A 56,006-nucleotide genomic window follows, 5' to 3' on the forward strand; every position below is an offset into this window, starting at 1 on the left:
GGCGGCGCACCGACCGACAACAACGCCAAGATCCTGCGCGAAGGCCAGATGGAAGTGCTGCAGCCGCTGATCGACAAGGGCGACATCAAGGTAGTCGGCAAGCAGTGGGTCAAGGACTGGAGCCCGGCCGAAGCGATGGCGATTACCGAGAACGCGCTGACGGCCAACCGCAACCGCATCGACGCCGTGGTCGCCTCCAACGACGGTACCGCCGGCGGCGCGATCCAGGCGCTGGCGGCGCAGAAGCTGGCCGGCAAGGTCGCGGTCTCGGGCCAGGATGCGGATCTGGCGGCGGTGCGCCGCGTGATCGCCGGCACCCAGGCCATGACCGTGTACAAGCCGCTGCGCGAGATCGCATCCACTGCGGCGAAGATGGCGATCCAGCTGGTGCGCGGCGAGAAGCCGGCCTACAACGCCCAGCTCGACAACGGCGCGAAGAAGGTCGACACGGTGCTGCTCAAGCCGGTGCTGCTGAACAAGGCCAACGTGGACGTGCTGGTCAAGGACGGCTTTTACACCCCGGCCCAGCTGGCCGGCAAGTAAGCGGCGGGCTGCACCGGATGTCTGCTTATCTGCTTGAAATGAAGGGGATCGCCAAGCGTTTCGACGGCGTCCCCGCCCTCGACGGCATCGATCTGGCGATCCGTCCCGGCGAATGCATCGGCTTGTGCGGCGAGAACGGCGCCGGCAAGTCGACCCTGATGAAGGTGCTGTCCGCCGTCTACCCGTATGGCGACTGGGACGGCGAAATCCTGCTCGACGGCCAGCCGCTGCGCGCGCGCTCGGTGCGCGAGACCGAGGCCGCCGGCGTCGTCATCATCCACCAGGAACTGATGCTGGTGCCGGAGTTGTCGGTGGCCGAGAATATCTTCCTCGGCAACGAGATCACCTTGCCCGGCGGGCGCCTCGATTATCCGGCCATGAACCGCCGCGCCGAAGAGATCCTGCGCGAACTGAAGCTGCCGGACGTGAACGTGGTGCTGCCGGTGAAGAACTACGGCGGCGGCCACCAGCAGCTGATCGAGATCGGCAAGGCGCTCAACAAGAAGGCGCGTCTGCTGATCCTGGATGAGCCCTCGGCTTCGCTGACGGCGGCCGAGATCGAGGTCCTGCTCCAGACCGTCCGCGACCTGAAAGCAAAGGGCGTGGCCTGCGTCTACATCTCGCACAAGCTGGAGGAAGTGGCGGCGATCTGTGACACCATCGTCGTGATCCGCGACGGCAAGCATATCGCCACCACGGCCATGCAGGACATGAACGTGGACCGCATCATCGCCCAGATGTGCGGGCGCGAGCTGAACCAGCTGTATCCGAGCCTGCCGCACGAGATCGGCGAGGTCGTGATGGAAGCCCGCCACATCACCTGCTACGACCCGGACCAGCCGGCCCGCAAGAAGGTCGACGACGTCTCCTTCGAGCTGCGGCGCGGCGAGATCCTCGGCATCGCCGGCCTGGTCGGCGCCGGCCGCACCGAGCTGGTCACGGCCATCTTCGGCTCCTATCCGGGCGCTTACGATGGCGAGGTCTTGCTGGAAGGGCGCAAGGTCGATACCTCGACCCCGCTGAAGGCCATCGCCGCCGGCTTCGCGCTGGTGCCGGAAGACCGCAAGCAGCACGGCATCGTGCGCGACCTGTCGGTGGGCGAGAACATCACGCTGTCGGTGCTGCAGCGCTTTTCGCGCCTGAGCCGCATCGACGACGGCCTCGAGGCGCGCGAAATCGGCGCCCAGATCTCCCGGCTGGCGCTGAAGACCGCCAGCCCGGCGCTGCCGATCACGGCGCTCTCCGGCGGCAACCAGCAGAAAGCGGTGCTGGCCAAGATGCTGCTGACCGGCCCCAGGGTGCTGATCCTGGACGAGCCGACCCGCGGCGTCGACGTCGGCGCCAAGTTCGAGATCTACAAACTGATGCTCGAACTGGCCGCGCAGGGTATCTCCATCATCATGGTGTCGTCCGAACTGGCCGAGGTGCTGGGCGTGTCGGACCGCGTGCTGGTGATGGGCGAGGGCAGGGTGCGCGGGGAATTCATCAATGAAGGCCTGAGCCAGGAAACCATCCTGGCGGCCGCAATCGGACAAGGAAAGCCATGACGGATCAAGCACAGGCGCAGGCACGGGCTGCGGCGGCGCCGCAACGCGCCGCGCGAAGCACGAACACCTTCAGCTTCAAACAGATCTTCACGCAGTACAAAATCCTGGCGCTGCTGGTCGCGGTCGCCCTCATCTGGGCCTTCTTCAGCTGGAAGACCGACGGCGGATTCACTTCAGCGCGCAACCTGTCGAACCTGATGCGCCAGATGTCGATCACCGGCATCCTGGCCTGCGGCATGGTGTTCGTCATCATCGCCGGCGAGATCGACCTGTCGATCGGCTCCCTGCTCGGGCTGCTGGGTGGGGTGGCGGCGGTGCTCGACGTCACCCGCCACATGCCGCTCGGCGCCACCGTCGCCATCGTGCTGGCGGCCGGGCTGGTGCTGGGCTGCCTGAACGGCTACCTGACGGCGTATGCGGGCATACCGTCCTTCATCGTCGGCCTGGGCGGCATGCTGGCCTACCGCGGCATCCTGCTCGGGGTGACCGGCGGCGAGACCATCGCCCCGATTTCCGACCCCTTCCAGCAGCTCGGCCAGGCCTACCTGCCTCCTGGCGTTGGCATGCTGCTCGGCGCCGCGCTGTTCGTGCTGGCCGGGGTGCTGGCCTGGCGCCAGCGCGTGAGTCTGGCGCGCCACCAGCTGCCGGTGCCGGCCATGTGGCGGTCGGTGCTGCGGGTGGCGCTGGTCGGCGTGGTGCTGGCCGCCTTCGTGTCGACCCTGAACGGCTACGAAGGCATTCCGCTGCCGGTGCTGGTGCTGCTGGTGCTGCTGGGCGTGTTCAGCTACATCGCACGCAAGACCGTGTTCGGCCGCCGCATCTACGCCGTCGGTTCGAACATGGAAGCGACCCGCCTGTCGGGCATCAACGTGCGCGCCGTGAAGCTCTGGATCTTCGGGATCATGGGCCTGATGTGCGCACTGGCGGGCCTGATCAACACGGCGCGCCTGGCGGCCGGCTCTCCTTCCGCCGGCACTTCCGGTGAACTGGACGTGATCGCGGCCTGCTTCATCGGCGGCACCTCGATGCGCGGCGGCGCCGGCACCGTGCACGGCGCGCTGGTCGGCGCCCTCGTGATGGCCAGCCTGGACAACGGCATGTCGATGCTGGACGTCGATACCTACTGGCAGATGATCGTCAAGGGCATGATCCTGACCCTGGCCGTGTGGCTGGACGTGGCGACGCGCACCGGACGCCGCTGACTCGGCTTAGGAGCGCCTGACAAAACCCTCAGGGCAAGGCGCATCGTCGAAGACAGTACGCTAGTACGGCGAGACGAATGCAACGCTGCCATGAGGGTTTTTCAGGTGCTCCGGTTCAGGGTTTGTACTTCGGGCCGTTATTGAGGAAGGCGCCGCCCTGGTAGATCCTGGTGATGTCGTCCGGATCCGGGTAGCCGGCAAATTCCGGCAGCTTGTGCGCGAACTGCGCCGAGCTGTCCTTCGGCTGGTAGCACAGGTAGCTGGCGTGGCGGTCGTCCCACCAGAGGCCCTCGTTGGCCGAGACGCCGAAGGTGATCGTATGGCCGACGCGCGGCGTGAGCAGCGAGCGGCGCAGCAGCTCGACCAGGTCGTCCAGGCTCAGCCAGCAGCACATCGAGCGATGGTCGATCGGTTCCGGCCAGCAGAAACCGATGCGGATGCACACGGTCTCGATGTCGAAACGGTCCCAGTAGTAGCGGGCCATGGATTCCCCGAACACCTTGGACAGGCCATAGTAGCCGTCCGGCCGTGGCGGCATGGAGGCATCGACGACCTGGGTGTTCTCGTACATGCCCATGGTGTGGTTGGTACTGGCGAACACCACGCGGCGGATGCCCAGCTTGTGCACGGCCTCGTACAGGTTGGCCATGCCGAGGATGTTCGCCTGCATGATGGGCTCGAAAGCCTCTTCGGTCGAGATGCCGCCGAAGTGCAGTACGGCGTCGACGCCTTCGCACATGCGCAGCACGGCGTCGCGGTCGGCGAGGTCGCACTGGACCACTTCTTCGCCGGCTGCGGCGGGGCCGACGTCGGCCAGGTCGGCCAGGCGCACGATGTCGGCGAACTGGTGCAGGTGCGGGCGCAGCCGGCGCCCGAGGTTGCCGGCGGCGCCGGTCAGGAGGATGCGGTGGAAGGGTTTGCTCATGATCTCAAAGGAGTCTGGGGCCAGCGTGTCGCCGCTATGGTAACCGTGCGCGGCGGAGGTGACCAGGCAGGCCTTGAGAGCCGGCCCGCGAGGCAGGCCGGCGGCCGCGACATTCAGCACGGCGCCGCCGGCGCCGCGCTCCACGATCAGCCCTGGTTCGGGGCTTGCAGCTGGCCGTCGACGGTGCGCGCCAGGCCGAGCGGATTACCGTCGCGCAGGGCTTCCGGCAGCAGCTCGGCCGGCACGTCCTGGTAGCACACCGGGCGCAGGAAGCGCTCGATCGCGGTGGCGCCGACGCTGGTCGAACGCGCATCCGAGGTGGCCGGGAAGGGGCCGCCGTGGACCATGGAATGGCAGACCTCGACGCCGGTCGGGAAGCCGTTGAACAGGATGCGGCCGGCCTTGCGCTCGAGCGCAGGCAGCAGCTTCGCGGCCAGCGCACGGTCGGCGGCGTTGGCATGCACGGTGGCGGTCAACTGGCCTTCGACGTGGGCGGCGACGGCCAGCAGCTCGGCTTCGTCGCGGCAGGCGATCAGCAGCGAGGCCGGTCCGAAGATCTCTTCTTCCAGTTCCGGATTGGCCAGGAAGGTGGCGGCATCGCACTGGTAGAGCGCGGCCTGGGCGGCGCAGCCCTGGCCTTCGTTGGAGCCGCGCGCAACCAGGCGCACGCCTTCGATGCCGTCACGCTTGCCGACCGCGCCCACGTAGGCCTGGTGGATGCCGGCGGTGAGCATGGTGCCCGCGCCCTTGGCCTGCAGGGCGTCGCCGGCGGCGGCGCTGAAGGCGTCCAGTTCCGGACCCTGCAGGCCGATCGCCAGGCCAGGGTTGGTGCAGAACTGGCCGACGCCCAGGGTCAGGGAATCGACGAAGCCCTGCGCCAGCTTGGCGCCGCCGGCGGCCAGTGCGCCCGGCAGCAGGAAGAAGGGGTTGATGCTGCTCATTTCGGCATAGACCGGAATCGGTTCCTTGCGCGCGTTGGCGGTGGCCACCAGGGCCAGGCCGCCCTGGCGCGAGCCGGTAAAGCCGACTGCCTTGATGGCCGGGTGGGCGACCAGGGCCTGGCCGATCGAGCGGCCTTCGCCGATCAGCATCGAGAACACGCCTTCCGGCATGCCGCAGTCGATGGCGGCCTGCTGGACCGCCTTGCCGACCAGCTCCGCGGTGCCGAGGTGGGCGTTGTGGGCCTTGACCACTACCGGACAGCCAGCCGCCAGTGCAGAGGCGGTATCGCCGCCGGCCACCGAGAAGGCCAGCGGGAAGTTGGAGGCGCCGAACACGGCCACCGGGCCCAGCGCGATGCGGCGCATGCGCAGGTCCGGGCGCGGCGGCGTGCGCTCGGGCAGGGCCGAGTCGAGGGTCGCGCTCAGGAAGTTACCGTCGCGGACCACCTTGGCGAACAGGCGCAGCTGGTTCACGGTGCGCATGCGCTCGCCCTCGAGGCGGGCGGCGGGCAGGCCGGATTCCTGGCCGGCGCGCTCGATCAGCAGCGGGCCGATATCGAGGATGCGCTGGGCGATGGTCTCGAGGAAGCGCGCACGCTCCTCCAGGCCGGTGGCGCGGTAGCTGTCGAAGGCTTCTTCGGCCAGCCTGCAGGCGGCCTGCAGGTCGTCGGCCGTGGCCAGGCCGAAGGCCGGTTCGAGGGTGGCGTGGGTGGCAGGGGCATAAGCGTGGACGCTGCCGCCAGTGCCGCGGATGGCCTGGCGGCCAATGGTCATTTCGCCTTGGATGTGCATGGGGTCTCCTTGAATGTTACCGCAACCATAAAGGATTTCCAGCAAGCTTGCAAGATGTGGAGCAAACTCGTATGGTTGTGTATGATTGCGTGAACATACGAATGATCGCCATCGCGGAGGAGATTGCATGCGACCCCATTTCTGGCTTTGCGCGCTGCTGGCGGGCAGCGCCGGCGCCGCTCCCGGCCCCGGCTTCGAGATCGCCGTCACGGTCGACGACCTGAGCGCGCACGGCACGCTGCCGGCGGGGATGAGCTGGCCGGGCATCGCCGCGTCCTACCTGGACACCCTGAAGGCGCACCGCGTGCCCGAGGCCTGGGGCTTCGTCAACGCCGCACGCCTGCGCGATGCGCCGGGCAGCGAGGCGGTGCTCGACCTGTGGCGCCGCGCCGGCTATCCGCTGGGGAACCACACCGCCAGTCATCTCGGCCTGTCGCAGGCGCCTTCGCTGGCGGCCTGGCAGGAGGACGTCAAACGCGGGGAAGCGCCGCTGGCCAGCCGCATGCGGGGCGCCGACTGGCATGTGCTGCGCTACCCCTACCTCGATGCCGGCAGCAAGCCGGAGCGCCACGACCGCGCCCTGGCCTGGCTGCGGCGCGAGGGCTACCGCATCGCCGACGTCAGCCTGAGCTTCGACGACTGGGCCTATACCGAAACCTACGCGCGCTGCCTGGCGAAAGGCGACCAGGGCGCGATCGAGGCCATGCGGCGCAGCTACCTGCTGCGGGTCGACGCCGGCATCGCCCGCATGCAGGCCTTGTCGCAGCGTGTTTACGGGCGCATGGTGCCGCAGGTGCTGCTGACCCACATGGGCGCATGGAGCGCCGCGACCCTGCCCGAGGTGATGGCGCGGCTGGACGCGGCCGGCGCCCGCTACGTGCCGCTGGCGCAGGCCCAGCGCGATCCGGCCTACCTTGAGGGGGGGCCGCAATCCGGCAACGGCATCCTGCCGGAGCGTGCGGCGCGCGAACGCGGGCTCAAGCTCGACGACTTGCCGCAGGTGCCGGCGGCCGGGGATCTGGACGCGGTCTGCCGCTAGCCGCACCATCAAAATCTGCATTTGGTTTCTCGAAAAGCTTCGTTGTCCTGTGTATCGTGCGGGCATAAGCTGGGCGCATCTCGACTCATCCGGAAGCGCCCATGTCCGCCGTCCTTCAAGAAATCGCGCCGTCCCGCCAGCGCTTCGCCGTCAAGGCCTTCGATGCCCCGCTCGGCGCCGAGGTGCTGGGCCTCGACCTGTCCCAGCCTCTATCGGAAGACGACTTTGCGCGCCTGCACCGCGCCCACCTGGACTACCACGTGCTGGTCTTCCGCGACCAGAACATCACGCCCGCCCAGCAGGTGGCCTTCAGCCGGCGCTTCGGACGGCTGCAGATCCATGTGCTGCGCCAGTTCCAACTGGCGTCCGACCCGGAGGTGCTGGTCATCTCGAACATCCGCGAGAACGGCCAGCCGATCGGCCTCGGCGACGCCGGCCACTTCTGGCATTCCGACCTCTCGTACAAGGAGACCCCCAGCCTCGGCTCGATGCTGCACGCGCAGGAACTGCCGGCGGAAGGCGGCGACACCCTGTTCGCCAACCAGCACACGGCCTGGGAACGCCTGCCCGCCTACCTGCAGCGCGCCGTCGCCGGCCTCAAGGCGGAGCACAGCTACCTGGCCCGCTATGAAGAGCTGCGCAAGCGCAACCCCTGGCGGCCGGCGCTGACGCAGGCCCAGGTCGGCGAGGTCAAACCGGCCGTGCACCCGGTCGTGCGCACCCACCCGGAGACGGGGCGCAAGGCGCTGTTCGTCAGCGAGCACTTCACCACCCACATCGTCGGCCTGCCGGAGGATGAGAGCCGTGCGCTGCTGGACGAACTGTTCGAGCACAGCACCCGGCCCGAGCACATCTACCGTCACCGGTGGCAGCCGCAGGACATGGTGTTCTGGGATAACCGCTCGCTGATGCACCTGGCGGCCGGCTGCCCGGACGACCAGCGCCGCAAGCTGTACCGCACCACGATCGAAGGCGACGTGCCGTTCTGAACCCACCGAGAAGATGACCATCATGCGCATCACTTTCCCGAAATTCGCCGCCGGCCTGTCCGCGCTGGCGCTCGCCGCCGCCGTCGCCGCGCCCGCTCGTGCCGAAGGGCAGCTGCGCATCGCCCAGCAGTTCGGCCTGGTCTACCTGCTGCTCAACGTGGCCGAGGACCAGAAGCTGATCGAGAAGCACGCCAGGGCCCAGGGCGTGCCGGTCAAGGTCGACTACGTCCAGCTGTCGGGCGGGAACGCCGTCAACGATGCGCTGCTGTCGGGCTCCATCGACGTCGCCGGCGCCGGCGTCGGCCCCTTGCTGACCATCTGGGACCGCACCCGTGGGCGCCAGAACGTCAGGGGTATCGCTTCGCTCGGCAACTTCCCCTATTACCTGGTCAGCACCAACCCGCAGGTCAAGACCATCGCCGACTTCAGCGACAAGGACCGCATCGCGCTGCCGGCGGTGACGGTGTCTGTGCAGGCCCGCATCCTGCAGATGGCGGCCGCCAAGCAGTGGGGCACGGCGCAGTACACGCGCCTGGACCGCCTGACGCAGTCGGTGCCGCATCCGGACGCCACCGCCGCCGTGATCGCCGGCCAGACGGAACTCAACAGCCATTTCGGCAACCCGCCTTTCCAGGACCAGGAACTGGCGGGCAATCCGAAGGCCCACATCGTCATCAACTCCTACGACGTGCTGGGCGGGCCGAGTTCCTCGACCGTGCTGTACGCCACCGAGAAGTGGGTCAAGGAGAATCCCAGGACTTACCGCGCCTTCGTCGATGCGCTCAACGAGGCGGCGCAGCTGATCACGGCCAATCCGGAGCTGGCGGCCGACGCCTACCTGCGCGTGACCAAGGCCAAAACCGACCGCGCTTTCCTGCTGAAGGTGATCCGGAATCCGCAGATCCAGTTCAAGGTGGCGCCGCAGAATACGCTGGGGCTGGCCCAGTTCCTGCAGGAGGCCGGCGCCATCAAGACCCGCGCCGCTTCCTGGCGCGACTACTTCTTCGAGCATCCGGCCCTGGCGGCCGGCAGCTGAGGGGAGGGCGCCGCATGAAGCTCTATCCCTTCCAGCCCCTGCCGGCGCCGCTGCTGCGCGCGCAGGATCTCAGCATCGATTACGCGTCCGGCGCCGGCATCGTGCGCGCCACCCACGAGGTGAACTTCGACGTCTACCAGGGCGACCGCTTCGTCCTGCTCGGGCCCTCGGGCTGCGGCAAGTCGACCCTGCTGAAGGCCATCGCCGGTTTCGTCCAGCCGACCTCCGGCGGGCTGCTGCTGCGCGGGCGGCGCATCGTGAAGCCGGGTCCGGACCGCATCGTCGTATTCCAGGAGTTCGACCAGCTGCCGCCGTGGAAAACGGTGAAGCAGAACGTGATGTTCCCGCTGCTGGCCGGCGGCGCCAAGCGCAGGGAAGCGGAGGCGCGCGCCCTGCACTGGCTGGACAAGGTCGGGCTGGCGCGCTTTGCGGACGCGTATCCGCACACCCTGTCCGGCGGCATGAAGGCGCGGGTGGCGATTGCCCGCGCGCTGGCCATGCAGCCCGACATCCTGCTGATGGACGAACCCTTTGCAGCGCTCGACGCGCTGACGCGCCGGCGCATGCAGGAAGAGCTGCAGGCGCTGTGGGAAGAGGTGGGCTTCACCATGCTGTTCGTGACCCACTCGATCGAGGAGGCGCTGGTGGTCGGCAACCGCATCCTGCTGCTGTCGCCGCATCCGGGCCGCGTGCGGGCCGAGATCAACAGCCACCAGTTTGGCCTTTCCAGCAGCGGCAGCGCGGAATTCCAGGCGGCGGCGCATCGCATCCATGAGCTGCTGTTCGGCGCGGAGCTGAAGCACGCCGGGGCCGAAGCGGGCGGCAGCACAGCGCGGGCGGTATTCTCATGAGCGCCCATATCGATCCCGTGATCCGCGCCGAGTACGAGCTGCCGCTGGCGCAGCACGCAACGAAGCCGGCGCCGCCGCCCAGCTCGGGCGCGCAAGTGCTGGGCCATGTGCTGCAGGCCGGCTGGCTGCGCAAGGGTTTGCTGCTGCTGGCGCTGGCGGCCCTGTGGGAATGGGCGGCGCGGCTGGCGGGCAACGACCTGCTGCTGCCGGGCTTCCTGCAGACCGCCAGGGCCTTCGTCGAGGGCGTCGTTTCCGGCGAGCTGCCGCGTTACGTCGGCGTGTCGCTGGCGGTGCTGCTGCAGGGCTACCTGGCCGGCGTCGCCGGCGCCTTGCTGCTGACGACCCTGGCGATGTCCAGCCGCCTCGGGCGCGACCTGCTGGAGCTGCTGACCGCCATGTTCAATCCGCTGCCGGCGATCGCGCTGCTGCCGGTGGCCCTGCTGTGGTTCGGGCTGGGCAAGGGTAGCCTGGTATTCGTGCTGGTGCATTCGGTGATGTGGCCGCTGGCGCTGAACGCTTACGCCGGCTTCCGCGCGGTGCCGGACACGCTGCGCATGGCCGGCCGTAATTACGGTCTGGGCGGCCTGCGCATGGTCGCCCAGATCCTGATACCGGCTGCCCTGCCAGCCATCCTGTCCGGCCTGAAGATCGGCTGGGCCTTTGCCTGGCGCACGCTGATCGCGGCCGAGCTGGTGTTCGGCACCACCTCGGGCAAGGGAGGTCTGGGCTGGTACATCTTCCAGAGCCGTAACGAGCTGTTCACCGACAAGGTCTTCGCCGGGCTGGCGACGGTGATCGTGATCGGCTTGCTGTTCGAGCACCTCGTGTTCGATGCGGTCGAGCGGCTGACGGTGAGGCGCTGGGGCATGCAGCGCTGAACCCCGCGTTCGGGAGGACGGCTTTATTGTCTCGGCGGCGCTTAGAAGGTAACATGGCGGGAATTGCCGTTTTGCATTTCGCCATAGCGGCCCAGCCCGAGCTACCCGACGCCACATGAGCCTTTCCCAGACCGGTCAAGCATCCACCCTCGCCACCGAATCCGCCCTCGAACAGGCCAAGATCAGCCGTCCCTACCGCGAACTGCTGCGCCTGTTCGAGCAGGCGCCAGGCTTCGTCTGCTTCTTCCGCGGTCCGCAGCACGTGTACGAGCTGCAGAACCATGCGCACCACCGGCTCGCGGGCTTCAAGGACATCATCGGCAAGCCGGTGCGCGAGGCGCTGCCGGAGCTGGAAGGCCAGCAGTTCTTCGAGCTGCTCGACCAGGTGTTCGCGAGCGGCCAGACCTTCGTCGGCACGGCGCTGCCGCTGGGCGTGATCCCGGCCAGCGGCGGCCAGGCGGTGATGCGCTACATCGACTTCGTCTACCAGCCCATCGTCGACGAAAGCGGGAGCGTGGTCGGCATCTTCTCGCAGGGGAACGACGTCACCGAGCGGGTGCTGGCCGAGGACGGCCTGCGCCGCAAACAGGAAGAACTCGAGCGCATGGTCGAGCAGCGCACCGCGGCCCTGGCCGAAGCGCATTCGGCCCTCAAGCTGGCCAACGAACTGCAGGGCGACAAGATGCACCTGCAGCGCCTTTTCGAGCAGGCGCCCGGCTTCATTTGCGTGATGCGTGGGCCGGACCACGTGTTCGAGCTGGCCAACGCTGCCTACCGCGTCCTGACCGGCGGCCGCGAGCTGATCGGCAAGTCGATCCGCGAAGCCTTGCCCGAAGTGGTCGAGCAGGGTTTCCCGCAGCTGCTCGACGATGTCTACCGCACCGGCAAGGCCTTCATCGGGCGCGCCGTGCCGGTCGAACTGCGCAGCGGTCCGGACGGCGCCAGCACCACCCGCCACCTCGACTTCATCTACCAGCCGGTGCTGGATCCGATGGGCGCGCCGATCGGCATCTTCGTGCAGGGCAGCGACGTGACCGAGCAGAAGCAGGCGCAGGACGAGCTGGCGCGCCACCAGATGGAGCTGGAATCGCTGGTCAGCGCCCGCACCGAAGAGCTGTCGGCGGCCCAGCACGCGCTGCAGCGCTCGCAGAAGCTGGAAGCGATCGGCAAGCTGACCGGCGGCGTCGCGCACGACTTCAACAACATTCTGCAGGTCGTCGGCGGCAACCTCGAGCTGCTGCGGCGGCGCCTGCCCGGCGACAGCCAGCAGCTGCTGGAGACGGCCCTGCAAGCGGTCGAGCGCGGCGGCAAGCTGTCCTCGCAGCTGCTGGCCTTCGCGCGGCGCCAGCCGCTGCAGCCGGTGGTCGTGAACCCGGGCCGCATCGTCGGCGCCATGGACGACCTGCTGCGGCGCGCGTTGGGCGAGACGATCCAGATCGAGACCGTGCGCGGCGGCGGCCTGTGGAACACCGTGGTCGATCCGAACCAGCTCGAGAACGTGATCCTGAACCTGGCGATCAATGCGCGCGACGCGATGGCGGGCGGCGGGCGGCTGACGATCGAGATCGGCAATGCGCTGCTCGACGATTCCTACGTGGCTGCCGAGCCGGACATCAAGCCCGGCCAGTACGTGATGATCGCGGTGTCCGATACCGGCAGCGGCATGAGCAAGGAGGTGCTGGAACGCGCCTGCGAACCCTTCTTCACGACCAAGCCGGAAGGCGTGGGCACGGGCCTGGGCCTGTCGATGGCCTACGGCTTCGTCAAGCAGACCGGCGGCCACTTCCGCATCTACAGCGAGATCGGACACGGCACCACGATCAAGATGTACTTCCCACGCAGCTTCGAGCTCGAGACCAGCGTGACCCGCCTGACCGGCGGCCCGGTGGAAGGCGGCAGCGAGACCGTGCTGGTGGTCGAGGACGACCCGGCGGTGCAGCGCACCGTGGTCGAGATGCTGGGTAGCCTGGGCTACCGCGTGCTGAAGGCGGACAACGCCACCGCGGCGCTGGTGATCGTCCAGAGCGGCATCCCGATCGACCTGCTGTTCACCGACGTCGTGATGCCCGGACCGCTGCGCAGCCCGGAACTGGCGCGCCAGGCCAAGGCCCATCTGCCGGGGCTGGCGGTGCTGTTCACCTCCGGCTATACGCAGAACGCGATCGTGCATGGCGGCCGGCTGGATCCGGGCGTCGAGCTGCTGTCCAAGCCCTACGGCCGCGACCAGCTGGCGCGCAAGGTGCGCCACCTGCTGGCCAACCGGACGCTGCCCGCCGCGCCGGCGGCGGGCGACGCGGCGCCGGCAGCCGTGCGCCGCCGCATCCTGGTGGCGGAAGACAATCCGGACCTGATGCAGATGGCCTGCAGCCTGTTCGAGGCGCTGGGCCACGATGCCCGCGGGGCGACCACCCTGGACGCTGCTGCCGGCCTGCTGCGCGAGAGCCGCTTCGACCTGCTGTTCACCGACATCGACCTGGCCGGCAAGTCGGGCGTCGACCTGGCCCGCCTGGCGCTGGTAGAGCAGCCGGCGCTGCAGGTGGCCTTCGCCTCCGGCTACGGCGCGCCGGGCCGGGACGCGGTCGGCTTCCCGTTCTGGATCGTCGCCAAGCCCTACAGGCTGGAAGACCTCCAGGATGTCCTGGGCCGCCTGGATGGTATGATGGCGGCATGACGTTTCTGAATGTTCCGTACGCGGAAAAAGACCAGGCCCGCGAGCTCGGCGCTCGCTGGAATCCCACCCGCAAGCGCTGGTATGTGCCCAACGGCGTCGCGCTCGAGCCCTTCGAACGCTGGCTGCCGAAAGACGGCGAGCCGGCGCCGGCCGGCCGTACCGACGAACGCGCTGCCAAGCTGGTGACGGGCACGCGCTATGTCGCGAGCGACCACGCCTGCAATCCCTTCGAGCCTTGCGCGCAATGCGCGCCCGTGCTGGCGCAGAGCGGCTGGGCGGCGGCGCGCGAGGATGTGCTGAAGGCCTTGCAGGCGCTGGCCGGCCGGCCGCGCTGAACCGCGCTAAGGGGCCTTGCTCAGTTCCCGCCCGCAGGCGCTTCCGCCAGCGCGGCCAGCAGCGCCTCCAGGTCGACCGGCTTGACGAAGTGGCGGTCGAAGCCGGCCGCCTTCGACAGCACCTTGTCGTGCGCCTGGCCGTAGCCGGTCAGGGCCAGGTACAGGGCCGGGCCGCGCCCGGGCTGGCCGTCCGCCATCGCCCGTAGCCGCCGCGCCAGCGCATAGCCGTCGATGTCCGGCAGGCCGATGTCGAGGATGAAGACCTCGGGCCAGTCCTGTTCCGCCACTGCCAGCGCATGCTGCGGATCGTGGGCCACCGCCACCTGGTTGCCGAACGCGCGCAGGATGTCGGCCAGCGACTGGGCGGCGTCTGCGTTGTCGTCAACGATCAGGATATGGCGCGCCGCCGGGGCATCCACCGCAGGTATGGCGCCGGCTGAGGCCTGCACCGGCCGGGCGGCCTGCACCAGCGGCAGCACGATGCGGAAGGTGCTGCCCATGCCTGGCCCGCCGCTGAGCGCTTCGACGCTGCCGCCATGCAGGCCAACCAGGCTTTTCACCAGCGCCAGGCCCAGTCCCAGGCCGCCCTGGGCACGGTCGGGCGTGCGCTCGGCCTGGGTGAACAGTTCGAAGACCTGGGGCAGCAGCCCCGGATCGATGCCGATGCCGTTGTCGCGTACCGAGATCGAGGCATGTGTTTCGCTGGCGTCGAGCGCGAGCGTGATCGCGCCGCCCTGCGGCGTGTACTTGGCGGCGTTGTTGAGCAGGTTGGCGATCACCTGCACCAGGCGGATGCGGTCGCCGTCGACCCAGGCCGGGGCGGCATCCAGCGCCAGGTCGAGACGATGGCGGCGCGCCTCGATCAGCGGGCGCGCCTGTTCGACTGCGCTGGCCATCACGGCCTTCAGGTCGACCCGCTCGTGCTGCAGCTCGACCAGCCCGCGGGTCACGCGCGAGACGTCCAGCAGATCGTCCACCAGGCCGGTCAGGTGGCGCACCTGGCGGCCGATGATCTCGCTGGCCTGGCGCACCTTGCCGGCGTCGCCGGCGACGTGGCCCAGCAATTGCGCCGCGCTGCTGATCGGCGCCAGCGGATTGCGGAGTTCGTGGGCCAGCATCGCCAGGAACTCGTCCTTGCGGCGCGCTGCCGCCTTCAGCTCTTCCTCGCTGCGTTTCTTGTCGTGGATGTCGGTGACGGCGCCCATCCAGCGCACGATGCCGCCGTCCTCGCCGGTGACCGGCAGGGCGCGGTTGAGCACCCAGCGGTATTCGCCGCTGTGGTGCATCTGCCGGTGCTCCACCTCGTAAGGCGCGCCGCTTGAAAGGCTGCGCGCCCACGCCGCCTGCAGCCCGGCCAGGTCGTCCGGATGGACGATGTTGACCCAGCCGTGGCCGCCCAGCTCCTCTACCGGCAGGCCGGTGAACTCGCTCCAGCGGGTATTCAGGTAGTCGTTGACGCCGTTCGCGCCGGCCGACCAGATCAGCTGCGGTATCAGATTCGTGATGGAACGGAATTTGGCTTCACTGTCGCGCATCGCGCGTTCCGCCGCCACCTGGGCGCTGATGTCCATGTTGGCGCCGACCGCGCCGACGATCTCGCCCTGTTCGTTGCGGATCGCGGCGGCGCGGATCAGGATGGTCCTGCGTGTGCCGGGGGCGCCGAAGGGTTCGATCTCGGCGATCATGCCGTGGAAGTCTTCGCCCCCCAGCACGCGCGTGACCGGCCATTCATCGTTGGCGAGCTGGCGTCCGGCGTCCGGGGTGCCCGCCGGCCACCATGCTTTCCATTGGCCGTAGTCGTCGAGGGTCGCAGTCTCGGGGTGCTCGCCCCAGATGCGGCGGTTGGCCGCGTTGGCCAGCAGCAGGCAGCCGCCGCCGTCCACGTAGAAGATGCCCACCGGTGCGGCGTCGAGCAGGGAATCCAGGCGCCGGCGGTTTTCCAGTTCGCGCAGGGACGCCTCATGCGCCTTGCGCTCGCTGTCCAGGCGCGCCAGCTCGTCGTTCTTGCGCTGTGTGATGTCGACCGCGACGCCGGCGAAGCGGCGCCTGCCGGTGGCGACGTCGCTGAACACCTTGCCGCGCGCATTCACCCAGACGTCGTCGCGCGAGAGCTGGGGGATCCGGTATTCGATGTCGTACAGGGTGTCGGTAGCGATTGCGTGCTCGATCGCGGCGACCACGCGCGGCCGGTCGTCCGGGTGGATCATGCCGGTAAAGCGCGCCAGCTCGGTGCCGGCACGCGCCAGTGCGGCATCGACCTGGAACATGCGCGCGAAGCGTTCGTCGACGAAGGTGGCGCCGGTGTCGAGTTCATAGGCCCAGGTGCCGATGTTCCCCGACGCTTCCAGGCTCAGGGCGTAGCGTTCCTCGGCTTCCTTGTGGCGCGCCAGGGCCAGCACCTTGTCGGTGACTTCGACCACGGTGCACAGCAGGCCGGTCACGCTGCCGGCTTCGTCGCGCAGGGGGCTGTAGGAAAAGGTGAACCAGGCCTGTTCGGGGTAGCCCTTGCGCTCGACCGTGAGCTGGAAGTTCTCGAAGAACAGGGCCTCGCCGTCCAGCACCCGGCGCGCCAGCGGCGCCATGGTGTCCCAGACTTCCGGCCATAGCTGGGGCAAGGGCAGGCCGATCGCGGCCGCCGCCTTGTTGCCCAGCATGGGCGTGTAGGCGTCGTTGTGGAAGATGAACAGTTCTTCGCCCCAGGCAATGAAGCTGGGGAAGGAAGAGCCGAGCACCATGCCGAGCGACATGCGCAGCGAGGCCGGCCAGTCCTGCGTGGGGCCGAGCGGGTGGGCGCGCCAGTCCTTCTCGAGCGTGCGTGCGCCGGCGTCGCCGCCATTGGCGAGAAAAGCGTCGCGGTGGGTCATCGTGCGTGGTGTCGAATCGTGGCCAAACCGGCAATTCTACCGGACAAGACCGAGACTGGCCCGCACCGCTGAGGTGCGGGACGGCCGCCTCTGAAGAGTGTGCGGTAAATTCGTCAAATCGTCTTAAGATGGCGGCGCGACCCAAGACGAAAGGAAGCAAGGCCATGGACGACCATCCAGATATCAATACGGCGCGGCGCGATCTGCTGATCGCGGGCGCCTTGTCGGCAACGGCGGCGGCATTGCCCGGCGCGTCCGCCGCCCAAACCCCAGGCGCCGCCGCGCAGAAAGACGCCGCGTCGCCACCGCCGGTGCTGTCGAAAGTGGCGCTGCGCGTCAACGGCCAGCGCTACGAAAAGGAGGTCGACACCCGCACGACCCTGCTCGACCTCTTGCGCGAACACCTGCACCTGACCGGCACCAAGAAGGGCTGCGACCAGGGCCAGTGCGGCGCCTGCACCGTGATCGCCGATGGCCGCCGCATCAATTCTTGCCTCAGCCTGGCGCTGATGCACGAGGGTGCCGAGATCACGACCATCGAAGGCCTGGGCACGCCCGAGCGCATGCACCCGCTGCAGACCGCCTTTGTCAAGCACGACGGCTACCAGTGCGGCTACTGCACGCCGGGCCAGATCTGCTCGGCGGTGGCGATGCTGGACGAGGTCCAGCGCGGCATCCCCAGCCACGTCAGCGCCGATCTCAACGCGCGGCCGCTGCTGTCGCCGATGGAAATGCGCGAGCGCATGAGCGGCAACATCTGCCGCTGCGGCGCCTATTCGAACATCATGGAAGCGATCGGCGAAGTCGCCGGCGCAGGGGGCAAAGCATGAGAGCCTTCACCTACCAGCGCGTAAAGACGCCGGCCGAAGCGGCATCCGCGGCTGCTGCCACGCCGCACGCGCGCTTCATCGCCGGCGGCACCAACCTGCTCGACCTGATGAAGCTGGAGATCGAGACGCCGACGCACCTGATCGACGTGAACGGGATCGGCATGGACAGGATCGAGGCGACCCAGGATGGCGGCCTGCGCGTGGGCGCCCTGGTGCGCAACACCGACCTGGCGGCCGACCCGCGCGTGCGTCAGGACTACGCCGTGCTGTCGCGGGCCCTGCTGGCCGGCGCTTCGCCGCAGCTGCGCAACAAGGCGACCACCGCTGGCAACCTGCTGCAGCGCACCCGCTGCCCTTACTTCTACGACACCAACCAGCCCTGCAACAAGCGTGCGCCGGGCAGCGGCTGTTCGGCGATCGGCGGCTTCAACCGCCACCACGCCATCGTCGGCACCAGTGAGGCCTGCATCGCCACCCACCCGAGCGACATGGCGGTCGCGATGCGGCTGCTGGATGCGACCGTCGAAACCGTGAAGGCCGACGGCAGCCGGCGCGTGATCCCGATCGCCGACTTCCACCGCCTGCCGGGCGACACGCCGCACATCGAGCACGTGCTGGCGCCGGGTGAGCTGATCACCGCCGTCACCTTGCCGAAGCCGCTGGGCGGACGCCACTTCTACCAGAAGGTGCGCGACCGTTCCTCGTATGCCTTCGCGCTGGTGTCGGTGGCCGCGGTCCTGCAGCGCGACGGCAGCGGCCGCGTGGCGCTGGGCGGCGTCGCCCACAAGCCCTGGCGCCTGCCGGCCGCCGAGCAGCAGCTGCCGCGTGGCGGCAAGGCCGTGACCGAACAGCTGCTGGCCAACGCCCGCGTCAACGAAGACAACGCATTCAAGGTCACGCTCGTGCAGCGCACGCTGGACGGACTGCTGCTCGACGCAAAAAGGGGCAAAGACATGGGGGATAAGACATGAAATTCACGACACCCGCCGGCACCAACCCGATCGACAGGTTGAAGATCGTCGGCCGACCTACCGACCGCATCGACGGCCCCTTGAAAACCACCGGCACCGCACCCTATGCCTACGAGCAGAACCAGGCCATCCCGGATGCGGCCTACGGCTGGGTGGTCGGCGCCGGTATCGCCAAGGGCCGCATCGTCTCCATGGATCTGAGCGCGGCCAAGCGTGCGCCGGGCGTGATCACCATCGTCACCGCGGAAACGGCCGGCAAGCTGGGCAAGGGCAAGATGAACACTGCCATCCTGCTGGGCGGGCCCGAGATCGAGCACTACCACCAGGCCGTGGCGCTGGTGGTGGCCGAGACCTTCGAGCAGGCGCGCGCCGCCGCCGGCCTGGTGAAGATCGAGTACGCGAAAACGAAGGGCGAGTACGACCTGGCCAAGGTCAAGGCTGGCGCGCCGATCGCGAAGAAGGAAGAGAAGCCGGAGTCGAAAGTCGGCAGCTTCGAACCTGCCTGGGCAAGCGCACCGGTCAAGCTGGACGCCGTCTACACCACGCCCGACCAGTCGCACGCGATGATGGAGCCGCACGCCTCCATCGCCAAATGGGAAGGCGACAAGCTGACCGTCTATACCGCCAACCAGATGATCAACTGGGGCAAGAAGGACATGGCCAGAACCCTTGGCATCCCCGAGGAGAACGTGCACCTGCTGTCTCCCTACATCGGCGGCGGCTTCGGCGGCAAGCTGTTCCTGCGTTCCGAGGCCCTGCTGGCGGCGCTGGGCGCGCGCCAGGCCAAACGCCCGGTGAAGGTGGCGCTGCAGCGCGCCATCATGTTCAACAATACCACGCACCGCCCGGCCACCATCCAGCGCATCCGCATCGGCTGCACGCGGGAAGGGCGGATCACGGCGATCGCGCACGAAAGCTGGTCCGGCGACCTCCCGGACGGCAAGCCGGAGACGGCGGTGCAGCAGACCCGTTTGCTGTATGCGGGACCGAACCGCTACACGGCGCTGCGCCTGGCCAAGCTCGACCTGCCGGAAGGGAACGCGATGCGCGCGCCGGGCGAGGCGCCGGGCCTGATGGCGCTGGAGATCGCGATCGACGAGATGGCGGAAAAGCTCAAGATGGACCCGGTGATGTTCCGCATCGTGAACGACACCAGCGTCGACCCTGAAAAGCCCGGGCGCAAGTTCTCGCAGCGGCGCCTGGTCGACTGCCTGCGCCAGGGCGCCGAACGCTTCGGCTGGAACAAGCGCAACCCGGTGCCGGGCCAGATGCGCGAAGGGCGCTGGCTGATCGGCTACGGCATGGCGGCAGCCTTCCGCAACAACCTGGTGATGAAGTCGGCGGCGCGCGTGCGCCTCGAACGCGACGGCCAGGTGACGGTCGAAACCGACATGACCGATATCGGCACCGGCACCTACACCATCATCGCCCAGACCGCGGCCGAGATGATGGGACTGCCGCTCGATAAAGTGGTGGTGCGCCTGGGCGACTCGAACCATCCGGTGTCCGCCGGTTCGGGCGGCCAGTGGGGCGGCAACAGTTCGACCGCCGGCGTGTACGCGGCCTGCGTCAAGCTGCGCGAGATGGTGGCGCAGAAACTGGGCCTGGATCCGGCCACGGCGGACTTCAGCGACGGCATGGTGAGTGCCGGCGGCAAGCGCCTGCCGCTGCGCCAGGCGGCCGAAGGCGGCGAGCTGAATGCCGAGGACAAGATGGAGTACGGTGACCTCGACAAGAAGTACCAGCAGTCGACCTTCGGCGCCCACTTCGTCGAGGTCGGGGTCGACGCCATCACCGGCGAGACCCGCGTCCGGCGCATGCTGGCCGTGTGCGCGGCCGGCCGCATCCTGAACCCGAAGTCGGCGCGCAGCCAGGTGATCGGCGCGATGACGATGGGCGTGGGCGCTGCCCTGATGGAAGAGCTGGTGGTCGACAAGCGCATCGGTTGCTTCATCAACCACGACCTTGCCATGTACGAGGTGCCGGTGCATGCCGACATCCCGCACCAGGAAGTGGTCTTCCTCGACGAGACCGATCCGATTTCCTCGCCGATGAAGGCCAAGGGCGTGGGCGAGCTGGGGATTTGCGGGGTCGGCGCGGCGGTCGCCAACGCGATCTACAACGCCACCGGCGTGCGCGTGCGTGACTATCCGATCACACTCGACAAGCTGTTGCCAAAATTGCCTTCCGTGGCGTAGGTACAACCGGCGGCAAGAGAATCGCCGTCTTGTGATTTTTTGTGAGCATCTGGGCTTGCACTCCGGGTAGTATGACGAGCGTCAATCTACCGGAGTGCACTGCCATGCTGAACGTCGAAACCCTGGAACGCTGTGAGGCGGCAAGCGAAGAATGGCTGCGCCTCGGCGTGCGCATCGTCGTCACCGGACGTGGCAAGGACAACACGCAAGCGGTGTTGCAGCAGGTGCTGGCGCTGTTCTGGCCGATGGCCGAGTTGTATGATTTTTATACGACGCCGTATCCGCGCCTGCCGGATGCGACCGTGCTGCGCCTGGCCTTCGACCTGCCGGCGTCCTTCGAGGGCGGCGTCAGCGGCATCGTGCAGACCATCGGCGGCGCCGGCTGGGTCGTCGACATTTACGAAGACGGCGAACAGGCAGCCTGCTGGAAGCCGGACCACGGCGCCCTGCGCCCGCTGTGCGAGCACTTCCATTCGGCCGAAGTCAACCTGATTCCTTCCTCGCACCTGGCGGACTTCCGCAAGGTTTCCGGGCCGCGTCTGCAGCAGTAAGCGGCCATGTGACATTTGAAGGATTTTGCGCTGCCCCGCGTCGGGTAGCATCGGTGTTTTGTTCCTCGAAAGAACCGATGATGCGCAAGATTCTGCTGGCCGCCGCCCTGGCGCTGGCCTTACCCCTGGCCCACGGACAAACCGATCCCGCCTGCGCCGGCGCTTGCGCCAGCCTGGTGGGCGAGGGCGGGGCGCTCGCCGCGCAGGGCAAGCTGGCGGATGCCCTGGCCAAGTTCAAAGCCGCCGCCGAGGCCGCGCCCAAGGCCTCGGCGCCGCTTTCCGCGGTGGCGCACGTGTATCTCATGGCAGCGGATACGGCCACGCCCGAGCAGGTCGACATGCTGCGCAAGCAGGCGGACGCTTTCGCGCGCGCCGCGTTGAGCCTGTCGCCCGCCGATCCGCTGGCGCTGGAGGTCTTGCGCACGGTCTCGGATGCCACGCCGGCCCCCTTGCACCGGCCGAATGCGGCCGCCGCCAAGACCTCGAGCGAGGCTGAGGCCTTGTTCTACCGCCGCCAGTTCGGGGCCGCGCTGGAGAAGTACGAGGAAACGATGCGGCTCGACCCGCAGTTCTCGAGCGCCTGGGTCGGCGCGGGAGATTGCTGGTATGCGCAGCGCGATTGGGCCAGGGCCGAGCCGCTGTTCCGGCGCGCTACCGAGATCGAGCCGCGCAATGGCCAGGCCTGGCGCTTCCTGTCCGACGCACTCGGGCAGCAGGGCAAGCTGGTGGATGCCGACCGCGCCCTGCTGTCGGGCATCGCAGCCGATCCATCCCAGCTGCCGAGCTGGAACAAGCTCACCAGCCTGCGCAAACTCGCCGGCCATCCTTTGAAGGCGCTGGGCCTGCGGCGCGGCGCCAGCGTCGCCATCGGCGCGGACGGCAAGGCGACCATCAGCATCGACGAAGGCCTGCAAAAAGCCTCGACACCCTTCGACAGCGCAATGCGGCTTGCGCTGGCGGCGAGCGAGGCGAATGCGCGCACGGCCAGCGCCGTCGCCAAACCGTCGGCCTTCGAGATCGAACTGGGCGCCTGGACGATGGCCATGCAGGTCGCCGCCGAAATGGGGGCGAAGGACGGCGACAAGCCGGCCGACCCGGCCCTGCTGGCCATGCAGGGCCTGGCGCGCGACGGCCAGCTGGAGCCGGCCATCTTCGTCCTGCTCTACAAGGAATCCTACCGTCCCGAGTACGAGCGCTGGCTCGCCGCCCACCCGGACGGCGTCAAGGCCTTCATCGACCGCTACGGACTGCGTCCCTGAGCGCCGGCGCGGCCGGCGGCAGGCAGCCCAGTCCGGCCATGGTCGCCTCGACCGCCTCGTCCAGCGGCGTGTGCGGCTCGCTGCCCAGCACGGCCAGCAGCTTGCGGTTGTCCATCCGGACCGGCCGCTCCCACAGGTAACGCATTTCCAGCAGCTCGCGCATGGTGGCGTCGAAGGGCGCCGCCAGGCGCGCTAGCAGCCATGGGAAGCGGATCGTCGACGGCGCGCGGCCGCCATGTTGCTGCAGCGTGCGTCCGATCGCCTGCGCCATGCCGTCGCCGTCGGCGTCCCAGTGGCCGGCCATGTGGAAGTCGGCGAAGGCCTCCAGCCGCGCGCGCCGCTCGATCAGCGCCACCATCGTGGCCGCGACGTCCGGCAGATAGGCCCACTGGTGGCCGGCGCCGCGGCGGGCCGGGTTCAGCACGAAGCGGGGCGGGCGCCCAGGCTTGAGCATGCCCTGGGCGAACCAGTTGTTGCCGGCGCGCGGCCCGAAGTAGTCGCCGGCGCGCACCACCAACGCACGGCCGCCGCGCGCGGCGTAGGCACGCAGCGCGTCTTCCATGCGGACCCGGATCGCGCCCTTGCGCGTGGCCGGATGCTGGGGCGAGTCTTCGCGCAGCACGGGAAAGGCGTCCGGCCCGTAGTTGTAGACCGTCCCCGGCAGCACCACCAGCGCGCCTTGCGCCTCGGCGGCGGCGATGCTGTTCGCCAGCATCGGCAGCACCAGCTTGTCCCAGTCGCGGTAGCCGGGCGGGTTGACGGCGTGGACGATCACGCTGCAGCCCTCCGCGGCGCGCAGCACGTCCGCCGCCAGCATCGCATCGCCGCGCAGCCAGTGCAGGCCGTCGGCGCCCGGTCCTTCCTGGTCGAGGCCGCGGCGCAAGGCCTTGACCTGCCAGCCGGCCGCGCGCAGCTGCCGTGCGACCTCGCCGCCGATGCCGCCTGCCGCACCCAGTACCAATGCCGTGTTCGTCGTGTTCATTTCGCCTCCCGTGTTGTCGATGGCTACAGATTACGGGCCGGCGCGATTAAATGGAATTGCATGGCATGTGCCATCCGGTATACATTCATGCATGATCTCGACCATCGAATGGGAGCTCTACCGCTCCTTCCTCGGCGTGCTGCGCAGCGGTTCGCTGTCCGGCGCCGCCCGCCAACTGGGCGTGGCCCAGCCGACCGTCGGCCGCCACATCGCCGCGCTGGAGGCGGCGCTGGGGCTGCTGCTGTTCACCCGCTCGCAGAACGGCTTGCTGGCCACCGATGCCGCGCTGGCCCTGCGGCCGCATGCGGAAGCGATGGAGAGTTCGGCGGCGGCGCTGGAGCGGGCCGCGGCCAGTGTCGGCGACGGCGTGCGCGGCGTGGTGCGGGTGACGGCCAGCGAAGTGATCGGCGTCGAGGTGTTGCCGCCCATCCTGCGCGGCCTGCACGAGCGCTATCCGGAATTGAAGATCGAGCTGGTGCTGTCGAACCAGATGCAGGACCTGCTGCAGCGCGAGGCGGATATCGCAGTGCGGATGGCGCCGCCGACCCAGGACCAGCTGGTCGCGCGGCGCATCGGCAGCATCGAACTGGGCCTGCATGCGAGCGCGGATTACGTCACGCGTCACGGACTGCCGGCGACGCTCGAGGAACTGGGCCGCCACGCCGTGATCGGCTACGACAGCCTCACGCCCTATGTGCGCCAGGCGCTGGAGCGGATTCCCGTGTTCGGGCGCGAGCGCTTTGCTTTCCGCACCGACGGCGACCTGGCCCAGCTGGCCCTGATCCGCGCCGGCGCCGGCATCGGCTTCTGCCAGGCGCCGCTGGCCCGCCGCGAACCGCCGCTGCAGCGTGTGCTGGCGCCCGAGTTCTCCCTGGAGCTGGACACCTGGGTGGCGATGCACGAGGACTTGCGCAACAGCCCGCGTTGCCGCGTCACTTTCGATGCGCTGGCAGAAGGATTGCTGGCTTACCTGGGCGATTGAACGTGGCCGCCCAGCGACATCTTTACATCATTTAACTTTCGTCAATGCAATTCCGGTAAGATATCCGGCTCCCATTCGTTTGTGAGCCGATAATGTCCAACTTCACCGATGCGCTGGCCGACGCGCATGTCCTGATGGCCGATTCGCTGCGCCAGCTGCAACGCCTGCAGGATATCGACCCTTACCTGATCGACCTGTCGCTGCGCGAGAACCCGGTCGGTTCCGGCATCGGCCAGACATTGCAGGACAAGCTGCGCATCCTGCCGCAACTGCGCGAATTCGGCATGCGCAACATCCATCTCGGCAGCCTCGATTACGCGCTGCCGGACGAACCGGAAGTCGACGACGATTTCATGGCCTGGCTGCGCGACAACGGGGTCGACATGACGGGCTGCTTCGCCTTCACCGACATCGGCAAGGTCGATGCCGAGGGCGTGTTCCAGCCTTCGCCTTCGCAGCTGAAGCTGCAGACCTACACGGTGCCGAACACCCTGCACGAAATCTACCTGAGCGACGCCGGCATGCTGGCAGTGTACGGCGCCGGCTACGGCGTGGCCGAGCTGCGGCGCGACCTGCAGGCCAGCATCGCCTGGACGGCAAAAAACATCGCCGGCGACCATGGCGGCGCGCCGCGCATCCTGATCAACATCGTCGACGGCTGCGACGCCTTCGCGCAAAGCCTGGAGCGCACCTGCGCCATGCTCGAGCTGTTGACGGGCGAGGCGGCGGTGGAAGGCGTCAGCATCGAGGACGACCGCGGCACCTATTTCCCGTTCCAGGTCGGCGCCTATGTGGCGATCGCGCGCCTCTTTCTCGATCAGGCCTGCCCGCCGAAGAAGCTGCTGGTGCACGTGCATGCCGGCGCCGGCGTCGAGAACGCGTCCGCCATCGAAGCCCTGCTGCGCGGCGCCGACGGCGTCTGGGGCGGCTTGCCCAAGCAGGCGGCCATCATCGGCCATGCCTCGCTGGGCGAGCTGATCGCCAACCTGGTCCGCGCCGGCAACCCGCACATGCAGCAGTACCAGGTGCACAAGCTGCTGCCGCTGGCGACCTCGCTGGCCGAGCTGGACGCCGGTGCGCCGGTGCCGGACGACGTCCCGGTCCTGGGCCGCAACGCCTACCGCCTGACACTCGACTTCTTCCGGCAGACGGCGGACCGCTTCATGGACCTGCCGCCCGAACGTATCGGCGGCCGTTACGGCTACCGCGTCTGCCCGCTGGTCAGCGATGCGCCGGTGATCGCCGGGCGCCTGGCCGAAGTGAGCGGTGCGCCGGCCGGCGATTTCGCGCCTGCCGTGATCGAGCAGATGATCCGCCTGATGCGGCGCGAGCTGCGCGCCGGCCTGCGCATCGCCTACGACCGTCCCGAAGAGCTGCTGGCCCTGTACGAACGCGCGCTGAAAGGGGAGGCGGCATGAATCCGTTTTCGAACGATCCCAATGTCTACCGCACCCTGCTCGAATCGACCAGGGCGATTCCCTGGAAGATCGAGTGGGCGACCATGCAGTTCGCCTACATCGGTCCGCAGATCGAACAGGTGCTGGGGTGGCGCCAGGACAGCTGGCAGACGGTGAACGACTGGGCTTCGCGCATCCACGAGGACGATCGCCAGAAGACGGTGGACTTCTGCGTGGCGCAGTCGATGCAGGGCGCCGACCACGAGGCCGATTACCGCGCGCTGACGGCGGACGGCGAGTTCGTCTGGATCCGCGACGTCGTGCACGTGGTGCGCAATCCCGACGGCAGCCCACAGGCCCTGGTCGGCTTCATGTTCGACATCAGCGAGCGCAAGAAGGCCGAGGACAAGATCCTGCAGCTGCAGAAGGAGCTGGAAGCGCTGTCCTACCAGGATAGCCTGACCAAGGTGGCCAACCGGCGCATGTTCGACACCATCCTCGAGGTGGAATGGACCAAGGCGCGCGTGACCGCGCAGCCGCTGTCGCTGGTGCTGCTCGATATCGACTTGTTCAAGGCCTACAACGACCACCACGGCCACCCGCAGGGCGATGCCTGCCTGCGCCAGGTGGCGAAGGTGCTCGACGACTCCGCCTCGCGCACGCGCGATCTGTGCGCGCGCCTGGGTGGCGAGGAATTCGCGCTGCTGCTGCCGGCAACCGGCGTGCTGGCGGCGCAGGAAGTGGCGCGGCGCTGCCGCAAGCTGCTGGCGCAGGCGGCGATTCCGCATGGCGCGTCGGCGGTGTCGGACTGGGTGAGCTGCAGCATGGGCGTGGGCACCATCGTGCCCGGTGCGTACGACAGCGCGCGCGCTTTCATCGAGATGGTGGACCGGCGCCTCTATGAAGCCAAACACGGAGGCCGCGACAGGATCGTCGGCGGCCCGAGCGCCTGACAAACCGCCCATGGCGGCGTTGCACCGTCTCGCCGTACTGGCGTACTGTCTTCGACGGTGCGCCTTGCCCTGAGCGCTTTGTCAGGCGTTCGGCAAGGTGTGCTTAAACGGCGCGGGCGCGGCGGCGGCGCGACATGCCCAGCATCACCAGGCCGAGGCCGGTCAGCGGCAGCACGCCCGGCACCGGCACCAGGCTGACCTGGCCTTCGATCACGTCGTTCTGGCAGGTCTCGCCCCAGTGCATGGCCAGCGAGCTGTATTTCAGCAGGTCGGAGGTGGAAGCCAGCGTGATCGTGAACTTGATTTCCTTGTTCGCGGTGACGGTCCAGCTGCCGGTCGTGCCGGTGTAGGCGACGTTGGCGGCGTTGTTCTGGGTCTTCACGGCGGTTGCCTGGCCGTTGCGGTAGTAGCAGGCGCTGCCCAGGGTGCAGCCCATGAACTTCTCGGAGTCGATCACGTTGGCGTCGTTGTTGCTGCCCTTCAGCTGGTAGAGTTTGAAGGTGCCGCCGGTATTGCTGTAGCGGTTGTCCAGCGCGAAGCCATAGGACCACAGAGTGCCGTTGTTGTCGTTGTCGCTGGCGTGGTGGGCGTCGGTGCCGAAGGGATTCCAGGTCTGGGCCAGGAACAGGTCGCCGTAGCCGATGCCGCCGGGCGTGATGTTCGCATCCATGCCGGCGTGGCCGGCGAAGCTGGTGGCGATCGCGATGGTGAGCACGTTGCCGACGCGGCTGATGGTGGCGCCCTGGATGTCGTAGGTGCTGCCGCCGATGACGTCGCCGTAACCGTGGCTGTCCGAGCCCCAGTAGGCGTTGACGCCGGTGTCGCTGATACCGCCCGCGTGGGCGCCCATGGCAACGAACAGCGCGATGGCGCCAAAGACGAACTTGAGTGCTTTTTTCACGGATCCCCCGGTGACCTGGTTTTTATCTTTGTTCAAGCATTAATCATGCCACAGATTAACTTTACTTGTAAATCAGGCACTTGACTTCAGGTTAAGTTGTCCGATGTACGCAACTGTAAAGTTTTCCGTCACTGGAGGCTGTCCGACCCGCGTGGTCAAGAAGATTCACCGCGGAAATTTAGCTTGCCTGCCTGTCGATGCCGACCCGACAATACGCTTTTGATTTCGAGCGCCGATTCCGGCGGCGATTGCCGATGCCCGCTTCCCTCACACCATCCCGACGCATTCCTTCGATGCCGGCTTTGCTGGCCGCCTTGCTGCTGCCGGCCCTGCTGGCCGGCTGCCAGGGCGAATCCGGCGCCGAGCTGCGCGCGAAGGCGCAGGCCTTCCGCCAGCGCGGCGACCAGCACAGCGCCGTGATCACCTTGAAGAATGCGCTCGAAAAGGAGCCGCGCAACGCCGAGACCCGCTTCCTGCTGGCAGCCACCTATTACGAATTGGGCGATGGCCTGACGGCCGAGAAGGAAGCGCGGCTGGCGCTGGAGCAGGGCTATCCGAAGGAAGCCGCGCTGGCGGTGCTGGCGCGCTCGCTGAACCTGCAGGCCGAATACCAGAAGGCGCTGGACCAGACCGGCACCGACGACGATGCCCGCGGCGCGCTGCTGGCGCCGCGCGCGGACGCCTGGCTGGCCCTCGAAAAGCAGGACCGCGCCCGCGCGCTGTACGAGAAGGCGCTGCAGCTGCGCCCTGACGATGCGGCCGCGATGATCGGCATGGGCCGCGTGGCTTACCTGAACGGCGACGCGGCCACGGCCCACGCCTGGGCCGCGCGCATCCTGGCGCGCGACCCCAGGCATATCGACGCGCTGATGTTCGAGGCCGAGCTGCTGCGCGCGGAGAACAAGGGCGCGCAAGCCTTTGACATCTACGACAAGGTGCTTTCGCTGCAGCCCCAGCACCGCTCGGCGCACGTCGAAAAGGCCTACACCGCGATCGGCCTGGAGCGCTTCCAGATGGCCCAGGCCGAGCTGGATTCCGCCCTCAAGCTGGCGCCCGGCAGCGTGCTGGTGGCCTATACCCAGGCGCTGCTCGATTTCTCGCGCGGCCGCGTCCAGGAGTCGCACGACTCGCTGCTGAAGGTGCTGCGGGTGGCGCCCGAACACATGCCCAGCGTGCTGCTGGCCGGCGTGGTCAACCTGCGGCTCGGTTCCTACTACCTGGCCGAGCATCACTTCCGCCATTACCTCGAACGCACGCCCGGCAACCTGTACGCGCGCAAGATGCTGGCGGCGAGCCTGCTGGGCAGTGGCCACAGCCGCGAAGCGCGCGAAGCGCTTGAACCGATGCTGAACAATCCCGCGGCCAGCGGCTACAAGGATTCCCAGCTGCTGGCGCTGGCCGGCGAATCGTCGATGCGTTCGCGCGACTTCACCCAGGCCACCGAACTGTTCGAAAAGGCCAGCGCCCTCGATCCGGCGTCCGCCAGCCTGCGCACCTCGCTCGGCCTGTCGCGGCTGGAAAAGGGCGACACCGCGCGCGCCCTGCGCGAGCTGCAGGCGGCGATCGCGCTGGACCGCGATTCGGCGGAAGCGGCGGTGGCCCTGATCCGCACCGAGCTGCGCCTGCAGAACTTCGACGCCGCCGGCCAGGCGGTGCAGGCGCTCGAACGGGTGCAGCCGGAAAACGCGGTAGTCCACGAACTGAAAGGCCTGGTGGCGATCGCGCGCCACGAACCCGCCAAAGCGCGCGCCGCGCTGCAGCAGGCGCTGGCGATCGACCCGACGTATTTCGCGGCCGCCGCCGACCTGGTCCAGCTGGCGCTGGATGAGAAGCGCCCCGAGCTGGCGCGCCAGCAGATGACCGACTTCCTGGCGAAGAACAAGGCCAGCGTGCCGGCCCTGACGATGCTGGCCTCGCTCGCCGACGCCGCCCGCAAGCCGGAAGAGGCCACGCGCTGGCTGGAACAGGCGGCCGCCGTCGATCCGAACGCGGTCGGCCCGGCCGTCAACCTGATCGGCCAGTACCTGCGCGTGAGCCAGCCGGAAAAGGCGCTGAAGCTGGCGCGCACCCTGCAGGTGAGCCACCCGGACAATCCGGACCTGCTCGACCTGCTGGGCAAGAGCCAGCTGGCGAACGGCGAGCGGAGCGAGGCGCTGGAGACCTACCGCAAGCTGTCCTTCGCGCTGCCGCGCTCGGCGCAGGCGCTGATGCAGGTGGCGGCGCTGTCGCTGGTGCTGAACCAGCCGGTGCAGGCCGAGGACGCACTGAAGGGCGTGCTGGCAATCCAGCCCGACTTCCCCTCGGCCCAGGTGGCGCTGGCCGAGCTGTACGTGCGCAAGGGTTCGCGCGACCTGGCGCTGCTGGTGGCCGAGCAGCTGCAGCGCCGCCATCCGGAGGCGGCGGCCGGCTACCAGCTGCAGGGCGACATCCTGATGTCCAAGCGCCAGACGGCCGAGGCGCTGGCCCTGTATGAGCGCGCCTTCAAGCTGAATCCCGCCAACGAACTGGCGATCAAGATCGACGACGCGCTGCGCCAGTCCGGCCGGCGCGCCGAGGCCGTCCAGCGTTTCGAGCGCTGGCTGGCGGCGCACCCGGACGACGTCCGCGCGATGGCCTACAAGGCCCAGACCCTGATGGCGGAGGGTGACTTCAAGCAGGCCGCGACGCGCCTTGAAGCGGTGCTCAAGCGCCAGCCCGGCAACGCCGTCGCCCTCAACAACCTGGCGCTGGCCTACCAGGAGCTGGGCGACGCCCGCGCGCAGGCGACCGCGGAAGCGGCCTACCAGCACGCCGGCGAGCAAGCCGACGTGATGGACACGCTGGCCTGGATCCTTGTCGAGAAGGGCACCACCAAGGCCGACGGCGCGCGCGGCCTGATGCTGCTGCAGAAGGCCCACGCGCTGGCGCCCAAGGCGCGCGACATCCGCTACCACATGGCGGCGGCGATGGCGAAGACCGGCGACCGCGCCGGCGCGCGCAAGGAGCTGGAGGCGCTGGCAGCCGGCGACATGCGCTTTGCCCAGGCCGAGCAGGCACGCGGGCTGCTGGCGCAGCTGCAGCGCGACTGACCCGGCGCGACCGGGCCGCTTGACACTGTCGATTACGCGTGTAATCATCGACTCCGATTACAAACGTAAACGGAGCCGACATGTCCGAGCAGCCGCCGATCACCGATGCCGAATCCCTCGTGATGGAAGTCCTGTGGGCCGCTGCGCCGCGCAGCGCCGAGGAGATCGTCGCCGCGCTTGCCGGCAGCGCCGAGTGGCAGGAAGCGACCATCAAGACCTTCCTCAACCGCCTGCTGAAGAAGGGCGTGATCCGCGCCGAGTACGAAGGCCGGCGCTACCTGTATTCGCCGGTGCTGCAGCGCGCCGACTGGGTCGACGCCCAGAGCCGCTCGGTGCTGGACCGCCTGTTCGGCGGGCGGGTCGCGCCCCTGGTCGCCCACTTCAGCGCGCGTCATTCGCTCAGCAGGGAAGACCTGGCCGAGCTGCGCAAACTCATCGACGGGCTGGACAAATGAACGCTGACCTCTTTGCGCTGCTCTTGCTGCGCCTGGGCGTGGCGACCCTCGTGTTCACGCTGCTGGCCGGGCTGCTGATGCTGCTGCGCGGCCCGCTGCGCGCACGGCTCGGCGCCGCCGCCGTCTACGGGCTGTGGCTGGCGCTGCCGATCGCGCTGACCTTGTGCTGCTGGCCGCGGCACCAGGTGGTGGCGCCGGCGGTCGCCCTGTTCGATGCGCCGGCGGCGGCCGACAGCGTGCTGCTCGCGGCCGCGCCGCCGGCAAACGCTACCCCTTATTCCACCGTGATCCTGCTTACATGGATGGCCGGCGCAGTCGCTAGCGGCGTGGCCCAGACGCTGCGCCAGCGCGCCTTGCTGCGCGCGCTCGGTCCGCTGCGCCCGGGGCCAGGCGGCGCCTGGTTGAGCATGCGCCCGGATGCGGGGCCGCTTCTGGTCGGCCTGATGAATCCACGTATCGTGCTGCCCGCCGATTTCGAGCAGCGCTACGACCCTGCCGAACAGGCCGCCGTGCTGGCCCACGAGCGCATGCACGCGCGCCGCGGCGATCTGTGGTGGAACGCGCTGGCCGCGCTGCTGGCCTGCCTGTTCTGGTTCCATCCGCTGGCCGCCCCCGCGCGGCGCCGCTTCCTGGCGGACCAGGAACTGGCTTGCGACAGCGCGGTGCTGGGCAGCGGCCTGCATTCGCCACGCACCTATGCCAACGCATTGCTGAAGACCCTCACGACCGCCAGCCTGCCGGTCGGCTGCACCATGCAGGCCATTTCACCCATCAAGGAGCGCATCATGCATCTGCAGGACCACGTTTCCCCGCGCCGCGCGCGCATCGCCATCGCCCTGCTGCTGTCCGGCTTCACCATCGCCGGCGCGAGCCTGGGATGGGCGGCCACCGGCGAGCCGGCCGGCGGCAGCGGCCAGTACCGGCTGGCGATGGACCTGAGCATCGACGGCGGCCCCGCGAAGCACCAGGAGGTGCTGACGGCCGGCAGCCATCATATGACCGGCCTGCGCGATGGCGAAGGCCACGACTGCGAGGCCGACCTGGCCCTGGCCGAAGGCGCCGGCGCCACCGTCAGCGTGCAGATGAAGCTGGTCTGCGACGGCAAACTGGTCTCTTCGCCGCGCATGGTGGCCAAACTGGGCGAGCCGATGACGCTCGCCATCGGCCCGCATCAGAAGCAGGCCGACGGCAGCCATCGCATGGTGGCTGGCTTCAGTCTGCGCATGAAAGTCGACAAGGCTTGAGTGTGGCAGCGGTGCCGGCGCGGTGCTAAGCTGGCACGCCATGACTTACCAGACCATCCTCGAATTCGCGACCACGGGGCGCGGCACCACGGACATCACCGCCGCGGTCGCCGACGCCGTCGCCGCGTCCGGGCTGCGCTGCGGCCTGACCCACCTTTTCGTTCAGCACACCAGCTGCTCGCTGACCATCACCGAAAATGCCGATCCCGACGTGCGGGGCGACCTCGAGACCGTGATGGCGCGCCTGGCGCCGGACGGCGATCCGGCCTACCGCCACGATGCCGAAGGCCCGGACGACATGGCGGCCCACGCGCGCAGCATCCTGAGCGCTACCTCCCTGAGCGTGCCGGTCGGCGGCGGCCGCCTGCTGCTGGGCACCTGGCAGGGCATCTACCTGTGGGAGCACCGGACGGCGCCGCACCGGCGCCGGGTCGTGGTCACCGTCCTTTAACATTCCAACCGGAAATTGTTCTATAGTTAAGGCAATGATTTCGGGAGTGTGAGGAATGGGTTGGACTTCAGTGTCCTCGGGTGCCGAAGGGCACGCCAACGAGGATCGTGTAGCGGTATTCGAGCAGGACGGCCTGGCGGACATCGTGGTGCTGGACGGCGCCAGCTCGGTCGCGCAGCAGGATTACATAGACGCGGGCGGCGACGTCGTTTGGTTCGTGCGGCGTTTCAGCGCCGCCTTCGGCGCCTCGCTGGCGCAGCGCGTGTCGCAGGAGCAGGCGGTGCGCAGCGCGGTCGACGTAGTGCGCGCCGAATTCGAGGACCGCACCGCGGGGCTGGCCGTGCCGGTCTACGCCTGGCCGATCGCGGCCATGACCTGGGTGCGCATCATGCCGGCGGGCGCCGGGTCCGAGCTGATCGTGTACTGCCTGGGCGACTGCAAGGCCTTGCTGCGGCGGCCGGACGGCAGCGTGCAGGATCTCGACCCCTGGACCAATCCGCAGGAGGCGGTGGTGCAGGATGCCATCGCCGCGCTGGTCCGCGAAGGCATAGCCGATCCGGCCGCGCGGCGCGAACGCCTGCTGCCCATGCTGCGGCGCCGCCGCGAAGAACAGAATACGGCCTTGCAGCCGCAAAGCCTGTGCCTGGCGCCGGCCGGGCCCTTCGCCGCCCGCCGTTACGCGGCGCGCACCGAGCAGGGTTCGACGCTGCTGGTGATGACCGATGGCTTCTACCGCCTGGTGGATGCCTACGGCCTGTACACCGACGCCAGCCTGCTGCAGGCTTGCGCTCGCGGCGGACTTGAGGACGTGGTGGCAGAATTGCGTCAGCACGAGCAGGCATCGGGCGGCGCCGGCATGGCCGTGAAGCAGGCCGACGATGCCTCGGCCGTGGTGTGGCATTTCTAACCGGGAGGACGCATGATCGCTGCAAGCCGGAAGGACCTGATCGACCGCTACCTGGCGGCCTACAACGCTTTCGACATCGAGGCCATGCTGGCCCAGCTCGATCCGGCGGTCCGCTTCGAGAATTACGCGGGCGGCCAGCTGAGCGCAGAGACCACAGGCATCGACGCCTTCCGCCAACTGGCCGAGCAGTCCAAAGGCATGTTCTCGGAACGCGAACAGCGCGTGACCGGCCTGGCGCTGGACGGCGAGACCGTGGTGGCGGACATCGCCTGGCGCGGAAGGCTGGCGGCCGACGTCCCGGACGGCCCGCCCGCCGGGACCTTGCTCGAAATGACGGGCCGCTCCGAATTCAGTTTCGGCGCGGGCGGCATTACGAAGATCGTTGACCGCAGCTAGGCCGGCTCAGGTCAGCGCCAGGCCGGCGGCGCGGATGCCCCACCAGGCGGCTTCCTCGAACACCGAAAAGCCCGACAGGTCGGCATGCGCGAACAGGATGGCGCCATCCGCCTCGCGTAGGGCGCGCATCCCGGCGTTGCTGCGGAAACCGGGCAGGGGCGCCGCCATCGCATGGCCGCGCAGCGTCATCTCGACCCGCTCGACGCAGGGCGCGAAGGCCCAGCCGTAGGCCGTTTTGAGGTCGCGGCTGGCCGCTTCCACCAGCTCGTCGGGTGTCGCTGTCATCATCCACTTGCGGGCATCGTCCGGCGTGCGGTCGGATAGCGCCAGGTAGGCGCTGAACACGGTCTTGTCGGGCGGCGCCACGCGGATGTCCTGGTGGGTCGAGACCACATAACCCAGCCCAGGCTCCTGGTAGACCACATTGTCCCAGGATAGCGGGGCGTGCGGCAGCTCGCGCGGGAAGTCCTTCATCAGGAAGTTGGCGACGATCCAGGGGGCGTAGGCCGGCGTGTGGCGGCGCGCGTCGAACCCGAGTTCGCCCATCCCTTCGACCACGCGCGCGGCCACGTAGACCGGCATCGCGACGATGGCCTTGCGCGCCCGCACCAGGTAGCTGCGCGCCACGCCGCCTTCCAGCGTGAAGCACAGCGCTTCGACGCCGGTGGCGGTGCGCTTCACGTTCACCACGGTGCCGGCGTGGCGCCGCACGCCTGCGCGTTCGGCCATCGCTTTTGCCAGCGGCGCCAGGCCGCCCGGCCAGGTCAGCCAGGCGCCGTTGCCGGCGTTCGCGGCCTTGCCCCAGCGGCTGCAGTAGTAGTGCAGGCCGGCCCAGGCCGAGACCTTGTCGTAGCGGGTGCCGTAGTCGTCGCGGCAGCAGTAGTTCAGGTACCAGTGCAGGGTCGGCGCGCGGTAGCCTTCTCGGTCCAGCCACTGCTTCAGCGTGATGGTGTCGAGCTGGCGCCAGGCCGGGTCGTCAGACGAGAGCACGGTCGGGAACACGAAGACGCGCCGGCCGTCCGCACCGCGCAGGGCGCGCAGGCGCTCGACTTCGGCGAAGAAGCGGCGGTGTTCAGCCAGCTCCCAGGCCGGCACGCCCTCCGTCGGCAGGAAGCCGTCCTGCCAGGCGCCATTGAACAGCAGGCGCTCTTCCGGCCCGTGCAGGATGAAGCGTTCGTCGTAGGTCGGCTGCTCGGCGAAGGCGTCTCGCTGGATGATGCCGAGGTCGGCCAGGATCTCGCGCACATGGGTCGATTCCGGCGAGGGCAGCGGCAGGTAGTGCGCGCCGGTCGGGTAGGCGAGCTCGCCGGCATCGGTGTGGAAGCGGCCGCCGGCCGCATTGCCGTCCGGCTGGGGCCCGTCGATCATCAGGAAGTCGTAGTGGCCTTCGCGCGACAGTTTCCAGGCCGCCGATAGCCCGGCGATGCCGGAGCCGAGGATGGCGACGTCGGTGTCGATCACCTGCGAGGGCGGCGGCAGGGCGCGGCGGTCGCGGAGGTAGTGGCCTTCGGCCCGGCCTGGATACAGCGCGGTGGAGGGGATCTCCTGCCAGCGCGCGAAGCCGAGGGCGCTGGCGCCTGCCGCCAGGCCCGCCGCGCCGGCGGTGCGGATGAAGCTGCGGCGGTCCATCAGCGGATCACGTTGCGCCAGTCGTGCTCGAACTCGCGCACCAGCGACTGGGTGTTGAGACGGTTCGGCGCCATCGCCTGGGGCTGCATGTCGGGCGGGAAGGCGAACATTTCGCGCGTGGTCTCGCCATTCAGGAAGCGCATCGGCAGGCCGTAGCTGGTCGGCGGCGTGTAGCCCTCGCGCGGCGACGCCAGGATGAAGCCCCATTCGCCGAAGGAAGGGACATAGGCGTGATAGGGCCGGGTGTGCAGGCCCACCTCGCGCAGGGTGGCTTCGATCGTCCAATAGGCGTGCGGGGCGAAGAAGGGCGAGGTGGACTGCACCACGATCAGGCCGTTCTCCGCCACGTGCTTCTTGAGGATGCCGTAGAAGGGCACGGAATACAGTTTGCCGAGGGCGAAGCTGGACGGGTCCGGGAAGTCGACGATGGCGGCGTCGAACATGGCACCGTTCTGCTGCAGCCAGATCGCGGCGTCGGCATTGACCACCTTGACGCGCGGGTCGGAGAAGGAATGCCTGTTCAGCGCCGCTAGTTCCGGGCGGGTGGTGAAGGCGCGCGTCATGGCGGGGTCGAGGTCGACCAGGGTCACCTGTTTGATGTTCGGGTAGCGCAGGATCTCGCGCAGGGCCAGGCCGTCGCCGCCGCCCAGCACCAGCACGCTGCGCGCCCAGGGCAGGCTGGCCAGCGCCGGGTGCACCAGCGCCTCGTGGTAGCGGTATTCGTCGCGCGAGGAGAATTGCAGGTTGCCGTTGATGTAGAGGCGCAGGTCGTCCTTCCAGCGCGTGATCACCAGGCGCTGGTAGGGCGTGCTGGTCGAGTAGACGACGTCGTCGCCGAACAGGCCGTGCTCGCCCCAGGCCACTATGCGGTCCGACAGGCCGAAGCCCAGCGCTAGCACGAACAGCACGGCGCCGGCGCGCAGCGCGCGGCCCAGCAGGTCGCTGAGCTCGCGGCGGAAGGCGTGCAGGGTCCAGCAGGCCACGCCGATATTCAGCATGCCGAACAGGAAGCCGGTGCGCACCAGTCCCAGCTGGGGCGCCAGCACCAGCGGGAACAGCAGGGACACAGCCAGCGCGCCCAGGTAGTCGAAGGTCAGCACCCGGCTCACCAGTTCCGAGAACTCGGTCTGGCGCGCGTTCAGGGCGCGCATCACCAGCGGCACCTCCATCCCGACCAGCATCCCGATCAGGAACACCAGCACGTAGAGCAGGGTGCGGAAGGGGGCGGCCATCCACGAGAAGGTCATGAACAACAGGGCCGCCGAGACGCCGCCGATCAGGCCGACGGCCAGTTCGATGTCGATGAAGCGCGCCAGCACGTCCTCGTCCTTTACATACCTGGACAGGTGGGCGCCGACGCCCATCGCGAACAGGTAGCAGCCGATAATGGTCGAAAACTGCAGGATCGAGTCGCCCAGCAGGTAGCTGGACAGGGCGCCGGCGATCAGCTCGTAGGCCAGGCCGCAGGACGCGACGACGAATACCGACAGGATCAGAATTTTTTTGGTCATTGAACCTCTTTGCGCTAAGATGCCGATGTCATCTTGGCTATTTCTTGGGAGAATCGAGTGCCCGCCATCCTAAACTATCTGCTGCATCTTTTTACGGCTGTCGCACTGGTTTTGGCATTTTTTGTGGTGTACACGCGGGTGACGCCCTATAACGAGGTGCTGCTGATCCGCCAGGGCAACGGCGCCGCCGCGCTCTCGCTGGGCGGCAGCCTGCTCGGTTTTTCGGCGACAATCGCCTCGAGCCTGGTGCACACCATGGATTACTACCAGTTCGCGGGCTGGGCCTTCGGCGCCCTGGTCGTGCAGCTGCTCGTGTATGTCATCGCCACCCGCCTGCTGCGCATGGCCAAGGAGCAGATCGAAGCCGACAACTGCGCCTTCGGTGGCCTGCTGGGCGCGATCTCGCTGTCGATCGGCATTGTGAATGCAGGTTGTATTTCCTAATAAAGGAGTCCGCCATGTCTCTCGGCTCATTCATCAAGAAGCAGTTTATTGACGTCATCCAGTGGAACGAGGACAGCGAAGGCGTGCTGGCCTGGCGCTTCCCGATGCAGGATTTCGAAATCCAGAACGGCGCACAGCTGGTGGTGCGCGAGTCGCAGGTGGCGGTGTTCGTCAACGAGGGCCGGATCGCCGACGTCTTCACGCCCGGCACCTTCACCCTGAACACGCGCACCTTGCCGGTCCTGACCAACCTGATGAACTGGGACAAGCTGTTCGACTCGCCCTTTAAGTCGGACGTCTACTTCTTCAGTACCCGCGTGCAGCTAGGGCGCAAGTGGGGCACGCCGCAGCCGATCACGATCCGCGACAAGGACTTCGACATGGTCCGCGTGCGCGCCTTCGGCATGTACTCCTACCGCGTGCAGGACCCGCGCCGCTTCTTCACCGAGATCAGCGGCACCCGCGAGTCCTACACCCGCGAGCAGGTCGAGGACCAGCTGCGCGGCATCATGCTGGCGACCATGGCGACCTCGCTGGGTTCGTCGCAGGTGGCCTTCCTCGACATGGCCGCCAACCAGGCGCTGATGGCGCAGCAGGTGCGCGGCGACCTTGGCGCCGCCTTTGCCCGCTACGGCATCGAGCTGGACGAGTTCAACGTCGCCAGCGTGAGCCTGCCGGAAGAACTGCAGGCGGCGCTGGACGAACGCATCTCGGCCGGCATGAAGAGCACCCTGTCGCAAAGCCAGATGGGCACCTACACCCAGTTCCAGGTGGCCAGCAGCATCCCGCTGGCGGCCCAGAACGAGGGCGGCGTGGCCGGCATCGGCGCCGGCGTGGGCGCCGGCATGGCGGTCGGCCAGGCCATGGCCCAGGGCCTGAGCGGGGCGTTCGCGCCCGCGGCGGCGCCGGCCGCAGCGCAGGCTTCGCCCGCTGCGGACTCGATCGAGGAGCGCCTCGGCAAGCTGAAAGGCCTGCTCGACAAGGGCCTGATATCGCAGACCGACTACGACAGCACCAAGGCCGAGCTGCTGAAGAAGCTGATCGGCTAAGCCAGGACGCATGCAGACCATCGCCTGTCCAAGCTGCGGGGCGCCGCTCGCGTTCAAGTCGCACGCTTCCGTCATGGCGGTGTGCGAGTTCTGCCACGCCACCGTGGTCAAGGACGCCGACTCGGTGCGCGACCTGGGCAAGATGTCCGCCGTGCTGGAAGACTATTCGCCGATCCAGATCGGCACGGCCGGCAATGCCGGCGGCCGCGGCTTCACGGCGATCGGCCGCATCCAGCTGCGCTACGCCAGCGGCATCTGGAACGAGTGGTTCCTGCTGTTCGACGACGGCAGCAACGGCTGGCTGGGCGATTCGTCCGGGCGCTACGTGATCACCACCGAACGTCCGCTGGGCGCGGCCTATCCGGCTTTCGAGATGGTCCGCCCGGGCCGCGAGCTCGAACTGGAAGGCACTCACTTCATCGCGGCCGAGAAGCGGGTCGCGCGCTGCATAGGCGGCCAGGGCGAACTGCCGTTCCGCGTCGGCGAAGGGTGGGAAGCGCGCGTCGCCGACTTGCGCCAGGGACGTGCCTTCGTCACCCTCGATTATTCGGACGGCGACAAGCCCACACTGTATGCGGGCAGCGCCGTCACCCTCGAACAGATGGGCTGCCAGCTGCTGCGCGACGACGAGGCGATCAAGGCCAGCGCCGGCCGCTACCGCGGCAAGGCCTCGTCGCTGCAATGCCCGCAGTGCGGCACCGCGGTCAATTACCTGCCGGGCGTGACCGCCAACGTGATCTGCCAGAATTGCCGTTCGGAGCTGGATGCCGCCACGCCGGCGGTGCAGGTGCTGAAAGCGGGCGACGCCGCCGGCCAGCACCGCTTCACCATCCCGCTCGGCAGCAGCGCCACCATCGTCGGCCGCCAGGTGCAGGTGCTGGGCGCGATGCTGCGCGCCGACGACGAAGCCAATCGCTGGACCGAATACCTGCTGTTCAATCCGCGCGCAGGCTTTTCCTGGCTGGTCGAGACCATTGATGGCTGGTGGCGCGCCGACGTTATGGACGAATGGCCGGCCGAGGCCGGCGCCGTGGCGGTGCGTCTGGATGGCGCTACCTACACTCATTTGTACAACTACACCGCGCGGGTCGAGCTGGCGCTCGGCGCCTTCAACTGGAAGGTGGCGGCGGGCGACACCGTGCGCGTCTCGGAGTACCAGCATGGCCAGACCCGCCTTGCCGGCGAGCTGGGTCCCGAGGAGTTCACCTGGTCGCGCTCGTCGCGTGTCAGCGCCGACCAGGTGCGGGCCTGGTTCGGCCTCAGCGCGAAGGACCTGCCGTCGCCGCTGGTACCGGTTGGCGAGGGCGCCTCGGTGAAATCGCAATCCGGCAAATTCCTGCTCTGGCTGTGCTGCCTGAACCTGCTGCCGCTCATCCTGAATTTCAGCGGCGCCGCGCCCTGGCTCCTGATCGGACTGGTCGCGCTCCTGCTGCCGCCGGGCTTCATCAAGAATGAATAACAAGTACTTCTTCTATGCGCTGTTCGTGACCATCGTCACCACCTTTGCCTGCTGGGTGAGCCTGATCAATACCGCCAGCGGTTCGGGACGCAGCGGCAGCAGCTGGAGTTCGGGATCGAGCGGCGGCCACGGCAGCTATGGCGGCGGCTATTCGGGCGGCGGCGGCCACAAATGAGTGGGGCCTTCCACGCCGCCGGCACCCATCTGCTGGCCGACCTGCACGGCGTCGCGGCGGCGCCGCTGCTCGACGCCGCCGGCATCGAAGCCCTGCTGCGCGCCGCTGCCGAGGCGGCCGGGGCGCGCATCCTGCACGGCCACTTTCACACCTTCGGCCCGGAGCAGGGCGTGACCGGGGTGCTGCTGCTGGCCGAATCGCATATCTCCATCCACACCTGGCCGGAAGCCGGCTTTGCCGCGGTCGACATCTTCATGTGCGGCGCCGCCCGTCCGCAACTGGCGCTCGACGCCATCGAACAAGCACTGCGTCCGAGTTCCAGGCAGGTCCGCGCCGTCGCCCGCGGCCTGGCCTGATCGCCTGTTGCGGGCGGGAGACAAGGAAGCATGCGCTAAAACAATGGATATGGATATGCTGAACCATTCGTGGCGCGGGTTTTCGGGCCGGCGTATTATGATTTAGCATATTCAATGCACATGAAAGGGCTGTTATGAATCACGATAAAGGCGTTCGCCTCTCACGTTTGTCGCAGCAAAAGCAGCGCGCCCGCCGTGTCCGTATCGGTGTCGTGCTGGTGCTGTGCGCTCTGCCGGTGGCGATGGCCCTGGCCAAAACCGGGCTGAGCCTGGCCCAGACCACGCCGCTCTGATCCGGCCCCCTGCGCCATGCGTACAATGAACAAGGGCGGCGCTTCGCAAGACGCGGGCAGCCTCGCCAAAAGCCTGCGCCGGGTCCTGCTGGGCACGGTCCTTATCCTCGCGATTCCGCTCACGGCAATGCACTTTACCCGCGAAGTGAACTGGACTTCCCTCGATTTCCTCGTCGCCGGCGTTCTGCTGGCCGGCATCGGCAGCGTCTACGTCCTTCTTACCCGCAAGCTGCGTACCGTGACGCAGCGCCGCGCCATCGGCGGCGGTCTGCTGCTGACGCTCCTGCTGATCTGGGCCGAGCTGGCCGTCGGCATCTTCGGCAGCCCGATCGCGGGCAGCTGAGCGTCGGCCGGACGCGCCGGCCTCGCATACAAAGCTCCTTACTTGCCCAGCCTGCGCTCCAGCAGCGGCACCACGTCGTAGCAGGCGCCCATGGTGTGGTAGTCGACCTTGCCGGCCGGGCTTTTCTCGTCCGAGATCCTGCGGTTGTCCGGCGTCAGGATGCGGTACCAGGCCCCGTGTTCATGGTCGACGAAGTGGGTCCAGGCATACGCCCAGATCTTCTCGTACCAGGTCCAGTAGCTGGCGTCGCCGCTGCGGTCGGCGAGCAGCGCGGCCGCGGCCAGCGATTCCGCCTGCACCCAGAAGTACTTGTCGCCGTCGCAGACAGTACCGTCGGGCGCAAAGCCGTAGTGGATGCCGCCGTGCTGCAAGTCCCAGGCATGGCCGATGGCCTGCTCGAACAGCTCCTGGGCAGTCGGCAGCAGCCAGTGGCTGCCGCGCGCCAGCCGTTCTTCATGCCGCTCCAGCAGCAGAAGCAGCTTGGCCCATTCCGTGAAATGGCCGGGCTGGTAGCCCCAGGGGCGGAACAGGTTGGCGGGGTCGTCGCGGTTGAAGTCCCAGTCCGGGGTCCAGTCGGCGCGGTAGTGTTCCCAGATCATGCCGTCGCCGTGGGCCGCCTGGCGCCGGGTGATGTTCCAGGCGATGGTCTCGGCGCGCTCCAGGTAGCGCTGTTCGCCGGTGGCGGCAAAGGCTGCCAGCATCGCTTCGCAGCTGTGCATGTTGGCGTTCTGGCCGCGGTAGCCGGAGAGCTGGGCCCAGTCGGCGCTGGCTTCGTCGGCGTACAGGCCGTGTTCGGGCTCCCAGAAGCGCCGCTCCATCAGCGCCCAGGTCTCTTCCAGCCAGGGGCGGGCTTCCTCGACGCCGGCCATCAGCGCATGGGCATAGGCCAGCAGCACGAAGGCCAGGCCGTAGCAATGGTTGGTGGCGTCCAGCACCTCGGTGGCGCCGTCCTCGCGGCGCAGCAGCCAGGCGTAGCCGCCGGTGGCCGGGTTGCGGTGGACCTCGCGCAGGAAGGCCAGGCCGTGGCGCACCATGGGCAGGTAATCCGGGCCGCCGAAGTGCCGGTGCGCCATCGCGTAATCGAATACGAAGCGGGTGCTGGACACCAGGTGGCGGGTGTGGCGGTCGTAGATGCTGCCGTCGTCGCGGAAAAAGTGGTAGAAGCCGCCGCTGGGGGCGACCGCGCGTGGATGGTAGAAGGCCATCGTGTGCGCCACGTGGTTTTTCAGCGTGTCCGGGTCAAAGAAATCGGGCAGTTGCACAGTGTCTCCGTCAATCGTCGTAACTGCTCTCGCGCACGATCAGCTGCACGGGCAGGGTGTGTTCCGCGGTCTGCTTCCCGAGCAGGAGTTCGACGCCGGCGGCGCCCAGCGCCTCCTTGTCGATCGCGATGCTGGAGAGCGGCGGGATGGCCTGGGCGGCGCCGCTGATGTCGTCGAAGCCGACGATGGCGATGTCGGCCGGGACCTTCAGGCCGGCGTCCAGGCAGGTCTGCATCGCGGTCAGCGCGGTGCTGTCGTTGTAGCAGAACAGGGCGTCGGGGCGCGGCTTGAGGGCCAGCAGGCGGCGGGTCGCTTCGCGCACGCCCTCGTCCGGGTCGCCGCTGGTCGGCACGTGGACTTCGAGCTCGGGGTCGGCTAGCATGCGCGCATCGAACAGGGCCTTGCGGTAGCCGCGCGCGCGCTGGTGGATGCTGAAGTGGGCCAGCGAGCCGTGGATCATGGCGATGCGGCGCCGGCCGGTGCGGATCAGGTGGCGCGTGGCCAGGTAGCCGCCCAGGTGATGGTCGGGGTTGATCGAGCTGAAGCCGGGCAGGTGCATGTCGACCAGCACCAGCGGCTTGCCGCTGTCGCGCAGCACGGCCACCAGCTCGGGCTCGAAGTAGCCGGCGCACAGGATGGCGTCCGGCTGCTGGGCGCGCAGCAGCTCGGCCACCGGCTCGGCCGGGTTCACCACGTAGAAGGACAGCGCCACGCCGGCGCGCCGGCAAGCCTGCTCGGCGCCCTGCAGCACCGGCGAATAGAAGGGGCTCGACGACAGCGTCTTGTGCTGCTGGTGCAGCAGGAAGGCGATACGCCGGATTGCGCCCAGGCGCAGGCGCCCGAAGTCGTAGCCCAGCTCGCGCGCGGTGGAGAGAATCCGCGCCCGGGTCGGCTCGCCCAGGCCAGGCTGGTTCTTCAGCGCGCGCGACACCGTGCCGATCGAGCAGTTGGCGGCGCGCGCGAGGTCGCGGATGGTGACCGTCATCTCAATGCCGCTCCTCCGCGGCAGTCGAGAAGGAGTAGGGCGCGTCTTCTTCTCGCGTGCCGCGGGTCTGGTTCGGTTTGTCCGACATGGTGAAGTCGAGCTTGGCGCCGCGCATCAGCTCCGCATGTCCGATCCAGTTGCGCTGTACCGGCTTGCCGTCGATGCGCAGGGCGTCCACGTAGCGCCGCGCATCGCTGTTGCCCGGCGCCTTGATCGTCACGCTGCGGCCGTTCTCGAGGTGCAGCACGGCTTCCGGGAACAGCGGGGCGCCCAGCGCGTATTGCGGGCTGCTCGGCGTGACCGGGTAGAAGCCCAGGCTGGAGAACACGTACCAGGCCGAGGTCTGGCCATTGTCTTCGTCCCCGCAATAGCCGTCCGGTGTGGCGCGGTACAGGCGGTTCATCACCTCGCGCGCCCAGTACTGGGTCTTCCAGGGCGCGCCGGCGTAGTCGTAAAGGTAGATCATGTGCTGGATCGGCTGGTTGCCGTGGGCGTACTGGCCCATGCCGGCAATCTGCATCTCGCGGATTTCGTGGATCACCTGCCCATAGTAGCTGTCGTCGAACACCGGGGGCAAGGTCCACACGGCGTCGAGCTTCTCCACGAAGGCCTTGCGCCCGCCCATCAGCTGGACCAGGCCGGCCACGTCGTGGAACACCGACCAGGTGTAATGCCAGCTGTTCCCCTCGGTGAAGGCGTCGCCCCACTTGAAGGGATTGAAGGGCGCCTGGAAGCTGCCGTCGCGGTTCTTCCCGCGCATCAGGCCCGTTTCCGGGTCGAACAGCTTGCGGTAGTTGCGGGCGCGCTCGGCGTAGATGGCGATCTCCGACTGCGGCTTGCCCAGCGCCTTGCCGAGCTGGTAGATGGCGAAGTCGTCGTAAGCGTATTCCAGCGTGCGCGCGGCGTTCTCCTTGATGCCGGAATCGTAGGGCACGTAGCCGAGGCGATTGTAGTCCTCGACGCCGGCGCGGCCGACGGCCTCCATCGGCCCGGCATTGTTGGCACCATGGACCACGGCCTGCCAGAGGGTCTCGATGTCGTAGCCGCGCAGGCCCTTCAGCCAGGCTTCCGCCACCACAGAGGCCGAGTTGTTGCCGACCATGACGTTGGCGTAGCCCGGGCTGGACCACTCGGGCAGCCAGCCGCCTTCCTTGAAGTCGTTGGCCAGGCCTTCCTGCATCTCCTTGTTCACCGACGGGTACATCAGGTTCAGGAAGGGATACAGGGCGCGGAAGGTGTCCCAGAAGCCGGTGCCGGCGAACATTCGGCCCGCCATGACCTTGCCGTTGTAGGGGCTCCAGTGGACCGGCTTGCCCTCGGCGTCCAGTTCGTAGATCTTATTCGGGAACTGCACCATGCGGTACAGGCTCGAATAGAAGGTGCGCTGCTGGTCGATGCTGCCGCCCTTGACCTCCACCTTGCCCAGCACCTCGTTCCAGCGCTTCGCGGCCTTGGCGCGGGTGGCTTCGAAGTCGTCGCCGCCGATTTCGCGCGCCAGGTTGCGCTCGGCCTGTTCCAGGCTGATGAAAGAGGAGGCCACGCGCGCGCCGACCTTCTCGCCGGCCCGCGTGCTGAAACCGACGATGGCGCCGGCATGCTGCACCTCCGCTTCCTGGGCGCCGGCGATCAGCTTGTCGCCGTCCCAGACTTCGGCCGAGGTGAACGGTTTGTCGAACTGGATCACGAACCAGTTGCGGAAGCCCGGCATCGGCTTGCCGGCGTGGCGGGTCGAGTAGCCGACGATCTTGCGCTCGCCCGGAATCAGCTTCACATAGGAACCCTTGTCGAGGGCGTCGATCACGACCCAGGCCTGGTCCGTCCTCGGGAAGGTGAAGCGGAACTGGGCCGCACGCTCGGTCGGCGTCAGCTCGGTGGTGACGTCGCTGTCGGCCAGGTAGACGCGGTAGTAATCCGGCTTGCTGAGTTCCGCCTTGTGCGAGAACCAGCTGGCGCGCTCGTCCTGGTTGAAGCGCTTCTTGCCCGTCACCGGCATGATGGCGAACTGGCCGTAGTCGTTCATCCAGGGCGACGGCTGGTGGGTCTGCTTGAAGCCGCGGATGCGGTCGGCGTCATAGGTGTAGGCCCAGCCGTTGCCCATCTTGCCGGTCTGCGGGGTCCAGTAATTCATACCCCAGGGGATGCCCACGGACGGGTAGGTATTGCCGTTCGAGAGTTCCGGCTTACTGGCCGTGCCCATCAAGGGGTTCACGTGGTCGAGCGGCGCGGCCTGGGCAGCGAGGGCGACGGCGCCGAAGGCGGCGGTAACGAGGAATCGTTTCATTGGTAGGCCGTTTGCGTGTAGGGACGGGCGTTCTTCGCCTTGCCCCAGGTGGGATTCGGTGCCGCCTGCATGGTGAACACCAGTTCACCGCCGGCCAGGATGTCTTCGTGGCGCAGGTAGCTGCGCTCGAGTGGCTTGCCGTTCAGCGTGACGCTGCCGACGTAGCCGTTGGCATCCGACAGATTCAGCGTCCGCACCGTGAAGCGCTTGCCGTTCGGGAGGTTCAGCGTGGCGCGTTCGACGAAGGGACGGCCGATCACGTACTCGTTGGTTCCGGGCGCCACCGGATAGAAGCCCATGCTGGTGAAGGCCAGCCAGGCCGAGGTCTGGCCCAGGTCGTCGTTGCCGGCCAGGCCGTCCGGCGCATCCTTGTACTGGCTGGCCACGATCTGCGCGAGGCGGCCCTGGGTCTTCCAGGGAGCGCCGGCGTAGTTGTACAGGTAGGCCACGTGGTGCGAAGGCTCGTTGCCGTGGGCGTAGTGGCCGATCAGGCCCGAGATGTCTTCCATGTGGGCGTAGACGTTGGCGTCGATCTTCGCATCGAATACCTGGTCGATCTTGTTTACCAGGCCGGCGTCGCCGCCCAGGAATTTCACCAGGCCCGCGTTATCGTGGGGCATATACCAGGAATACTGCCAGGCGCTGCCCTCGGTATAGTCGCTGCCGAAGTTGGACTGCACCGGGTTGAAGGGCGTGCGGAATTCGCCAGTGGACTTGCGGGCACGGACGAAACCGCTCTTGGGGTCGAATACGTTGCGCCAGTTCTGGGCGCGCTTGTAGTAACGCTCGGCCACGTCCCTCTTGCCCATCTTGTCGGCCATGCGCGCGATGGTCCAGTCGTCGAAGGCATATTCGACGGTCTTCGAGGCCGCTTCGGGCTCGAGGTCGATCGGCACGTAGCCGTACTTCATGTAGTGTTGCAGGCCGCCGTAGGGGCCGTACTCGGCGCTGGCCGTCATCGCGCGCAAGGCCTGCTCAGGGTCGAAGCCGCGGATGCCCTTCATGTAGGCGTCGGCGATCACCGGCACCGCGTGGTAGCCGATCATGCACCAGGTTTCCAGTCCGGCGAACTGCCACACCGGCAGGATGCCGTAGGGGCTGGCCTGCTGCGAGGCGATCAGCGAGCGCACGAAGTCGGCGTTGCGCTGTTCCGGCTGAATCAAGGTCAGCAGCGGGTGCAGGGCGCGGTAGGTGTCCCACAGCGAGAAGGTCGAGTGGAAGCGGAATCCGTCCGCCTGGTGTACCGCGTTGTCGGGGCCGCGGTACTTGCCGTCGCGGTCCATGAACAGGCTGGGCGCCAGCAGGCTGTGATACAGGCTGGTGTAGACCATGCGCTTCATGGGCTGGGGCGCCTCGATCTCGACCGCGCCCAGCGCCTGTTCCCAGGCCTCGTGCGCGCGCTTGCGCTCGGCGTCGAAGTCCCAGCCCGGCATCTCGTCCAGGTTGGCCAGCGCGCCATCTTCGCTGACGGCGGACACCGCCACCTTCACCAGCAGCGGCGTGTCGCCCATCTGCCCGAAGTCGAGCGCGGCTTCGAGCGCCTTGCCCTCGACCAGCACCTTCTCGGCCGGATTCTTGCCCGGCGAGGCGAAGCCGCGGTACTCGACGCCTTCCTCGCGGTTCATCAGCTGCTGGCCATGCAGCGGCTTCGAGAAGCGGATCGCGAAGTAGAGCTGGCGGCCGGGCGCCCAGCCGCGCGTCTCGCGCATGCCGGTGATGGTGTCCTGGCCGCGCAGGCGGAGGCGCGACCACAGGTTCTTGCCGTTCCAGTCGTAGATGCTGGAGCGCAGGTCGAGCACCACGCGCGCCTCCGCACCAGGCTTGAAGCGGTAGCGGTGCAGGCCGACGCGCTCGCTGGCGGTCAGTTCGACGTCGACTTCGTTGTCGAGCAGTTTGACGGCGTAGTAACCCGGCTCCGCATGCTCGTCCTTGTGCGAGAAGCGCGAACGGTAGCCGCTGAAGGGGCGCTCCGGGTAGCCCGGTTCGAGCTTCAGCTCGCCGCTGGTCGGCATCAGCAGCACGTCGCCGAGGTCGGAGTGGCCGGCGCCTGAAAAGTGGGTGTGCGAGAAGCCGAGGATGGAGTCGTCCTCGTAGCGGTAGCCGGCGGCCCAGGGATAGCTCTGCTTGAAGTGGCGGACCTGGGTGTCAGGGCTCAGCTGGATCATGCCGAAGGGACGCGTGGCCCCGGGGAAGGTGTGGCCGTCGCCGCCGGTGCCGACGAAGACGTTGACCTCGGCGGTCTTGGCGCCCGGCGCCGTGGTCTGTTGCCCGGCTGCGATGCCGGTGCACAGCAGGCCCGCGGCCAGTGCGATGGCGGTCAGAAAACGATGTTTACCCATGGTGTCTCCTTGGTGTAATCATGGAAACATAGCTGGAAAATTATTAAGCAGCAATAGCGGCACGGCGCAGCGAACGGTGTTTATAGTGTTTACTAAACAATTTACATGTGCATAAATAGGCTTGCCGGCCGGGTGTCGTGCCTACCTGAATCCGGTACGCGTACGCCTGGCGGCACTGCGAAGAGGGTGTATGCTCCTTGCAATGGGAGGAGCACCATGACTGATCCGGAACGACATGTATGCCTCGGATTCACGGACGAGCGCTACCCCGCGGGCACCCACCTCTGCTACCTGTACAGCGGCGACGAAGAGCGCCGCCAGATCCTGCCCCTGTATGCGCGCGAAGCCCTGCTTGGGCGCGAATCCTTTAACTACGTGGCGGACGTGCCCAGCCGCGCCGAGCTGCCCGGTGCGCTCGAAGCGCTCGATCTGGCCACCGCCGTGCGCGAACGCCCCGGCCAGATGGAGGCGGCAATCACCGCCGAGGGCTATTACCCGAACGGACATTTCAGCCCGGACGAGATGCTCGCCAGGCTGCGCAAGGCCTGGGAGGACTGCCAGGCCAACGGGCTGGCCGGCGCCCGCTTCGCCGGCGAGATGACCTGGGCGCTGCGCGGCATCCCCGGGGCCGACCGCATCCTCGAATGCGAAACGCGGATCAACGAGTTGATCAAGGAGGCGCCGATGACCATCATGTGCCAGTACGACCTGAACAAGTTCGACGGCGGCATGCTCTACGAGGTGCTGAACGTGCATCCGGTCGTGATCGTCGGCGGCCACGTCCTGCGCAATCCCTTCTACCAGAACTACGGGTGAGGCCATGGGTACCCTCGACCAGCCGTTTCCGCAGACGCCGGACGCCACCATGCTGGGGCGCCTGCTCGTCATCCAGCAGGCCGTCGACGCCATGCCGGACGAGGTCCATATCGCCGCTTTCGTCGGCCGTGCGCTGGCCAGCCTGCCGGGCGTGGCCGAGGCCCATGTCGACCTCGACGGCCACACGGGGGCGCCGGACGACTACATGGCGGCGCTGAAGACGCGCTGCGAGCGCGAAGCCTCGCCGGTGCCGGTGCTGAATTTCATGCGTCACCACGGGACGGGCGTGCAGTGCTTCCCGATCGACGAACCGGGCCGGCGCCTCGGCTGGCTGCTGCTCAAGGTAGACAGCGAGGACGCGCTGCGGCCCTACGTCCCCTTCCTGAGCAATATCGCCGGCAGCCTGGGGCGCATCCTGTGCGCGCGCCACGTGCAGGCGCGGCTGGCGCGCGCCAACGATGAGCTGCGCGATGCGCGCGACGGCCTGGAGCAGCGCGTGGCCGAGCGCACCCGCGAACTGGAATACCGCGCCACCCACGATCAGCTGACCGGGCTGGCCAACCGCGCACTGCTGATCGACCGCCTGCGCGGCGCCATCTGCAACGCCCAGCGCGAAGGCCGCATGGTCGCCGTTGTTTACCTGGACCTGGACAGCTTCACCTTCATCAATACGGGCCTCGGCAGCGCCTGCGGCGACGAATTCCTGCGCGAGACCGCGCGCCGCCTCGGCCGCCTGGTGCGCGACAGCGATACCGTGGCGCGCATCGGCTCCGACGAATTCGTGATCCTGCTGGCCGGGCTCGAGACGGTGGAGCGCAGCAGCGGGCGTCTGAACGCGATGCTGACGGCGGTGCGCGAACCGGTGCAGCTGGCGGACAAGGATGCGGTGGTCACCTGCAGCATCGGCGCCGCCGTCTACCCGCTCGACGGCGAGGAGGCCGAGCTGCTGGTGCGCCGCGCGAATTCGGCCATGCTGCGGGCCAAGAGCTCGGGCAAGGACGGCATCCAGCTCTACGCCAGCACGCGCGACGCCGCGGTGGCCGAGCGCATCGAGCTCGAGACCGAGCTGCGGCGCGCGGTGCCGGCCGGCGAGCTGGTGCTGCACTACCAGCCCAAGCTCGACCTGGTCACGGGCGCATTTGCCGGCGCCGAGGCGCTGGTACGCTGGGACCACCCCAGGCGCGGCCTGCTGGCGCCTTCGCATTTCATCCCGCTGGCCGAGGATTCGTCGCTGATCGTGGCGCTGGGCGAGCGGGTGCTGCTGCAGGCCTGCCTGCAGGCCAGGATCTGGCGCGAGGCCGGCCTGGGCGACAAGACCGTGGCGGTCAACCTGGCCGCGCGCCAGCTGCGCGATGCGCGCATCGTCGACACCGTGCACCAGGCCTTGCAGACCACCGGCCTGATGCCGCCCAGCCTCGAGCTCGAGATCACGGAAAGCTCGATCATGCACGACATCGACCATGCGACGAAGCTGCTGCACGAGCTCAAGGCCCTGGGCGTGGCGATCTCGATCGACGACTTCGGCACCGGCTATTCCAGCCTCAGCGTGCTGCGCAACTTCCCGGCCGATAAGCTCAAGATCGACCGCTCCTTCATCCACGAGATCGAAACCGTGCCGAGCGCGGCGGCCGTGGTGCTGGCAGTGATTTCCTTTGCCAGGGCGCTGGGCATGCGCGTCATCGCCGAAGGGGTGGAAACCGTCGGCCAGGCCGACTTCCTGCAGCGCCATGGCTGCGACGAGATCCAGGGCTACCTGGTCGCCCGTCCGCTGCCGGCCGAGCAGCTGCTGGAGCGCTTCCGCCAGCCGGCGGCGATGCCGTGGAAGGATTCGCCCCAGGCATGAGGGGATGGCATAATGCCGCCCCATGCCGAACAGCCCGCTTGACCTCATCACGATCCGCCCCATGCGCGAACCCGACCTGCACGCCGTACTGGCCGTGCAGGCCGCATGCTATCCGCCGGCCATGCAGGAACCGGCCGCAGTGGTGCTGGCGCGCCTGCGCACGGCGCCGCACACTGTGCTGGTCGCCTGCGACGCGGCGGGCCCGTGCGCCTACGTATTCGCCTATCCCTCGCGGCTCGGCGCAGTGACGCCGCTGGGCGCCGGCTTCGCGCCCGCGCCGGAGGCCGACACGCTCTACATCCACGACCTGGCAGTGGCGCCGCGCGCACTGGGGCGGGGCCTGGCGCGCCGGCTGGTGGCAAGCCTGTCCGAGCGGGCGCCCGCGCCGGGACTGCCGTATGCGGCTTTGGTCGCGGTGCAGGATTCGCGCCGTTTCTGGGAAGGCCAGGGCTTCACCGTGCAGGATGCGGACGAGGAGGGCGCCCGGGCGCTGGTTACCTACCCCGAGGGCGCGCTCTACATGGCACGCCGCGCAGCGAGGCCGCCGTCGGCTTGACCGAATTGCATCACCCGATAAACGATCGACATCACCCGATAAATGATCGACATCGTTTCGGCCTTTGAACGCGTTTTCCCCTCTGTATTCACCCCGGAAATCGTTGTTTTTTGTCGTTTGGCGAGCCCAAATGCCACCGGCTTAGGCTAATATTGTCGTTGGGCAAGTATTTTTCCGGGATTCCATATGTCGAGCTTCAAGCGAACCACCGTGCGCGAGCGCGGCTTTACCCTGATCGAATTGATGATCGTGGTGGCCATCGTCGGCATCCTGGGCGCCGTCGCGATTCCCGCCTACGGCAATTACGTGCTGCGCGCGCGCCTGGCGGATGCCTATTCCGGCCTCGGCAGCGTGCAGACCGCCGCCGAGGAATACTGGTCGAACAACCGCACCTATGTCGGCCTCGACCGCCTGCCGGCCGCCACCACCAATTTTACCTACACTCTGACCAGTTCCAGCGCATCGGCTTACGTCGTCACGGCGACGGGCGTCAACGGGGCGCTCGGTTTCTCCTTCACCGTCGACCAGAACGGCGCCAAGGCGACACCGCGCGCACCGACCGGCTGGACCACCAGCACCAGCTGCTGGATCGACCGCAAGGACGGCCGGTGCGTGCAGTGATGCCACCGCCGCGCGCCGGCGGATTCACCCTGATCGAGGCCGCCGTGGTGGTCGCGATCCTCGCCGTGCTCGCCAGCGTCGGCATTCCCAACATGTCGGCCTGGCTGCTGAGCCGCAAGGCCGCCGCCGCCGCCGGCTATTACGCCGACGGCTTCGCCTTCGCCCGCAGCCAGGCCATCGGCCACAATACCTCTACCCGGCTGGTCCTGGACGATAATGCCGCCAGCGGCCAGCAGCAGTGGCGGGTCGACTTCTGCTATCCCAACGCCGACGATCTCTGCGACGACGACAGCACCGGCTGGTCGACAGCGAGCGCGCCGGCCGCCGGCGACCCGCGCGGCACCCTCGGCGACAAGTCGGTGGTGCGCAGCGCCGACGGCCTGCCTTCGGCGCGCGCGGTGTCGCTGGTGGTGGCCCCGTCCGGCGCCGATTCCGTTTATTTCACCGCGCTGGGCTGGGTCGACACCCGTATCTCGCCGCAGATCTCACGCATTACCTTGTCGCCCACGGACGACGACGCGTTCGCGCCGATGGCGGTGTCCCTGACCCTGGCCGGCGTCGCCATGCGCTGCAATCCGTCGGCGGTGGCGCCCGACCGCCGCAGGTGCCCGCGATGACGCCCGTCCGCCGTCTGCGTATTCGCGCGCAGCGGGGCTTCGCGCTGGTCGAGGCCCTGGTTGCGGTGGCGCTGCTGGCCATCGGCCTGATCGGCATGCTGGGCCTGCAGGCGCGCTCGGTGTCGGCGCTGGAGGATTCCGCCATGCGCACCGAAGCCACGCTCGCCGCCGAATCCCTGCTCGGCATCATGGCCACCGACCAGGCCAACCTGGCCGCCTACGCGGTGGCCGAAGGCGCCGCGCCGGGCACCCAGCTGAAGCCATGGCATGACGCTACCAAGGCGCGTATCCCGACGGCCACGATAGGCGTGACCGTCACCCCCGGCGCCGCGGCAGCCGGCACCCGGGTCGACATCAGGATCGCCTGGACCCGCAAGACGGGTACCAGTGCCAACCAGCACCGTATCACCTCTTATATCGCGGGCAGCAAGACATGACAGGCCGGATGCGTACACGTGGACAGGGTTTCTCGCTGGTCGAGCTGATGATCAGCATCGTCATCGGCATGCTGGCGCTGGTGTTCGCTGTGCGCCTGATGAGCAACTCCGAGCGCACCCAGCGCAACGGCGTCGGCGGTTCGGACGCGATGCAGAACGGGATGCTGGCAATGTTTTCCATGAGCGGCGACGCCGCCCAGGCGGGGTATGGCCTGAACGACCCGATCATCGCCGGCTGCGACACCGTGTTCAGCGACACCTCGGGCTACACGCTGGCTTCGGTGACAGTCGGCGGTACGGCGGTCAAGCCGCTGGCGCCGCTCATCATCGAAAAGGAAGCCGGCGGCGCCAGCGCCACGCCTACCACCGACGGCGAGAATCCCGACCGCATCAATTTCTACGCCGGCAGCTCGATCACCGGCACCGGCACCCTGCGCCTGCTGTCGGGCTATACCACCGGCACCCGCATCGTGGTCGACCGCGTGCCCTACGGCTTCCGCCAGGGCGACGTGATCGTGGTCGCGCCCGAACAGGTCGGCAGCGGCAAGTGCGCGCTGGCCCAGATTTCGTCCGATCCGGATGCGCTGGCGGCGCTGCCGGCCCAGCAGTCGCTCGACATGGTGCAGAACAGCGCGTACCGCTACAACAGCGGCGCGCTGGGCGCAAGCTTCGGCGCCGGCGTCTCGCGCGTGTTCAACCTTGGGCCGGCGCGCTCGCTTTCTTTCCATAGCTGGTCGGTGGCGGGCGGCTTCCTGCAGCTGCGCTCGACCGACATGCAGGATGCGGGCACCAATCCGGTGGCCGTCACCGGCGACGTCGTCTCGATCAAGGCGCAATACGGTTTCGACAACCGCACGGGCAGCAACTTCACCCCGGATGCCGGCATGCAGGTCAAGCAGTGGTCGTCGACCATGATTAACGCCGACGGCGATGGCGTGACCGGCGGCGCCGGCGACTACCTGCGCATTGCGGCGGTGCGCCTGGCCGTGGTGGCGCGCAGCCGCACGCCGGACGCGGCGCCCGCGGGCGGCACCTGCACCGCCACCACCGCGCCGGTCACGGTCTTCGCCAGCGCCACCGCCGGCGCGGCCGCGGTGCCGGTCAAGGTCAAGCTGGCCGTCGCCGGTGACAGCGTCGACTGGCGCTGCTACCGCTACCGGGTGTTCGAGACCATCGTCCCGCTGCGTAACTTCGTCTGGAGGCCTTGATGAAACAGCCGCCAAAGCTGCAAGCTTCGCGCCTCGTCCGCCGCGCGAGAGAGCAGGGCATCGCCTTGCCGGTCATGCTGGTGATCCTGGCGGTCATGCTGGTCGGCAGCGTGTACTTGCTGAAGTCCAGCCACTCGACCGCACTGGCGACCGGCAACCTGGCCTATGATGCCACCCTGAACCGCGCCGCCGATCTTGGCCTCCACCAGGGCTTCCAGTGGCTGAGCACCACGGCCGCCACCAACAAGGCAGCGCTGCAAGCCGACGATACGGATGATGGCTATCATGCCTCGCTGAATACGAAGCTGACGCCGCACGACGACGATTTCTGGGATAACGCGAAGACCGTCACCGATGCCGGCGGCAACAGCATCCAGTACGTGGTGCACCGCATGTGCCTGCACGACGGCCGTTACGACGACAAAACCAACCGCTGCGTGCAGACATCCTCGGTGCGAGGGAGCCTCGGCAACGCGGTGGCGCTGGGCGAGAGTCTGGCGTCGGATGCGCCCAGCTTCGACGGCGCGCCGCAAATCCATTATGTGATCGCCTCGCGCATCAACGGGCCGCGGGGCAGCAACGTGATCAACCAGATGATCGTGCTGATCGGCGCGTAAGGCCGTCTACCTATGAAAAAACTTCTCGCGTTCTTCTTCCTGGTCCTGCTCGGCGCCGGCGCTTCCGCCGCCCCGACCGCCATCGCCCAGCTGCCCCTGCTGAACATCACGGGCAGCGGCAACGTCAAGCCCAACCTGATGCTGTTGTACGATAACTCGGGTTCGATGGCTTCCAATTTCACTCCCGACTACGTAGCCGATTCTACCACCTGCCGCAACGATCTCACGATGGCGAAGGCGACGACCGGCTGTGTGTTTGGACATCCACCTTTCAACAGCGCGGATTTCAACCGCCAATACTACAATCCCAACGTTCAATACACGCCACCGGTCGATGCATTAGGGAATTCCTATACGTCGATGACGCGGGCGAATACCAGCACGTGGACAGCGGTTCCCACGGACGGTTTCGGTATCAACAACAGCAATCTGCTGAACGACCCGGAGACGAAGACCAACCTTGCCAGCGGATTCCCCGAGATCGGCTGGTGCGATTCGTCTGGCAACTGTGTTTATGGACCCGGGACGCCAACCTATTCCTACCCTAACGGCACTTACAAAAGTTCCGATAAATACACAACGACTGCGCCGTACTACTACACGATCAACGTTGCCGAGTACTGCAAAGAAGCAACGCTAGTCACCTGTAAAACAGTGTCCGTCGGCGCCCCGGCGCCGGCCGGTTATCCTTTCCCGGCTAAGGTGCGTTTTTGTAGCGACACTGCGCTGACGCTTTGCCAAGCGAAGTATGTCGGGGCGTACAAATATCCTCGCTTCTCGAGCGCAAGCAGCACCGTTACTTCGTCCTACGGCACGGTAACGATCGGCGCATCGGGTACGAGCAACGATCTGGTCATCAACAGTATCTCGGTGAGAGAGTCGAGTGGCACCGTCGTCATCACCAACGGCGCCGTGACAGCAACCGGCGGCACTACCACCCTTACTAAGCAGAGCGCACTAGCCAATTCCTTGGCCGCTTCGATCATCGCCAAGGCGGGCCTGACTCG

51 protein-coding genes (2 of these 51 running past the window's edge) are annotated in these 56,006 nt (G+C 67.9%); 39 read left to right on the plus strand and 12 right to left on the minus strand.

The features are described from left to right. The 3 genes in view from xylF to AC07PE_RS10795 are tightly spaced (at most 17 nt apart) and all read left to right on the plus strand, a layout consistent with a single transcriptional unit that may run on beyond the window. On the plus strand, window positions 1-543 hold the 3' portion of the coding sequence (gene xylF, locus AC07PE_RS10785; protein ID WP_498764054.1) for a D-xylose ABC transporter substrate-binding protein. Its footprint begins 462 nt before the window's first position; only the last 543 of its 1,005 coding nucleotides appear in the window; its start codon lies beyond the left edge, outside the window; it ends in the stop codon at window positions 541-543. Between the two features lie 17 nt (window positions 544-560). Continuing rightward, a complete protein-coding gene (xylG, locus tag AC07PE_RS10790) occupies window positions 561-2,090 on the plus strand; it encodes a D-xylose ABC transporter ATP-binding protein (protein WP_498764056.1) in 1,530 nt (509 codons plus the stop codon). Further along, the gene (locus tag AC07PE_RS10795) at window positions 2,087-3,292 is read left to right on the plus strand and encodes a sugar ABC transporter permease (RefSeq protein WP_498764058.1); all 1,206 of its coding nucleotides are present in this window, start codon (window positions 2,087-2,089) and stop codon (window positions 3,290-3,292) included. The genes xylG and AC07PE_RS10795 overlap by 4 nt, the downstream gene beginning before the upstream one ends. 115 nt (window positions 3,293-3,407) lie before the next feature. On the opposite strand, the gene AC07PE_RS10800 is transcribed toward AC07PE_RS10795, so the two are convergent. Beyond that, window positions 3,408-4,217, minus strand: coding sequence for an NAD-dependent epimerase/dehydratase family protein (locus AC07PE_RS10800; RefSeq protein ID WP_498764762.1), 810 nt, complete (start codon window positions 4,215-4,217; stop codon window positions 3,408-3,410). Window positions 4,218-4,363: 146 nt separating this feature from the next. Next, the gene (locus AC07PE_RS10805) at window positions 4,364-5,950 is read right to left on the minus strand and encodes an aldehyde dehydrogenase (NADP(+)) (protein WP_498764060.1); all 1,587 of its coding nucleotides are present in this window, start codon (window positions 5,948-5,950) and stop codon (window positions 4,364-4,366) included. A gap of 127 nt (window positions 5,951-6,077) precedes the next feature. Between AC07PE_RS10805 and AC07PE_RS10810 the strand changes: the two genes are divergently transcribed. The 7 genes from AC07PE_RS10810 (at window position 6,078) to AC07PE_RS10840 (ending at window position 13,749) form a co-directional block, all read left to right on the plus strand. Continuing rightward, on the plus strand, window positions 6,078-6,989 hold the full coding sequence (locus AC07PE_RS10810; RefSeq protein ID WP_498764062.1) for a polysaccharide deacetylase family protein: 912 nt from the start codon (window positions 6,078-6,080) through the stop codon (window positions 6,987-6,989). A gap of 101 nt (window positions 6,990-7,090) precedes the next feature. Then, on the plus strand, window positions 7,091-7,978 hold the full coding sequence (locus AC07PE_RS10815) for a TauD/TfdA dioxygenase family protein (RefSeq protein WP_498764064.1): 888 nt from the start codon (window positions 7,091-7,093) through the stop codon (window positions 7,976-7,978). A gap of 22 nt (window positions 7,979-8,000) precedes the next feature. Then, window positions 8,001-9,014, plus strand: coding sequence for an ABC transporter substrate-binding protein (locus AC07PE_RS10820; protein ID WP_498764066.1), 1,014 nt, complete (start codon window positions 8,001-8,003; stop codon window positions 9,012-9,014). Window positions 9,015-9,028: 14 nt separating this feature from the next. Further along, complete coding sequence (locus tag AC07PE_RS10825; protein WP_498764068.1) at window positions 9,029-9,865, plus strand: ABC transporter ATP-binding protein; 837 nt, start codon at window positions 9,029-9,031, stop codon at window positions 9,863-9,865. After that, entirely contained in the window at window positions 9,862-10,743 is an 882-nt protein-coding gene (locus AC07PE_RS10830; protein ID WP_498764072.1) for an ABC transporter permease, read from the plus strand. Before AC07PE_RS10825 ends, AC07PE_RS10830 begins: the two co-directional genes overlap by 4 nt. Before the next feature lie 115 nt (window positions 10,744-10,858). After that, on the plus strand, window positions 10,859-13,414 hold the full coding sequence (locus tag AC07PE_RS10835; protein ID WP_498764074.1) for a hybrid sensor histidine kinase/response regulator: 2,556 nt from the start codon (window positions 10,859-10,861) through the stop codon (window positions 13,412-13,414). After that, complete coding sequence (locus tag AC07PE_RS10840; protein WP_498764075.1) at window positions 13,411-13,749, plus strand: DUF5710 domain-containing protein; 339 nt, start codon at window positions 13,411-13,413, stop codon at window positions 13,747-13,749. The genes AC07PE_RS10835 and AC07PE_RS10840 overlap by 4 nt, the downstream gene beginning before the upstream one ends. Before the next feature lie 20 nt (window positions 13,750-13,769). Here AC07PE_RS10840 and AC07PE_RS10845 read toward each other — a convergent pair whose 3' ends face one another. Then, entirely contained in the window at window positions 13,770-16,613 is a 2,844-nt protein-coding gene (locus AC07PE_RS10845; protein WP_498764077.1) for a PAS domain-containing hybrid sensor histidine kinase/response regulator, read from the minus strand. 164 nt (window positions 16,614-16,777) lie between these two features. Here AC07PE_RS10845 and paoA point away from each other — a divergent pair, with 164 nt between their 5' ends. The 5 genes from paoA to AC07PE_RS10870 all read left to right on the plus strand — a co-directional run bounded on the left by paoA (window position 16,778) and on the right by AC07PE_RS10870 (window position 22,422). Continuing rightward, window positions 16,778-17,443: an aldehyde dehydrogenase iron-sulfur subunit PaoA gene (gene paoA, locus AC07PE_RS10850; protein ID WP_498764088.1), complete on the plus strand. Its 666-nt coding sequence runs from the start codon at window positions 16,778-16,780 to the stop codon at window positions 17,441-17,443. Continuing rightward, the gene (locus AC07PE_RS10855) at window positions 17,440-18,414 is read left to right on the plus strand and encodes an FAD binding domain-containing protein (RefSeq protein WP_498764095.1); all 975 of its coding nucleotides are present in this window, start codon (window positions 17,440-17,442) and stop codon (window positions 18,412-18,414) included. The genes paoA and AC07PE_RS10855 overlap by 4 nt, the downstream gene beginning before the upstream one ends. Next, window positions 18,411-20,612 carry an aldehyde oxidoreductase molybdenum-binding subunit PaoC gene (gene paoC, locus AC07PE_RS10860; protein ID WP_498764097.1) on the plus strand — a complete coding sequence of 734 codons (2,202 nt, stop codon included), beginning with the start codon at window positions 18,411-18,413 and terminating at the stop codon, window positions 20,610-20,612. The genes AC07PE_RS10855 and paoC overlap by 4 nt, the downstream gene beginning before the upstream one ends. A 104-nt stretch (window positions 20,613-20,716) precedes the next feature. Then, window positions 20,717-21,163 (plus strand): hypothetical protein, encoded by a 447-nt coding sequence (locus tag AC07PE_RS10865; RefSeq protein WP_498764099.1) that lies wholly within the window; start codon window positions 20,717-20,719, stop codon window positions 21,161-21,163. 77 nt (window positions 21,164-21,240) lie between these two features. After that, window positions 21,241-22,422: a tetratricopeptide repeat protein gene (locus AC07PE_RS10870; RefSeq protein ID WP_498764101.1), complete on the plus strand. Its 1,182-nt coding sequence runs from the start codon at window positions 21,241-21,243 to the stop codon at window positions 22,420-22,422. Here AC07PE_RS10870 and AC07PE_RS10875 read toward each other — a convergent pair. Continuing rightward, window positions 22,394-23,404 (minus strand): NAD-dependent epimerase/dehydratase family protein, encoded by a 1,011-nt coding sequence (locus AC07PE_RS10875; protein WP_498764103.1) that lies wholly within the window; start codon window positions 23,402-23,404, stop codon window positions 22,394-22,396. The genes AC07PE_RS10870 and AC07PE_RS10875 overlap by 29 nt on opposite strands. A gap of 91 nt (window positions 23,405-23,495) precedes the next feature. Here AC07PE_RS10875 and AC07PE_RS10880 point away from each other — a divergent pair, with 91 nt between their 5' ends. From AC07PE_RS10880 to AC07PE_RS10890, 3 genes are all read left to right on the plus strand, one after another. Continuing rightward, complete coding sequence (locus AC07PE_RS10880) at window positions 23,496-24,386, plus strand: LysR family transcriptional regulator (RefSeq protein WP_498764105.1); 891 nt, start codon at window positions 23,496-23,498, stop codon at window positions 24,384-24,386. 92 nt (window positions 24,387-24,478) lie between these two features. Beyond that, the gene (locus tag AC07PE_RS10885) at window positions 24,479-25,804 is read left to right on the plus strand and encodes a hypothetical protein (protein WP_498764107.1); all 1,326 of its coding nucleotides are present in this window, start codon (window positions 24,479-24,481) and stop codon (window positions 25,802-25,804) included. Next, window positions 25,801-26,736 carry a sensor domain-containing diguanylate cyclase gene (locus AC07PE_RS10890; protein WP_498764109.1) on the plus strand — a complete coding sequence of 312 codons (936 nt, stop codon included), beginning with the start codon at window positions 25,801-25,803 and terminating at the stop codon, window positions 26,734-26,736. The genes AC07PE_RS10885 and AC07PE_RS10890 overlap by 4 nt, the downstream gene beginning before the upstream one ends. Window positions 26,737-26,839: 103 nt before the next feature. On the opposite strand, the gene AC07PE_RS10895 is transcribed toward AC07PE_RS10890, so the two are convergent. Beyond that, complete coding sequence (locus tag AC07PE_RS10895; protein WP_498764112.1) at window positions 26,840-27,637, minus strand: hypothetical protein; 798 nt, start codon at window positions 27,635-27,637, stop codon at window positions 26,840-26,842. A gap of 293 nt (window positions 27,638-27,930) precedes the next feature. Between AC07PE_RS10895 and prsT the strand changes: the two genes are divergently transcribed. The 6 genes from prsT to AC07PE_RS10925 all read left to right on the plus strand — a co-directional run bounded on the left by prsT (window position 27,931) and on the right by AC07PE_RS10925 (window position 34,158). After that, the gene (gene prsT, locus AC07PE_RS10900; RefSeq protein WP_498764114.1) at window positions 27,931-30,705 is read left to right on the plus strand and encodes an XrtA/PEP-CTERM system TPR-repeat protein PrsT; all 2,775 of its coding nucleotides are present in this window, start codon (window positions 27,931-27,933) and stop codon (window positions 30,703-30,705) included. Between the two features lie 80 nt (window positions 30,706-30,785). Next, window positions 30,786-31,160: a BlaI/MecI/CopY family transcriptional regulator gene (locus AC07PE_RS10905; RefSeq protein ID WP_498764116.1), complete on the plus strand. Its 375-nt coding sequence runs from the start codon at window positions 30,786-30,788 to the stop codon at window positions 31,158-31,160. Continuing rightward, window positions 31,157-32,404 carry a M56 family metallopeptidase gene (locus AC07PE_RS10910; protein ID WP_498764118.1) on the plus strand — a complete coding sequence of 416 codons (1,248 nt, stop codon included), beginning with the start codon at window positions 31,157-31,159 and terminating at the stop codon, window positions 32,402-32,404. The genes AC07PE_RS10905 and AC07PE_RS10910 overlap by 4 nt, the downstream gene beginning before the upstream one ends. Window positions 32,405-32,444: 40 nt before the next feature. Then, complete coding sequence (locus AC07PE_RS10915) at window positions 32,445-32,855, plus strand: secondary thiamine-phosphate synthase enzyme YjbQ (RefSeq protein ID WP_498764120.1); 411 nt, start codon at window positions 32,445-32,447, stop codon at window positions 32,853-32,855. A gap of 55 nt (window positions 32,856-32,910) precedes the next feature. After that, the gene (locus AC07PE_RS10920) at window positions 32,911-33,762 is read left to right on the plus strand and encodes a protein phosphatase 2C domain-containing protein (protein WP_498764122.1); all 852 of its coding nucleotides are present in this window, start codon (window positions 32,911-32,913) and stop codon (window positions 33,760-33,762) included. Window positions 33,763-33,774: 12 nt separating this feature from the next. Next, entirely contained in the window at window positions 33,775-34,158 is a 384-nt protein-coding gene (locus tag AC07PE_RS10925) for a nuclear transport factor 2 family protein (protein ID WP_498764124.1), read from the plus strand. 6 nt (window positions 34,159-34,164) lie between these two features. Here AC07PE_RS10925 and AC07PE_RS10930 read toward each other — a convergent pair whose 3' ends face one another. Beyond that, window positions 34,165-35,787 (minus strand): FAD-dependent oxidoreductase, encoded by a 1,623-nt coding sequence (locus AC07PE_RS10930; protein WP_498764126.1) that lies wholly within the window; start codon window positions 35,785-35,787, stop codon window positions 34,165-34,167. Further along, window positions 35,787-37,298, minus strand: a complete 1,512-nt coding sequence (locus AC07PE_RS10935; protein WP_498764128.1) for a polyamine aminopropyltransferase — start codon at window positions 37,296-37,298, stop codon at window positions 35,787-35,789. Before AC07PE_RS10935 ends, AC07PE_RS10930 begins: the two co-directional genes overlap by 1 nt. Before the next feature lie 57 nt (window positions 37,299-37,355). On the opposite strand from AC07PE_RS10935, the gene AC07PE_RS10940 reads away from it, so the two are divergent. The 7 genes from AC07PE_RS10940 (at window position 37,356) to AC07PE_RS10970 (ending at window position 41,417) form a co-directional block, all read left to right on the plus strand. Beyond that, entirely contained in the window at window positions 37,356-37,742 is a 387-nt protein-coding gene (locus AC07PE_RS10940) for a DUF350 domain-containing protein (RefSeq protein ID WP_498764130.1), read from the plus strand. Window positions 37,743-37,756: 14 nt separating this feature from the next. Then, complete coding sequence (locus tag AC07PE_RS10945; RefSeq protein ID WP_498764132.1) at window positions 37,757-38,791, plus strand: SPFH domain-containing protein; 1,035 nt, start codon at window positions 37,757-37,759, stop codon at window positions 38,789-38,791. Between the two features lie 10 nt (window positions 38,792-38,801). Then, complete coding sequence (locus AC07PE_RS10950; protein ID WP_498764134.1) at window positions 38,802-40,250, plus strand: DUF4178 domain-containing protein; 1,449 nt, start codon at window positions 38,802-38,804, stop codon at window positions 40,248-40,250. Next, entirely contained in the window at window positions 40,243-40,425 is a 183-nt protein-coding gene (locus tag AC07PE_RS10955; protein ID WP_498764136.1) for a hypothetical protein, read from the plus strand. Before AC07PE_RS10950 ends, AC07PE_RS10955 begins: the two co-directional genes overlap by 8 nt. Continuing rightward, window positions 40,422-40,781 (plus strand): adenosylmethionine decarboxylase, encoded by a 360-nt coding sequence (gene speD / locus AC07PE_RS10960; protein WP_498764138.1) that lies wholly within the window; start codon window positions 40,422-40,424, stop codon window positions 40,779-40,781. The genes AC07PE_RS10955 and speD overlap by 4 nt, the downstream gene beginning before the upstream one ends. Window positions 40,782-40,915: 134 nt before the next feature. Further along, a complete protein-coding gene (locus tag AC07PE_RS10965; protein ID WP_498764140.1) occupies window positions 40,916-41,074 on the plus strand; it encodes a hypothetical protein in 159 nt (52 codons plus the stop codon). Between the two features lie 16 nt (window positions 41,075-41,090). Beyond that, window positions 41,091-41,417 (plus strand): hypothetical protein, encoded by a 327-nt coding sequence (locus AC07PE_RS10970; RefSeq protein WP_498764142.1) that lies wholly within the window; start codon window positions 41,091-41,093, stop codon window positions 41,415-41,417. Between the two features lie 38 nt (window positions 41,418-41,455). Here AC07PE_RS10970 and AC07PE_RS10975 read toward each other — a convergent pair whose 3' ends face one another. The 4 genes from AC07PE_RS10975 to AC07PE_RS10990 all read right to left on the minus strand — a co-directional run bounded on the left by AC07PE_RS10975 (window position 41,456) and on the right by AC07PE_RS10990 (window position 48,284). Next, entirely contained in the window at window positions 41,456-42,622 is a 1,167-nt protein-coding gene (locus AC07PE_RS10975; protein ID WP_498764764.1) for an AGE family epimerase/isomerase, read from the minus strand. A 67-nt stretch (window positions 42,623-42,689) separates the two neighbouring features. Beyond that, window positions 42,690-43,664 carry a LacI family DNA-binding transcriptional regulator gene (locus AC07PE_RS10980; protein WP_498764144.1) on the minus strand — a complete coding sequence of 325 codons (975 nt, stop codon included), beginning with the start codon at window positions 43,662-43,664 and terminating at the stop codon, window positions 42,690-42,692. A 1-nt stretch (window position 43,665) separates the two neighbouring features. Beyond that, window positions 43,666-45,945 (minus strand): GH92 family glycosyl hydrolase, encoded by a 2,280-nt coding sequence (locus AC07PE_RS10985; protein ID WP_498764146.1) that lies wholly within the window; start codon window positions 45,943-45,945, stop codon window positions 43,666-43,668. After that, entirely contained in the window at window positions 45,942-48,284 is a 2,343-nt protein-coding gene (locus tag AC07PE_RS10990) for a GH92 family glycosyl hydrolase (RefSeq protein ID WP_498764148.1), read from the minus strand. The genes AC07PE_RS10985 and AC07PE_RS10990 overlap by 4 nt, the downstream gene beginning before the upstream one ends. Window positions 48,285-48,500: 216 nt before the next feature. On the opposite strand from AC07PE_RS10990, the gene AC07PE_RS10995 reads away from it, so the two are divergent. From AC07PE_RS10995 to AC07PE_RS11030, 8 genes are all read left to right on the plus strand, one after another. Beyond that, on the plus strand, window positions 48,501-49,100 hold the full coding sequence (locus tag AC07PE_RS10995; RefSeq protein ID WP_498764150.1) for an MEDS domain-containing protein: 600 nt from the start codon (window positions 48,501-48,503) through the stop codon (window positions 49,098-49,100). A gap of 4 nt (window positions 49,101-49,104) precedes the next feature. Next, window positions 49,105-50,943: a putative bifunctional diguanylate cyclase/phosphodiesterase gene (locus AC07PE_RS11000; RefSeq protein WP_498764152.1), complete on the plus strand. Its 1,839-nt coding sequence runs from the start codon at window positions 49,105-49,107 to the stop codon at window positions 50,941-50,943. A gap of 61 nt (window positions 50,944-51,004) precedes the next feature. Further along, window positions 51,005-51,499, plus strand: coding sequence for a GNAT family N-acetyltransferase (locus AC07PE_RS11005; protein WP_498764154.1), 495 nt, complete (start codon window positions 51,005-51,007; stop codon window positions 51,497-51,499). 186 nt (window positions 51,500-51,685) lie between these two features. Continuing rightward, on the plus strand, window positions 51,686-52,120 hold the full coding sequence (locus tag AC07PE_RS11010) for a type IV pilin protein (protein WP_498764156.1): 435 nt from the start codon (window positions 51,686-51,688) through the stop codon (window positions 52,118-52,120). Then, window positions 52,108-52,737, plus strand: a complete 630-nt coding sequence (locus tag AC07PE_RS11015) for a GspH/FimT family pseudopilin (protein ID WP_498764158.1) — start codon at window positions 52,108-52,110, stop codon at window positions 52,735-52,737. Before AC07PE_RS11010 ends, AC07PE_RS11015 begins: the two co-directional genes overlap by 13 nt. Further along, window positions 52,734-53,174, plus strand: a complete 441-nt coding sequence (locus AC07PE_RS11020) for a type IV pilus modification PilV family protein (RefSeq protein ID WP_498764160.1) — start codon at window positions 52,734-52,736, stop codon at window positions 53,172-53,174. The genes AC07PE_RS11015 and AC07PE_RS11020 overlap by 4 nt, the downstream gene beginning before the upstream one ends. A gap of 8 nt (window positions 53,175-53,182) precedes the next feature. Further along, window positions 53,183-54,382 (plus strand): PilW family protein, encoded by a 1,200-nt coding sequence (locus tag AC07PE_RS11025; RefSeq protein ID WP_498764162.1) that lies wholly within the window; start codon window positions 53,183-53,185, stop codon window positions 54,380-54,382. After that, entirely contained in the window at window positions 54,382-54,999 is a 618-nt protein-coding gene (locus tag AC07PE_RS11030) for a hypothetical protein (protein ID WP_498764164.1), read from the plus strand. The genes AC07PE_RS11025 and AC07PE_RS11030 overlap by 1 nt, the downstream gene beginning before the upstream one ends. Before the next feature lie 806 nt (window positions 55,000-55,805). Here the strand turns inward: AC07PE_RS11030 and AC07PE_RS11035 are convergent. Then, window positions 55,806-56,006, minus strand: the 3' portion of a protein-coding gene (locus AC07PE_RS11035) for a hypothetical protein (protein ID WP_498764166.1). It continues 300 nt past the right edge of the window; 201 of the gene's 501 nt are visible here — the last part of the coding sequence; the start codon falls outside the window, past its right edge; its stop codon occupies window positions 55,806-55,808.

The organism is Telluria sp. GW821-FHT07G12 (genome assembly GCF_059418525.1).

Excerpts from the sequence above, each read along its gene's own strand:
- AC07PE_RS10945 (WP_498764132.1), top strand. The coding sequence starts at position 37,757 with ATGTCTCTCGGCTCATTCATCAAGAAGCAGTTTATTGACGTCATCCAG.
- AC07PE_RS10890 (WP_498764109.1), top strand. The coding sequence starts at position 25,801 with ATGAATCCGTTTTCGAACGATCCCAATGTCTACCGCACCCTGCTCGAA.
- AC07PE_RS10930 (WP_498764126.1), bottom strand. The coding sequence starts at position 35,787 with ATGGACCGCCGCAGCTTCATCCGCACCGCCGGCGCGGCGGGCCTGGCG.
- AC07PE_RS10990 (WP_498764148.1), bottom strand. The coding sequence starts at position 48,284 with ATGGGTAAACATCGTTTTCTGACCGCCATCGCACTGGCCGCGGGCCTG.
- speD (WP_498764138.1), top strand. The coding sequence starts at position 40,422 with ATGAGTGGGGCCTTCCACGCCGCCGGCACCCATCTGCTGGCCGACCTG.
- AC07PE_RS10855 (WP_498764095.1), top strand. The coding sequence starts at position 17,440 with ATGAGAGCCTTCACCTACCAGCGCGTAAAGACGCCGGCCGAAGCGGCA.
- AC07PE_RS10865 (WP_498764099.1), top strand. The coding sequence starts at position 20,717 with ATGCTGAACGTCGAAACCCTGGAACGCTGTGAGGCGGCAAGCGAAGAA.
- AC07PE_RS10995 (WP_498764150.1), top strand. The coding sequence starts at position 48,501 with ATGACTGATCCGGAACGACATGTATGCCTCGGATTCACGGACGAGCGC.
- AC07PE_RS11020 (WP_498764160.1), top strand. The coding sequence starts at position 52,734 with ATGACGCCCGTCCGCCGTCTGCGTATTCGCGCGCAGCGGGGCTTCGCG.
- AC07PE_RS11005 (WP_498764154.1), top strand. The coding sequence starts at position 51,005 with ATGCGCGAACCCGACCTGCACGCCGTACTGGCCGTGCAGGCCGCATGC.
- AC07PE_RS10835 (WP_498764074.1), top strand. The coding sequence starts at position 10,859 with ATGAGCCTTTCCCAGACCGGTCAAGCATCCACCCTCGCCACCGAATCC.
- paoC (WP_498764097.1), top strand. The coding sequence starts at position 18,411 with ATGAAATTCACGACACCCGCCGGCACCAACCCGATCGACAGGTTGAAG.
- AC07PE_RS11030 (WP_498764164.1), top strand. The coding sequence starts at position 54,382 with ATGAAACAGCCGCCAAAGCTGCAAGCTTCGCGCCTCGTCCGCCGCGCG.
- AC07PE_RS10870 (WP_498764101.1), top strand. The coding sequence starts at position 21,241 with ATGATGCGCAAGATTCTGCTGGCCGCCGCCCTGGCGCTGGCCTTACCC.
- AC07PE_RS10905 (WP_498764116.1), top strand. The coding sequence starts at position 30,786 with ATGTCCGAGCAGCCGCCGATCACCGATGCCGAATCCCTCGTGATGGAA.
- AC07PE_RS10920 (WP_498764122.1), top strand. The coding sequence starts at position 32,911 with ATGGGTTGGACTTCAGTGTCCTCGGGTGCCGAAGGGCACGCCAACGAG.
- AC07PE_RS10825 (WP_498764068.1), top strand. The coding sequence starts at position 9,029 with ATGAAGCTCTATCCCTTCCAGCCCCTGCCGGCGCCGCTGCTGCGCGCG.
- AC07PE_RS10935 (WP_498764128.1), bottom strand. The coding sequence starts at position 37,298 with ATGACCAAAAAAATTCTGATCCTGTCGGTATTCGTCGTCGCGTCCTGC.
- AC07PE_RS10805 (WP_498764060.1), bottom strand. The coding sequence starts at position 5,950 with ATGCACATCCAAGGCGAAATGACCATTGGCCGCCAGGCCATCCGCGGC.
- prsT (WP_498764114.1), top strand. The coding sequence starts at position 27,931 with ATGCCGGCTTTGCTGGCCGCCTTGCTGCTGCCGGCCCTGCTGGCCGGC.
- AC07PE_RS10910 (WP_498764118.1), top strand. The coding sequence starts at position 31,157 with ATGAACGCTGACCTCTTTGCGCTGCTCTTGCTGCGCCTGGGCGTGGCG.
- AC07PE_RS10965 (WP_498764140.1), top strand. The coding sequence starts at position 40,916 with ATGAATCACGATAAAGGCGTTCGCCTCTCACGTTTGTCGCAGCAAAAG.
- AC07PE_RS10880 (WP_498764105.1), top strand. The coding sequence starts at position 23,496 with ATGATCTCGACCATCGAATGGGAGCTCTACCGCTCCTTCCTCGGCGTG.
- AC07PE_RS10925 (WP_498764124.1), top strand. The coding sequence starts at position 33,775 with ATGATCGCTGCAAGCCGGAAGGACCTGATCGACCGCTACCTGGCGGCC.
- AC07PE_RS10970 (WP_498764142.1), top strand. The coding sequence starts at position 41,091 with ATGCGTACAATGAACAAGGGCGGCGCTTCGCAAGACGCGGGCAGCCTC.
- AC07PE_RS10840 (WP_498764075.1), top strand. The coding sequence starts at position 13,411 with ATGACGTTTCTGAATGTTCCGTACGCGGAAAAAGACCAGGCCCGCGAG.
- AC07PE_RS11025 (WP_498764162.1), top strand. The coding sequence starts at position 53,183 with ATGCGTACACGTGGACAGGGTTTCTCGCTGGTCGAGCTGATGATCAGC.
- AC07PE_RS10875 (WP_498764103.1), bottom strand. The coding sequence starts at position 23,404 with ATGAACACGACGAACACGGCATTGGTACTGGGTGCGGCAGGCGGCATC.
- AC07PE_RS10815 (WP_498764064.1), top strand. The coding sequence starts at position 7,091 with ATGTCCGCCGTCCTTCAAGAAATCGCGCCGTCCCGCCAGCGCTTCGCC.
- AC07PE_RS10985 (WP_498764146.1), bottom strand. The coding sequence starts at position 45,945 with ATGAAACGATTCCTCGTTACCGCCGCCTTCGGCGCCGTCGCCCTCGCT.
- AC07PE_RS11000 (WP_498764152.1), top strand. The coding sequence starts at position 49,105 with ATGGGTACCCTCGACCAGCCGTTTCCGCAGACGCCGGACGCCACCATG.
- AC07PE_RS10950 (WP_498764134.1), top strand. The coding sequence starts at position 38,802 with ATGCAGACCATCGCCTGTCCAAGCTGCGGGGCGCCGCTCGCGTTCAAG.
- AC07PE_RS10980 (WP_498764144.1), bottom strand. The coding sequence starts at position 43,664 with ATGACGGTCACCATCCGCGACCTCGCGCGCGCCGCCAACTGCTCGATC.
- AC07PE_RS10810 (WP_498764062.1), top strand. The coding sequence starts at position 6,078 with ATGCGACCCCATTTCTGGCTTTGCGCGCTGCTGGCGGGCAGCGCCGGC.
- AC07PE_RS10885 (WP_498764107.1), top strand. The coding sequence starts at position 24,479 with ATGTCCAACTTCACCGATGCGCTGGCCGACGCGCATGTCCTGATGGCC.
- paoA (WP_498764088.1), top strand. The coding sequence starts at position 16,778 with ATGGACGACCATCCAGATATCAATACGGCGCGGCGCGATCTGCTGATC.
- AC07PE_RS10915 (WP_498764120.1), top strand. The coding sequence starts at position 32,445 with ATGACTTACCAGACCATCCTCGAATTCGCGACCACGGGGCGCGGCACC.
- AC07PE_RS10955 (WP_498764136.1), top strand. The coding sequence starts at position 40,243 with ATGAATAACAAGTACTTCTTCTATGCGCTGTTCGTGACCATCGTCACC.
- AC07PE_RS11010 (WP_498764156.1), top strand. The coding sequence starts at position 51,686 with ATGTCGAGCTTCAAGCGAACCACCGTGCGCGAGCGCGGCTTTACCCTG.
- AC07PE_RS10830 (WP_498764072.1), top strand. The coding sequence starts at position 9,862 with ATGAGCGCCCATATCGATCCCGTGATCCGCGCCGAGTACGAGCTGCCG.
- AC07PE_RS10820 (WP_498764066.1), top strand. The coding sequence starts at position 8,001 with ATGCGCATCACTTTCCCGAAATTCGCCGCCGGCCTGTCCGCGCTGGCG.
- AC07PE_RS10800 (WP_498764762.1), bottom strand. The coding sequence starts at position 4,217 with ATGAGCAAACCCTTCCACCGCATCCTCCTGACCGGCGCCGCCGGCAAC.
- AC07PE_RS10975 (WP_498764764.1), bottom strand. The coding sequence starts at position 42,622 with ATGGCCTTCTACCATCCACGCGCGGTCGCCCCCAGCGGCGGCTTCTAC.
- AC07PE_RS10795 (WP_498764058.1), top strand. The coding sequence starts at position 2,087 with ATGACGGATCAAGCACAGGCGCAGGCACGGGCTGCGGCGGCGCCGCAA.
- xylG (WP_498764056.1), top strand. The coding sequence starts at position 561 with ATGTCTGCTTATCTGCTTGAAATGAAGGGGATCGCCAAGCGTTTCGAC.
- AC07PE_RS10845 (WP_498764077.1), bottom strand. The coding sequence starts at position 16,613 with ATGACCCACCGCGACGCTTTTCTCGCCAATGGCGGCGACGCCGGCGCA.